The organism is Geomonas paludis (assembly GCF_014193585.1).
In the GTDB taxonomy this organism is placed as follows: domain Bacteria; phylum Desulfobacterota; class Desulfuromonadia; order Geobacterales; family Geobacteraceae; genus Geomonas; species Geomonas paludis.
Window position 1 is genome coordinate 1 of sequence record NZ_BLXY01000016.1, and the last position, 57,671, is coordinate 57,671.

A 57,671-nucleotide genomic window follows, 5' to 3' on the forward strand; every position below is an offset into this window, starting at 1 on the left:
TCGGGCTGTGAAGAAGAGGACATGGCGTTTTACGCTTTGCGACGGGCTCGAACCCAAGACGCGAACAAACTGCCATGTCCCGGAACAGAAAATCTAGCTGCTTGATCGTAAACATACAAGACGCAAAGACTGACCGGCAGAACCTTTACTTTCTTTGCGTCCTGGCGTCTTGGCGTGACAATGGTTTTAAGCCCCCGCGCCTTTTGCCCGTCGTGCCAACCAAACCTCGCGCCCAAGGAACAGGGCGAAGACGGCGAAGGAGACCAGGGTGAGGTACTTGCCGATTTTGAACGGCGTCGGATCGAAAACCATCTCGACCTTGTGCATGCCCGGGGTCAGGTATATTCCGCGCAGCACGTGATTGACCGGATAAATCTCGGCGACCTTGCCGTCGACGGTCGCTTTCCACCCCTTGTAGTACTTCTCCCCCAGAACCAGCATCGAGTTCATCGCCACCGCGGCATCGAGATCGATCTTCTCGGCCTCGTACTTGTTGACGCGCACCTGCCCGGGGCCGGTAGCCGGCACCGTGGCACCGGGACCCAACATCGGGATGGGCGGAGGCGACTCGACGATGGCAATGACATCGGCCTGGAACTGCGGGTTCTGCAGCGCACCCAAAACGTCGGCCGGATTCTTAACCTGCACCGCCACCGGCGCGAGCCACGCCTTGGGCAGCACGGTCTTGTTCTCCAGCACCACCATGGCGCCATTGGGAGAATAAAAGACCGGGACGTACTTGCCGGCAAGAGCCGCCTTGTCCTGCTCGTACTGCTCCTTGGTCGCCACCACGTAGCGCACGTTCAGGATGTCGGGCATGCTGGAGCCAAGGTTGAAGTTGTCCAAAAACTCCTGCCAGCGCCGCTGCTGCACCGCGTTGGATGTGAACATGACCGGAATGCCGGCCGCGGCATACGGCATCGGGTCGCCGTTCAGCGGCAGGGTGCGGAACTCCTTAGGCTGTTTTGCCAGGAACGCAATATCAGGCGACTGGGTCGCGGCAGCCTTGTGCGGCTCATCCACCAGGAACAGGAACTTCGCGTTGACCCTGCCGGTATCCACCAGGAACAGCCCGATCAGCACGAAGGGGAGCAGCTTGGCCGTCAGCTTGCCGCGCTGGTACATCGCGAAAACCACGGCGAAGATGGCGGCAAGCCCCGCGGCGATCCAAGTCTCGTTGACCAGGTTGGTCCAACGCTGCAGCACGAGTTTCTCGCTCTGCGGTTCGTAGCGGGTCGGTTGGGCGATGATGTCGATGAACTTGTTCACCCAGAAGTTGCCGGTGGTCACCTCCACGCCGACCAGCACCAGCAACAGCACCGGAAGCGCGACCACACCGATGAGGTAGCGCTTGAAGGCACGGCTGGCACGGACCGCCGGATCGAGCAGCAGGTCGATGCCGAGCGCGGAAAGAACCCCAAGCCCGAGCACCGGGATGAACATGATCATCTTCGGCACACGGAAACGGTTGATGCCGGGGAAGTAGTCAAAGAGCAGGTTGTAGAAGGGCGTGTATTTCCCCATGGAGAAGAAGATCCCCACCACGACCGCCGAGAGCGCCAGCCACGTGTAGCGGTCGCGCCGGAAGATGAGCGGCAGCGGGAGCAGCAGCCACGGGAGCAGCCCCATGTAGCTCACGGTCTGGGTGAAGTTCATCCGCCCCCAGTAGTACGAACCGATGTTGCCGGGATTGGGGCCTGCCTCCTGGCGCGAGAACCCGAACATGCCCGGGATGATGAAAGCCGCCGTCTCCTCGGGCGGCAGGGACCAGGACATCGCCTCTTCCCGTGCGAGTCCTCCCTTCGCCTCGCTCTGGCCTGCCGAAGCGGTGACGTTGGCCCCGCTGTTCACACCGCGGTTGGTCTCCTTGGACCAGTTGGCCAAGGGAACCAGCGACATGGCGACGGTGGTGAGGAAGAAAACCAGCAGGGTCAGGTTCAACGCCAGCAGGCGGCCGAACTCCTTCTTGCCCCCCTCGTCGGCCAAAACGATGCACAAGGAGCGCGCGACGCCGTAGACGCCGATGGCAAGGCAGGTGTAGTAGGCGACCTGCCAGTGCCCGTGGAAAAACTGCACCGCCAGGATGAAGGCCGTGCTCAGGAAGAAGATGACCCGCCGCGACCGGAACCCTTTTTCCAGAAAGTAAAAGGCCCAGGGGGTGATCGAGATGGTGGCGATCTTCATGACGTGCCCGGCGTTGATCAGCGAGGCGTTTTCCGGAGCGATGGCGAACACCAGGCCCGCCAGGAAAGACCCGATCTGGCTGCAGCCGATGGTGCGACAGAACCAGTAGGTGCCGGCAGCGCCGACGAAGAGGTGGAAGAGGATATACCAGGCCACGCTGGCCGGCGGCGGGAAGAGCCAGAAGATCAGCTTCTGGGTGAACAGGAACTGGCCGGCAGCTCCGCCCCCCTCGTTGGTGAAGCCGGAGTTGATGTACATGTCCCAACCGGCGCTGGAGAGGTTTATGTCGAAGAGCTTCCAAAACGGCTGCGATCCGAGATGTTTCACACCCCAGTAGAACTCGTTGATGATGTCCGGCGCGCGGATGATCTTGTCCGTGAAAAGGATCTTGGAAAAAAGCAGGATGAGCAGCGCAAGCAGTGCGCCCTGAAACAGCAATTCCTTCTTACGATCTGTCATACATGCTCTCCGGAAAAAACCCCACACGGTCTGCTGCAGCGTGATTTCATTTGGTCGAGGTGAAGTGAAGCCGATGGGCGGGCACCTTCGGGGATTCCAACAGCGGCCTTGGCAGCGGGGAAACCAACGGGACCTTGCGGCTAATCGGATATTTTATAAAACAATTCAAGTTTCTCGGCAAACATATTCCACCGGAACTGCTCCAGCAGGTAGCGCCGGCCCTCCTTGCCGAGGGCCTCGCGAGGGACCGGATCGTTGAGAAGCTCCACGGTCCGCTCCACCATCCCCTGCCAGTCGTCCGGGTCGCACAACACTCCGCCGCGCTCCGGCACGATGTACTCCTTGATCTGGCCTACGGCATCGGCAACGACCGGCACGCCGGCGCGCAACAGCTCGGTCAGCTTTGCCGGGCACTTGCAGCGGTTCAGGAGGGTGTCGGCAAAAGGGTAGATGGCGAGGTCGGCTGCGGCCAGGTAATCGGGCAGTTCCATCGGTTCGATCCAGCCGGCCATTACCAGCGCATCCTCAAAACCGTCGGCCTTGGCCGCCTGCAAAAGCTCCGCTTCCTCCCCCTGCCTCCCCTTCCCCACCACCAGGAACCTGACGCCAGGCACGCGGCGCCGGGCTTCGGCGAAGATGAGATGCAGCTTCTCCTGGCTGAACTCGAAGAAGCGGGTGTAGAGCAGCAGCACCGGTGCCTCGGGCGCGATGCCGAGCCGGCGCCGGATCTTATCGCCGTCACCGGCGGGACTGTCATCGACACAGTTGGGGAGGTAGAGCAGTCGCTCCCGCGCAATGCCCATCTGCAGGTGCAGCTCCTCCAGCATGCGGCTCGCCACGGTCACCCCGCGCACGCGCTGCGGCAGCCACTGCTCTTGGAAAGCGTACAGCTGCCTCTCGGCCGCTGAGTACTGCAGTTGGTCATTCATCCCCCCCTTCCCTTCCCAATCGTCGGTGTCGAGGAAAAGGGGCGGCATGCGGATGCCGAGTCGCTCACTGCAAAGCTGCAGCATGGCGCTCAGCCCGCCGTACCCCTTGGGTTTAAAGAGGTGCACCAGGTCCGGCTTTTCGTCGAGTGCCGCCCGGAACAGGCGCCAGGCCAGGAAGGGCGCGGCCAGAGCCTTGTGTTTCGGCCCCAGCACGATGTTCTTCACCGGTACACCGCGCACGACCTCGGTGGTGCCGGAGCTTTCCGGGTTGGTGTACGGAGGCGCCACGATGACCACTTCGTGGCCGCGCTGCTGCAGTCCCACGGCCAGCGGAATCATGCGGGCGAGTACCGTCCCCTTGGGGCGCAGGCCAAACGGTGCCATCAGGACGATTTTCACGCGCTCCCTCCCTTGGCGGGACGCTTCCCCTTAACGACCCGGTCGTACAGCTGTTGCGCCGCCACCAGCAGCCCCGAGCCCAAAAGCCCGGCAGCGAGACCGAAGGCGACGAAAATCTTACGGTGCGGGAAGGAGACACGCACCGCCTCGCGGATCAGTGCCCGACCTTCCCTGCACCGCCCCGCCAGCACGAGAATCCTGCCGTAATCCGCTTTGTGAAAGGCGACCAGCCCCCGGGCATCAACCGAGCGCCGCGCCAACTCTTCGGCGAATTCCTCCACGACCCCCTCTGCGACCCGCAGCTTCGCCTCGAACATCTTCACCTGATCGCCGATGGTGTTGCCGGGATGCAGCCGGACCTTGGCGTGCAGCCGGTCCTGAAAGCCGAACCTGGCGCCGGTGAGCGCGAGGCGCAGCAGGAACTCCCAGTCCTCGTAGCGGTTGCGCGCCGGATCGAAGCCGCCGGCGCGCTCGGCCGCATCGCGTCGGATGAGCGGCGAGTGGATGGTGATGAAGTTGCCGTACAACAACTCCGCCACGATGTCGCCGCTGGGAGTCCTGCGCTGCGGCGTGAAGCTGGAGCCGTCCTCGTCATTGAAATAGCTGACCCGGGAGTAGGCGACGTCGTAGTGGGGATGCTGCGCCAGGAAGGCCGCCTGCTCGGCCAACTTCTCCGGTGCCAAGAGGTCGTCGGCGTCGAGGAACGAAATCAGATCCCCGCTTGCCTCACGCATGCCGTTATTGCGCGCGGCGGAGCGCTCCGCGTTCTCCTGGTACAGGTAGCGCACCCGGCTGCCGTACCCCCTCACGATGTCGGCGGTCCCGTCGGTGGAGCCGTCATCGACCACGATGCACTCGACGCAGGGATGGCTCTGCGCCAGGACGCTGTCAATCGCCTGGGCGATGTACCTTTCCGCGTTGTAGGCCGCGATGATCACGGAAACCGTGGCGACAGTTTGCCTCTCGGTCATCCCTTGACTCCCTTGATGCGCTTCAGCAGTTCGTCCGCCTTGATCTTCGCCTTCTTGATGCCCAGGAACAGCCGACCGGCGATGTCATCGCTCACAAAGCTGGTGATGGGGACGTCGCGGTCGGTCCACTCGTACTTGTACTCCTCGGGGCCGATGCAGAAGTCGAAGAGCTCCACACCCTGCTCGAAGCAGTGCCGGATCAGGTAATAGGTCAGCACGCGACCGGGAGAGTACTTGCCGTAGCGGTGGTCGTAGGTCGGCATCACGAAGTAGAGCCGGTTCTTGTAGAGGTAACCCAGGTGCGTCGCGATGACCTCGCCGTTCAGCGTCAGGCAGCAGAGGTGAACATTGGGGTTACGGCGCACCTCCTCCCGGTAGAACTCCTCGTAGCCGGGCTTGAACAGCACCCCGTGCACGCCCGAAACCTGGAAGCGCCAGCGCTTCTGCTCCAGGAACGCTTCCAGCACCTCTTGGGAGCGCGGCTCCACGCCCGGCACTATGGTGAAGGCAAGCTCGCCCAACTCCTCCAGCCGCTTGATCTGGCGCAGCGTGTCCGATTTCTGCTTCTTGCGGAACCGCTTCAGCGAATCGAGATAGGCCTCGAAGCCCCCTTGCAGTTCGATGAAGGGCGCGACATCGCCGCGGAAGAACCTGAACTCGCGGTTGAAATACGGGTAGGCCAGCGCGTCGTGGCGCATGTTGTGGAAGTAACCGACGTGATAGCCACACTCTTTCTTGAGCAGGCGCAAAGCCTCGCGCAGGAACTCCGCGACCGGCGCGGAACAAGCCGGGTCGATGAGCACGTCGCCGTAGTCCACGATGAAGAAGCCGCCCAGCCAGGTCAGGATGCGCACGCCCCCCTTGGCGATGATGCAACCGGGGAAGACGGCGCGCAGTTCACCCGCCTCGCGACCGACCACCACTGCCGGGACCGCCCCGCTCGCCTTGCCAGCGCACAGGTACCAGTCCGCCAGCAGGCGGTGGTTTTGGAACAGGTGCACCGGCGATCTCCGCTCCAGCGCCTCCCACTCCGGCCCCAGTTCAAGGAGCCCATTCTCGTTGTCGATCACTTCAAGCTGCATCGAGCACCTTTTGCAGTAGCGGCAGATAGCTCTCCGGCTCCAGCCCCTGGTGCAGCGGGAGGTAGAGCATCCGCCTCCACAAGTCGGCAGCGCCGCATATATCGTGGTCCAGCACCGCCCCCGGGAGCGAGGGCCAAGTATGGAGGTCGAGGCCGTGCCGGCGGGCCCGGTGCAGTAGATCGAGCCAGGCGCGGTGATCCCTGGTGACGACGGGCAGCACCAGCGGCGAGTTACCCTCGCGCAAGAGCCGGGGGACAGGCAGCATCTCTTTGCAGCCGCTCCCCAGGAGGAACAGCTCCACTGCCTGGTACAGCCGGCGCCGGTGCATCCGGATGGAGTCCTGATCGCTCGCAGCCAGCTGCCTCAATGCCAGCAGATCGGCCTGATGCGCCTTCATGTCGTCATCGCCAAAGCCGCGGGGGTCGGAGAAGTCCGGCAGTGCGCGCAGCCGTATGCCGAGAGTTCGCAAGCCGGCAGCGGCCACGAAGCGCTGGCGCGACTCCGGCGGCGCAGCCCCGTTCAACTGGTCCAGTTCCCTCTTGAGCGGCAGAAAGCGGTCGCTGTTGATCCTGACCCGGGCGCCGTTGACGGACCCGAGCACCTTCCGGAAGGAGGTGAAGGAGAAGTCGCCGAACTCTTCCAGAGGTGTGCCCCCAAGCGAGCTGGCGAAGCCGTGGGCGTTGTCGTTGAGCCAGATCAGGCCGTTCCTGGTGCAGTACTCGGCGATGGCGGGAAAGTCCTGGCTCACCCCGAAGTAGCTCACGGAGATGAAGGCGCGGCTACCGGGCTGCACCTCGACGCTGTCCCAATCCACCTGGAAATCCGGCGTCACGCGGTAGTAGACCGGTTCGATCCCCAGTTCGGCCAGCGGCAGCAGCACCACGTCGCAGATGTAGGCGGGGAGCAGAATGCGGTCGCCGCGCCCCATCCCGAGCACCTTGAGCAGGTTCAAAAGCGCGAAGCGGGCGTAGCCGGTGTAACTGGTCCGCTCATCGCTCGTGCAGGCTGCGCTGCTCAGAAATAGCTGCACCAGTCCCGGCAGCTTTATTTCAGGAGTCCGTTTGATCAATAGGTGACGACCTTTCTGAACCCGTTGGTGGCGGCGCTGTACATCCCGGACAGGAAGATCTCGCTCAGCTTGCCGTTCTTCCCCCCCTCGTAGAGCGGGATGCGGGGGAGCATGAGCAGGTGATCCCGGTGCCCGGCGTGAAGATTGCCGACCCGCGTTGTGACGGCGCTTGCAAAACCTGCCTCCCGCGCCAGCTCCTCTTCCCGTGCACCGGCGTCCACCGCCTTGCCGTAAGGATAGGCGAGGTGCCGCACCGGACGGCCCACTTCACGCTCAAGCTCCGCACGCGAGTTGAGGAGCTCCCGCCAGGCCTCCTCTCGCGGCAGGGGGGCGAGGCTGCGGTGGCTCACCGTGTGGCAGCCGACAGTGCAAAACTTGTCCGCGGCCAACTCCCGCACTTCATCCCAGGTCATGGCCAGTCGCTCCTGTGCCGCGGCGAGCGGGTAACGCTCCTGCAGCCGCGCCATCAGCTCTGCCTGCTCCTGCGCCGGCAGAGGCTGGTAGATTGCCTTGAAGGCAATGAACGCGGCCTTGGGATCGGCAAGATCCAGCGCGGCACGCTGTGCGCCGCACTCCAACTCGATGCGGCGGTGCGCCAGGAGCATCTCTTCGAGGGTGTACCACCAGAAATCAGCCGTACCCGCGGGAAAAGAGTTGGCGACATAAACGATGAAGGGGACTTCGTGGCTACCGAAAACGAGCCGGGCATGGTCGAAGTTGTCACGATAACCGTCGTCCAGCGTGAATACCATGTTGCGGCCATGCGCCACGCAGTCGTCGAAGTCCTGCACCAGGTGGTCCAGTGAAATAAAGCGCCAGCCGGCCTTTTTCCTGCCGGAGATGAAGGCGTCCAGGAATTCCGGCGTCACCTTCAGGTTGTCCGACGGGAGCCCCCGCTGCGGACCGGGCAACACCCGGTGCAGCAGCAGCACCGAGGTATGGCCGCCGTAAAAGGGGGCGAAGAGCCGGTGCAGGCGGCTAGCGTGCACCATGTCGACCAGCAGCTTTACCGTCATGACAGAAGAGTTCTCACCAGCTTCGTATAGGCCTTGAGGCAGAGCGGATCCACCCGCATCGCCTCCCAGTGCATCTGCAGCGCCTCCGCCTTGGCGCCGGCTCCGGCCAGGGCGCGCCCCAGCGTCGCCAGGTGCTCCGCCTTCTTGCGGCGGTACATGCGGTCCAGGAATGCGGGTTTGCAGGTCCCGTCGCCGCGCAGCAGTTCCAGGTGGTAGCTCACCACGTTGAAGATGTTGCGGTGGTGGTACGCGATCTTCTGGGTGATGCTCCCTTCCACGCGGTGATACTCGCCCAGCACCTCGGGGACATGCGTGAAGCGGGCGCCGGCGCGGGCCAGCCGCAGCCAGAACTCGTAATCCTCGGCGCTGTTGAAGTCGAGGTTTTCGGAGAAGCCGCCGATGGCTTGCGCCAGTTCCCGACGCACCACGGTCGCCGACGTGGAAAGGCGGTTGCCGCGAAAGAGCAGGTCCTGGTAGGCCGGCGCGCGCACTTCGTCGTAGGAAAGCGGACGCCTCGTCCCGTCCGAGGCCACCTCGATCTCGTCATGGTAGGCGACGTCGATCAGCGGCTTTTGGGCCAGCAGCGCGGCCATGCGCTCCAGCTTGGTCGGATGCCAGAAATCGTCCGCGTCCAAGAAGGCGATGAAGCTCCCGGTGGAGCGGAATATGCCGTTGTTGCGCGCGCCGCCGATCCCCTTGTTCTGCTGGCTGGCGAGCTTTACCGGGTAGTCCGGGTAGCGCCGGGCGTACTCCTCGATCACCTGCACCGTCTCGTCCTTCGACCCGTCGTTGGTGATCACCACTTCGTAATCGGTCAGAGTCTGGGCGCGAACGGAATCGAGCGCCTTGGTGATGAAGGGGGCAGAATTGTAGGCCGGAATCACGACACTGAAGAGTACTTCTTGCTGCTGATCCGCGTCGTTACCTGATGAGTTTTGCATATTCCTCTGTCATCCTTTGCGCAGTAAAAAGTCTGCGGTAACGTTCGTACCCCTTGCGCCCCTGCTCGGCGTACAGCTCCTTGTCGAGGAGCAGTTGCACCATCTGGCCGGCGTAGCCGTCGACGTCGTCCTTCTCGAAGGTGAAGCCGCCGTCGCCATCCTGCACCACCTCGGGAAGTCCCCCGACCCTGGTCGCCAGCACCGGGACGCGCTTGGCCATCGCCTCGACGCAGGTGAGGCCGAAGGACTCGAACTCCTGTGATCCCACCAGGAGCAGGTTGGCCTGCTGCAGGATCTGCATGGCATCCGAGCGGAAGTCGAGGACGTGCACGTTGCCCGTGATATCGAGCTCCTGCACCATACCCTTTACCGCGTCGATTTCCTCCGCGCTGCCGTGTCCGCAGATGAGGAACCGCGCCTGCGGCACCCGCTGCAGTGTCTTCTTGAACGCCCGGAGCAGGAAGCTGTGCCCCTTTCGGGCCTCGTAGGTCCCGAGCATCAGGCACAGCGGCGTGTCCGGAGCAAGACCAAGCTCCCCTCGGATGTCGAGTCCTGGTGCTTGGTCACCGGCAAAATCGAGGCCGTTGTAGACGAAGCGGACCTTGCTGCGGTCTGCGTAGATCTGCGGCCGGACCGAGAGTGATTCAGCCGCCGCACGCGATACCGTCACGAAAGCCTTGGTGTGGCGAGCCAGGAGCGCATCGACCCGGTCCTCCTGGAGTCTCGCGCAGCGGGAGGCCGCGGTGCCCAGGTTGTGGAAGTTTTGAATGCTCTGCGGCTTGCCGGAGTAGAGCCCCCAGGCGATACCTGCGGCGCGGCAGGTATCAGCGCCGGGGTAGCCGCCGTTCACCACCATGAGCCGGTCGCAGTTCTCGCGCAGCAGGATTTCCTTCAGTCTGCGCGTCGCCGAAGCGATGAAGAGGTAGCGCGACAAAGGCGAGGAGCAGACCCGGAAGGTGTCCAGGATCTTGTTGCCGCGGGTCTTCTCCGCCCAACGCGCATAGGTCGGGATCCGGTGCGTCACCACCTTGCAGGGGCGCTGCAGCCGCTGACGGATCACGGCCAAGCCCGGGTAGTCCTCGTTGCAGACCAGCACGAACTCGTCCCCCGCCTCCGGCCAATGATTGATCAGCGTGGCGATGAAGGTGTCTATGCCACCCCGGTTATAGGTCTCGGTGTACAGCATTATCTTCATGATGCTAGCTTGTGACCTCTGGTGCGGTTATTCGCGGCATGCGTGCTACGGCTCAAGTCACTGCACTCCCTTTGTATCTCTGATCTTTCGTGCCGGGACCCCGCCCCAAAGCTCATTTGCCGGAACCTGTTTTGCGACCACCGCCCCTGCAGCGATCACGGCATCTTTGCCAATCTCAGCGCCCGGAGAGAGTACCGCCCGTGCACCGATCCAAACGCCACTGCCAATGATGATAGGGAGGGATTGCTCCCCTGTCTCAGTGTGATTCACATTTTCGAAGCAGCAAAACGGTCCGATCTGGCAGTGGTCGCCGATTACTGTGCGGGCGGTCCCTTCGAAGCGGCAGCCCATATTGATGAAAATGCCGTTGCCGAAGCTGATCCCGCGCAGATCAGAACACCAAAGCGGGGAACGGATGTAAGCATTGAAAATGTCGATCTCTGCTCCCCCGAACCGGAGCAGCAAGTTGCGCAAAGGTGATAGAGAAAGGAAATCAGGAACGAGGTTGAAAAAAAACAAAAAGAACCTCGGCCTGAAAAAGTGCAGGTCATGTTTGACCATGCCCGGGACGCGTGTAGTTAGATACCTTAGCAACCTTCCCACTCCGAACTCCTTTCAGCCTCACTTGCGGACCAACTGGAAGCGCCCCAGCTTGATCTCTTCCCGGGATAGACCCGCAATGCCAGGCACCAGCAAAAGCAACAACGCAACGGCAATGAGATAGACAATCCCCGACAGTATCAGTCTGGCGCACAGGGTCACAACCGCCTCGCTCAAAGGAGGCAACGGCACCATTTGCACCAATGCCGAGATGTTGCAGGTAGCAGTGGCGAGGCGCGAACCATAGGCTAAAGCATAAACTGTGGTTATCAGAGCGATCTGGATGCCAATCCATTTGGTGAACCGGATCCCGAGGTACCTTGTGTTGCAATAAAGTTGAACGTTGGTGCCGACGAACTGCCAGATCAGCATCTTGAGCGCCAGACCAGAAGCCCCAAGCGCCAGGCCGGGGACGGGGTAGGACGCCGGAGCTATGCAGACATAGGTTATAGGGAGGCTCACCACCATCATGATGATCCCGATCCTGGCGTAAAGCCAAGTCTGTCCAGTCGCCACCATAAGGGATCCGCTGAGTTGCCCGAAAGTCTGGTGTATGGGGTAAAGCGCCATCAGGGCGATAGGGACAACTGCACCGCTGAATTTTGTCCCGCCGACCAGGGCAACTATGGTCTCACTCTGAACGGAGAGGAAACAGCTGGTCACCGTGGCGATAAAAAGGAATAGCCTGATGCGCTCAAAAAGCCCCAGCAGTCTTCCCCGATCTTGCTCCTCGTGTGCCAGGGCGAACTCTCTGGTAAGCAGCGGAGTCATAGCACTTGTGAATATGAACGCAATCTGTCCAAGCCTGTCAGAAAGACCGAAGAATCCCTGTTGCGCCGAACCGCCGATAAGTTGCAAAAACCAACGGTCGAAATACAAAAACAGAAAACCGCTGAGCATGAGAAGCGTGAGCGGACGGGCGTATTCAAGGACAAATTGGAGATACCGTTTCACCTCTTCCCTGGGGAACTCCCATGGTTTCAGTGCGGGCGCCCGCCATGCGCCCTGCCGGTTGAGCCATAGTGCGGACAGGACCACAGTTCCGCCTACAACAACGACTTGAGCCCAGAAGTACGCATGAAGGCTCATCATCCCGAACAGCACCAAGCTGACTAGGACCAGGCACTTTAGCACGTTTTGCAACAGACGGATCTTCTCGAGCCCTACCGTAAGCGACTTTCCATCGGAAAGGTACACAAGGAATTGGTAGAGGAAAACCGTCACGGTAAAGGCAAAGGCATCCCACAGATAAACAGGTGGTACCTGTGGCCAAAGCAAGGTATTGACACCCGCAACCTCCGTTACCGCTATAAAAAGACCAAAAAGCAGAGTGATGCCCAGGGAAAAGTAGAGCGTGACTCCGGAGGAAAGGTCCGTGTCTTCCTTGTGTCCTTTTCTGGAGACCCAGTTGAAGTAAGCGACCGGGACCTGAAGGGCAAGCGTGTCAAAGATCAGCTTGAAGTTGTTGGTGATGAACTCAAATCTTCCGAATTGCTCAGGGCCCAGGGCACGGGGTACAAAGGCCATGGTGACGACCCCCAGGAGGACGCCGATGACATTTGCTACCAGTTTGAAACCGAAACGTTTTTTAAGTGAAGCGGCCGTGGTCAAAGCAATCCCTTCTGGTCGTACTTACGCGGTAATGGCATCGAAAAAGATGTCCCGCGTCACCCGGTGCTCCGACTCGGGGGTGGTCAGGTAGTTGTACTTATAAAGATCGTAGCGTTCAATGTCTGGCTGCCGAACCTCGATCTCCCCCGGTGTCACGACATGGTCAATGTTGTAAAGAGGCTGGTGCAGATATTCAGCGAAATCTGCTATCCAGCCCACAATCGTGTTGCGGTAAATGCGCTCCATCTCGTCGCTGTAACAAAATATGAGCGGCTTGCGGCCAAGAACCGCATAGCTTATCGCCGTGCTGTGGTGTGAGATAACGAACTCCGCATCGCGGACAAGTTCGGCGGTGACCCCTTTGAAAGCACGCCGATTAAAATAGCTGTCCCCGTATTCTGCCTTCGGGTGAGCCGCAATGACAACGTGAATTCCGTATCTTTCTTCGACCATGTCGAAGAACCGCTCGAGAGAAGTAGCGTAGATGGCGGGGTCGATGTAGTCCCACCCGACAAGTTTTATGTCTGACTGGAACGCAAGGTTGATGTCCAGAAAAATGCAGTATGGCTCGGCTACCAGCCGGCCTTGTTTTCTGTCCGTGATCTTGTAGTTGTCGTAATCACACAAGTTGACCGGAATCTTGATCCCTGCTTTGGGGTGCATCGCAATCGAGGCATACCCGGCTGCGAAAACGACGTCAAAGGGCTTCACAGGGAAGAGCCTTGATGCTACGGCACCTCGAACCTTTGTCCCAACTTCGCGAATCAGCTTCAGTGGGTTACGCAGCAAAGCACCAAGTTTTCTAGCCCTACCCCTGTCCTTTATTGGGAAATTTCCCCACTCAAAGAAGAAGAGCCGGCAATCAAAGCGGTTGAGCACACGAAAGAGCCGGTTAAACCGTCGCTCGTAGTTGACAATCATCACGAAATTGGTGAGGGCAGAATCTGTAGCAGCAAGCAGTTGCTCTAGATGCTGGTAGCTTTCGACTTTCACCCGGTAATCACGTGATTGCCCTTCAGTCTTACCGTCCCCCATCAGCAGACCCGTGACGTCCCAGTATGCTACCGGCACTCCATGCTCCCGGAGATAGCTGATGTACCAGTCCCGCTCGACCTTTTCGCTTAGCGGCATCCAGGATATGTAGACGACCTTTTTCACAGCGCCCATCCATCATCGACCACGATGTTCTGACCGTTCACGAATTTGGACATGTCGCTCAACAGGTACAGCAGCGTCCCGGTGAGGTCCTGCGGGTCGAGCATCCCTTTTGAAAGCGAGAAGGCACGATACTTATCCAGGAATTCCACAGGTTGGGCATCGAGGATGCCACCGGGACTGATGCAGTTGACCCTGATGTTGGAGCCCTTGAAGTACTTGGCCAGATACTTCGTGAGATGTATGACTGCGGACTTTATAGCGGCGTACTCCACCGGCATGGTCATCCGCGTTCCCTCGTAAACCTCGAACCGTGGGGCGACCACCCCATAGATCGACGCCATGTTGACGATGTTCCCGTAGCCCTGTTTTTGAAAGTGCAGTCCGAACTGCTGCGAGGTCAGGAAATAACCGCCCAAATGGGTGCCGACATTGTCGCAGAAGTCTTCGTACGTCACATCCTCCAGCCGGGCACCGTAGCGCTTGTTGCGAGGATAGGCATTGTTGACCAGGGCATCCACCCTGCCATAGCGCTCCGTCAGCACAGTTATCAGCCGCTGCACTGATTCTTTGGACGTGATGTCCAGCAACTCGAAATCTGCTTTGCCCGAATTTGCTATGATCTCATCAGCCAGCTTCCTGCCATTTTCTTCAGAAGTGTCTGCAATGACCGCGACCGCTCCGGCTGCCGCAACGGCACGGGCGTATTCGCTGCCTATGCGCCCGGCGGCACCGGTAATCACCACCACTTTATTGTCAATATCCACACCGTTCATATCTGCCTCCGCCTCTGCAAATCGTGATCAGGCTGCAGCAGGTTCAGTCAAAGACTCAGCCGGTGCAGGGGCTTCATCTTTTGCAAACCGATGCTTCAGGGACAAGAAGGGCATCTCGATGAAACGGAACGAGAGCTCTGTTACGACCAGTGAAGCTGCCGCGCATGCCAACAATACAGGGATGTTCTTAGGGTTTGTCACGTTCAATATCCAGTAATGCCAAAGATAGAGACCGTATGATCTTTTCCCGAAGTACACCAGCGGCTTCGTGGAAAGGATCGATTTGCTTATGTTGAATCCAGGCTTGACGGCGAGGTATATCAGGCCGCAGGTTAGTACCGGTATTATGAAGATTGGTCCGCTGAAGAAGCCGGGATCAGCGGTAAAAGCATCCCTTCGCAGCATGAACAAAGCGATACCTCCAAACGACAGCAAGGGAAGGACCGCCTCCAAAGGTTTGGGCAAAACGACACGGTGATTCCAAAAGTGAAAAGCTATCGCAAGGCAGCAGCCGAAGAGGAGGGTGAAAGCGCGAGTGTCAAAGCCGTAGTACAGTCGCCACCAAGGCACTGATGTTGACATAATAAAAGTCTCTGACATGGAAAGCAGCGTCAGGGTCAAGCTGGTAACCAGAAGCCCTTTCCCGCCCCACTTCTTCACCACCGCGTACAGAATGATGGGCCAGAGGAAATAGAACTGTTCCTCAACCGAAAGAGACCACGTGTGCCCCAGTTCGCCAGGGCGGTTCAAGCCGGCGGCACCAGCCCAATTTGCGACGTAAAAGAACACCAACGCGATATCGCCGAAATGCCGACTGAGGTTTTTCCCGAAGAGGGTGACCAATGTTCCGTACACGATCAGCAGGCAGAAAAGAGCAGGGAATAATCGCAGTAACCGACGAATGTAGAAGTTACGGAAACCGATATCGCCGCTACGGGAATACTCACCCAGAAGGATAGAAGTGATCAAGAACCCGCTCAAGGTAAAGAAGACATCAACGCCGAATCCACCGCGCTGGAGGATGGGAAGCCCGTAATGGGCAAGACACACGGTGACAATCGCAATGCCGCGAATGCCATCAAGGGCGGCTGTGTATCTCATGGTCTTTGATCTCCGATGTTTCTGATAACCCTGGCTGGGTTGCCCGCGGCAAGAACACCTGCCGGGACTGACTTGGTGACGAGGCTACCGGCGCCGACCACGGAGTTATCCCCGATAGTGACGCCCGGGAGCACAATGACGTTCGCTCCCAACCAGCATCCCCTTTTAAGGACCACCGGTTCGGAGACGTAGTGGCCCTGATCGATGATCGGGATGTCGGGGCTGTCGAACCGGTGGTTATTCACATACAGATGAACGCCGGATCCCATCATGACGTCATCCTCGATAGTGATACCGGCTCCCCCATCGCGAGGGTCGGCAAAGAACATGGTCGTGGGGCGGACCACCACCCTCTTCCCAATGGAGATCTTGGAGCAGCAGATGGCATATGCGCCTGGCCTGAAGTCGGCACTGTCATCGAAATGCAGGAACTTCTCTTTGCAAAGACGCAGCATAGTCGACCTGAAATGCAGTCGCCAGTGAGTGTAAGGGATGTCCGGCCCGAGGCGGTCCGCTGCTTTCCAAAACCGTATCCGTTGCAGCAATTCAGAAAGAAACATCAACTACTCCTTCCCCCGCGTCTTCATAAGGAACTCGACAAACTGAAAATCCAGTTCGGAGTCGATGTCGATGGAGCGGTCCTCGGGCATTTCGTAAAGAAGCGTGTCGGCGTTGAAGACCGAGTCGCTCTCAAACATGCAGTCACGGCGCCAAACGTAGACTGAGGCGTTCATGTCGTAACATTTCGGGCCATCCTGACGGCGCACCACCGGAGTCTCCAGTTTCTTGGCGAGACGCACGAACCCGTTTGCATCGGCTTCGACCAAGTTGAAGTAGGGCGAGCGCCGCGAGTTCATTCCGGTGATGACGTTCGATACTCCTCGCGTCTCCAGAAGGTTTACCGCCCCTATGATGTCTTCCGCAAAACGCAGGGGAGAAGTCGCGTCAAGATCAACCAGCGTGGTGAAGGTATCGCCAGTGATTCGCTCCACCTCCCGAACGCAATGCCTGATGGCCGGGATCTTCGCCGCCTGGTCCGTGGCAAGTTCATCGGGCCGCTTGATCAGATGCTGCGCACCCCACCTACCGGCGATATCAAGGATCTCATCGGAATCGCTGCTGACGGCAATGGTGCGGAACAGACCGGACTCGATGGCCTGCTGAAGGCTGTACGCGATGAGGGGCTTGCCGAGCAGTTCCCGGATGTTCTTGTTCTTGACGCCCTTCGACCCGCCTCGCGCACAGATCGTACAGAGCCTGTTTACTTCCATACCCATCTCCTTTCAGTCACAGCCCGCTCGGCAGCGGCCACCATTCCTACCACGTCAATGCCTTCTTCAAGGGTGCAGAGAAAATCAGCTTGCCCTTCAACGACAGCGCGGTGCATCTCACGGTAGGTATGATCCCTCTCAGCAGTAACGTGCTGCCGCACATCGTCGACCACGAGCTCACCGGTTATGAAATTGATGCCAATGGTGTGCTGCTGCGTGTTGATCACCAGCTCACGCCGGGTAAGCCGGTCCAGGTAATTCAACTGCACAGTGACCACCGGGCAGCGTACGGTAGTCAGCATCACGGCGAACACATCATCGCTGCTGATCTCCAACGCGCTGTAGTGTCCCCCAAGGGCGGTCAACTGCCGCCACCCCCCCAAGAGCCAGTTAAGGTAATCGAGTTCGTGGCTTAAATCGCGCAGCACGCCACCACCGGCGCCGCCGTTGGCAGAGTACCCATCCCGGTAATCCCGGCCCGGCCGCCAACCAGGCAAGTATTGACCGACGTAGGCCTGTACAGAAACAACGGTCTCAACTTCCAGCAAATGGCGCAACTTCTGTAGCAGGGGATGGAACCTGAGGTTATAGGCAACGTACACGCTCTGAAAGCGGTGTTGCGGCATCTGTCTCGGTTCGTGGAAGAGGGGCTTTTCCACAAGCACGCGCCCTGCGAAGCCGGCCTCTGCCAATTCGCACAGCCCGGCATGATGCTTCGCTGTCTCGCTGGCCAGGACCACGTAATCCGGCTGGAAACCTGAGATGGATTCCGGTATTGTGCTGAACCTGGGATAATCGGTAGTAGGGCGCGAAGTGACCAGGGCCACTTCGCAACCGAGTTCAGCCAGAATGCGCGCATGGCGGCTCCCTATCGACCCATACCCGACTACCAGTGCCTTCATTCGAACACCTTGCCGAACTCGCCCTCGGCCCGCTGAAAATCGTCCATCCTCCCTATATCCAGCCAGTACTCGCGAATGGGGAAAACCGCTGTCTCCTTCTGCTGGCTGACCACTTTTTCAAACAGCGTGGGCATGTCGAAAAAGGTGTCCTTAGGAATCAGGTCCAGAGCCTCAGGTTCCAGGACATAGATGCCGGCGTTGACAAAGAAGCGTTGTACCGGCTTCTCCTCGATGTTCAGGATCCTGTGATTGTCGACGGTGACAACACCGTAAGGGACCTGGAAGTCGTACTCGCGCACGCACATGGTGGCCAGGGCCCGGTGCTCCCGGTGGAACTCCAGCAGCTGCTGGAAATTCACCTTGGTTAACACGTCCCCGTTCATGACCAGCACGGGAAGGCTGGGGCGCTCGGGCAGAAGTCCCAATGCACCGGCGGTGCCGAGCTTCTTGTCCTCGCGAAGGTACTCGATGTGCGCGCCCCAGCGGGCCCCATCGCCGAAGTAATCCTCTATCAGCTCCCCTTTGTAATTGACCGATATCCGGAAGTTGGTGAAGCCGTAATGAATAAAGTTCTCAAGGATCGTCTCCAGTATCGGCTTGCCGCCTACCTTGAGCAGCGGCTTCGGAGTGTCATCGGTGAGGGGCTTGAGGCGTGACCCCAACCCTCCTGCCATCAGGACCACGCAGTTGTCGTACTGAGGTGTCTCCAGGATCCGCTCTACTATTTCAAGCCCCACCACCCTGCCGGCACCATCTATGACAGGTATCTGGTACACCTGCTTCAGTCTCATCAGCGCGAGGATCTGGTCCTTCGCTTCGTTCTGAGCGGCAACAGTCGGTGTCCTGTTCAGGACCTGCTGCACGCTGTCTTCGAGGGAGCACCCCCGTAAGATACCGCGTCGGATATCGCCATCACTGACGGTGCCAAGCAGCCTTTGATCAGCATCGACCACGAGGGCAATCCTGAGAGCGCCACTGTCGATGACACGGATGGTTTCTCGCAGCGTCGTCTCTGCACCTATAAGGGTTTTTCTCCAGTCTTTCATCGCACCACCACCTTGGCCGGAACGCCAACCACTGTCACTCCCGCCTTAACGTCTTTGGTAACAACTGCGCCAGCGCCAACTACGCTCCCGTCACCTATTCGGACCCCCTGGATGACAGTTGCACCCGTCCCGACGTGGCAACCGGATCCCACCGTGACGCCGCCTGAAAGGGTTACGCCAGGAGCCAGATGGCTATGATCCCCCACCGTGCAGTCGTGATCCACAGAGGCGCGCGTGTTGATGATGACGTTACTCCCGATATGACATCCCGGCTGGAGCACTGCACCTGCCATGATTTGGACTCCTGTGCCAAGTTCTACATCGGAGGCTACCACGGCGGAAGGATGAACGACTGTGGCGAAACGATACCCGCGCGCTGTGAACCTGTCGAAGATCGACTTTCGCACATCAGGCAGCCCGACAGAACCGATGCCGTTCACCAACTGCACGGCATCCATGGGGAAGTCTTCAGCCGTATTGTCATCGCCGATGACCGGCACCCCGAGCAAGCTGTCTCCCAGTCGAGCCGGGTCCGCATCCAGGATGCCTGCGATCAATGCGCCATCGGCCAGAAGTGCCTCTACGAGAACCTTTGCGTGTCCTCCCGCCCCAAGGATCAGTACCGGATCACTCATAGATCAACCACCTCGTCCTTCGCATAGTTCCTGTCGGCAGGTCGCCCCACCACCTCCCAGTACCGCAACGGCGAGACACCGCCCCCCGGACGTTTGATGCAGAGGTTATCGCTGGAAAAAATTTCGCCTGCCCGGATGTCGGACGCGGCTACGATGCTCTTCCGTGCGACGGCGGCGTTTTTGACCTCAGATGGTGCAGGGACTTTCCTGCCCGAGCCAAGGGCGACCTCAACCTGGCGAATCGCCTGCACCATCTGGCACAGGTCCCCGGGTTCCAGTGACGCCTTGTGATCGGGGCCGGGCAGGGCGCGATCGAGAGTAAAATGCTTTTCGATAATGACAGCTCCCCGGGCGACGGCGGCAACAGGAATGGCTATCCCTTCTGTATGATCAGAGAATCCCACCGCGAGACCGAATGCCGACGCCAGCGTATCCATAGCACGCAGGTTCACCTCTGCAAAAGGAGCGGGATACTCAGTCGTGCAGTGCAGCAAGGTCACCTTTTCACGCAACGCTTGCTGTCCTTCGGCGGACGCATAAGCCTCTTGAAAGCGGGTGACACCGGGATCTGCCTGCGGGCAGGTAAAGCCAAAGGCAAGCACACCAAGTGCGGCTTCCACATCGGCCAGCGTGCACATGCCGGTGGACATGATCACCGGCTTGCCCAGACGCGCGATCTTCAGTAGCAACGGTGCATTAGTTATCTCCCCGGAAGGGATCTTGATGGTCGGCAGGTCAAGCGTTGTCCCTAGAAGCTCTACGCTCTCGGCATCAAAGGGGGTAGACAGGAACTGGATGCCATGCACCTGGCAGTGGCGGATCAACTCGGCATGCGCCTCTTCCCCCAACTCAAGCCGCTTCAGCATGGCGTACTGCGACTCGTCGGCGCCGGAAGAGATTTTCTGGTACTCGGCTTTCGGGGCAGTGCCGCTCACCAACCGGTCCGCACGGAAGGTCTGGAATTTGACCGCGTCGGCACCAGCCTTGGCGGCTACCTCGACAAGCTCCTTGGCCATGTCCAAAGATCCGTTGTGATTCACCCCCGCCTCTGCAATGACATAAACCTTGTTCATAGCTGTCCCGTTCACAGAGCCACCTCATGGAAGTGCTTTTTGAGCAGCGCCTTCGGGTCAGGAAGCTGCTTCAGGAGAGAAACGATGCGCTCCACGCTGTGACCATCGCCATAGGGGTTCACCGTCCCGGAGCAGTCGCGTTGCAATGCCTGACCGATAGCATCCCGGATTTCGCCGGCGACCGCCTCACAGTTGACCACCGACGAGGCCTGTAGCCGTCCTTTCTGGCGGTCGCCGATGTTGACCGTAGGCTTTCCGAAGGAAGGGGCTTCGTATAGGCCGCTGGAAGAATTCCCGACTACCGCATCCACCTGAGCCATGGTGCTCAAGTAGCGGATTTGCCCCAGCGAGGTGTAGGCCCGGGTGTTGGGGCGCGTCGCGACGTAGGCATCGGTCATGGCGATGATGTCCCGCCCGTCGGTATCAGCATTAGGCTTCGTGAAAATAATGCCTGTTCCGCTGCCCAGCTGGTCCAACGCATTCAGCAACTCTTGAAACTGCTGCTGCGCCGGGATGTGCTCGAGCGTCACCGGATGAAAGGTAACCAGCAGGTTCTTTGCCATGAAGTCGAAACCCAGATCCTGCGCCAGTTCCTGACGCGAGAGCAACTTCAGGGACCTTATCTGGTCAATACCTGGGCTACCCACCACGTGAATGTGGTCCGGATTTTCACCAAGCTGCCTTACCCTTTTGGCTGCCCCTTCATTTGTGACCAAATGCAAATGGGCCATCTTAGTAATGCTGTGCCGGATCGCCTCGTCAAACGCACCTTCCGTCGTATCACCACCTGCTATGTGGGCAATCGGGATCCGTGCAACGAGCGCGGCTTGTGCCGCCGCCAAAATTTCGAAGCGGTCTCCAAGCAATAGAAGAATATCCGGCTTCAGACGGTCGAAGGCGTCGGCGCACCCCATGGTGCCAAGGCCGATGGACTTGGCGATGCCGACAGGGGAATCGCTGGAAAGCAGCATCTCGACCTTGGCATCGATCGCGAACCCATCACCCTCTATGGCACGCCACGTAAGCCCGAACTCCGGAGAGAGGTGCATCCCTGTCGCGACCACTTGCAGTTGGAAATCTGGATCCTGCTGTATCGCTCTCATCACCCCCGACAGAAGCCCGTATTCCGCGCGACTGCCGGTGACCACGCATACGCTACGCTTTGCCATCGCCGTCTCCTAGAAACGCGCTGCTCGGAATGTTGATGATCCTTCGCTCCAGGCTCTCCGCAACCTGAAGGTCCATACGTGGACACTGCTCAAACATGGCGAGTTTGTGCATCAGCATCCAAGCCGGGCGGGTCATGACACCAACGTCGTTGGTACGGGCCAAAAGGGCATCTCTTTCGGCGGCATTTTTCTCATCCAGAAGCAGGACGTTCAACCAATAGTTGCTGCGAGCAAAGGCCTGCTCCTCGAAGAAAGACACCCCTTCGAGATCGGCCAAGGCCTCTTTGTAGCGCTGTGCCAGTGACCGCTTTCTCTCAAGGAATCCCTCTAACTGCTCGAGTTGGGCACAACCAAGAGCAGCATTGAGGTTGGGCATACGGTAATTGAACCCGATCATGTCATGGCAAAAATTCCAGCGGTGGGGTACTTTGGCCGTTGTGGTGAGGTGTTTTGCCAGCCGCCCGAGTTCTTCATCATTGGTGAGAATGGCGCCCCCGCCACCAGTGGTTATCAGCTTGTTGCCGTTGAAACTGACTGCAGAGACGCGCCCCCAGTTGCCAGTGTGGCGCCCTTTGTAAAACGAGCCGAGCGACTCTGCGGCATCCTCGACAAGTTCCAGGTGGAACCGGTGACAGACCTCCAGCAGTGGGTCAAGATCGACAGGGTGCCCGAAGGCATGCATCGGCACCACTGCTTTGATGCGACGCCCGGTGCTCTTGTTGAAACACTGCCCAGCCCGGATTTCCGTTGCATTTTCCAGGTAGGTGCGTAGACGAACCGGATCAAGCCCCAGGGTGGCCTCCTCACTGTCGACAAAGTGAGGCACAGCGCCGCAATAGCTCACCGCATTTGCAGTTGCAATAAACGTGAGAGCAGGCATCAGCACCTCGTCTCCCTGCTCGACGCCGACAAGCAAGAGACATACGTGAAGAGCGGCAGTACCGTTCACGACCGCAACGGCTCTTCGGGCACCCGTGTACTCGGCCAATTGCTCCTCGAACCGGTCAACGAACTTACCGACCGAAGAGACCCACCCGGTATCCAGGCACTCCTTGACATAGCCCCACTCATTCCCGGCGAAACAAGGCTCGTGCAAGCCTATGAAATCACGCGCCGGAAGCACCGAGCGAATCGCACTGACGACTTTGTCTATCTCCATTGCACCACTCATATGTTGTAGATGTCGCTCTTATACCCTTTGAGATTCTCGGGATTCAGAAACCAAGCCACCGTCTCGGCGAGTCCCCGCTTCAGCCCCTCTTTGCCGGCAAACTCGGGCTGCCAACCCAACAGCTCTTTAGCCTTTGCGTTCGAGGCCCAGAGCCTTTCCACTTCACTATTGTCCGGGCGCAGTCGGGCCTGCTCTGTTTCAATTTCGATATCGACGCCCATGACGTCCGCGATCATTTGAACCGTCTCTCCAATGGAGATCTCGTAATTACTACCGATGTTAATCACTTCTCCAATGCCGCGGTCCGATTCCAATTCGGCGATGAAGCCGTTCACAGTATCGGAAACGTAGTTGAAATCGCGGGTGGGGTGCAGAGCTCCGAGCTTTATGCGACGTTTTCCCGATGCAATTTGAGTAATAATGGTGGGGATAATGGCCCGGGCAGATTGACGGGGCCCATAGGTGTTGAACGGGCGAACTACAGCCACCGGCATATCGAACGAAGACTGGAAGGCAAGTGCCATCTGGTCTGAGCCAATCTTGGAAGCAGAATAGGGAGACTGTCCCTGTAGCGGGTGTTCTTCTGTGATGGGTACAAAACGAGCCGTCCCGTACACTTCACTCGTGGAAGTCTGGACGATCTTCTGTACACCGAGCTCGCGTCCAGCCTGCAAAATGTTGAGTGTCCCCTTGATGTTGGTATCAACGTAAGTGTCGGGGGAATGGTAAGAATAAGGAATGGCTATCAAAGCAGCCAGATGCAGCACCGCATCACATCCTTTCATGGCCTGTTTGACACCGTGCGGATCCCGCACATCGCCGGAAAATACATCAAGGTTTTTCTTCACATCTGCAGGAGCCTGTTCCAGCCACCCCCACGAATTGAAGGAGTTGTAGAGAACGAAAGCCCTTACATCATATCCCCTGCGCACCAGTTCTTCTGTCAGGTGAGAGCCGATAAAGCCGTCAGCTCCAGTCACTAAGATTTTTTTCGTCACCGCAATCTCCTTTGCTGCGTTTTCTTGCTCAGTGCATAAGCAGAATAACCCACTCTTCTACTCTCACCATACCTTTGCGTTAGTGCTTGAGATCTCGAGGAGCCTATCTGTTATCAGGGCAGTCCCCGTTGAGGCTGCATCACCCATAAGGGCGAAGCCGCGTGCCGTCATCTCCTGCAATGCCTTCGGATCACTCAGCACCCGTCTTATCATTCCCGCCAAAGTTGCCGCGTCGATGTCCTCATACCATCCCACGTTGAGTGTCGCGCCCTGCACACCCACTGCAGTGGTGGTCGCGGCCTGGTTGTCGGCGACGATGAGGGTGATGGAGGGAAGACCGAGAAAGCATCTCTCCCAGGTGGTGCTGCCGCCGGCGCCGATGGCAAGATCGGCTTCGGCCATCATCTGGGCCATGTTGTTCACGTTGCAGTGGAACGAGACGTTGGGGAGGTCTGCGCATAACTGCTGCAACTGCTCGCGGTGCGGATTGCCCCCACCGACAACGACGTCGACCGCAATATCATCGCGGCCTACCATACGCCATGCCTCCAGGGCCTTCGCGGTCTCGTTGCTGGCATCGCCGCCGCCAAAGGTGATCAGGATGCGCTTCACGGAACCATCTCTCTCCCGCAAAGAGCGGCGCGCCTGTACAAATTCGTCACGTAACAAGGCGTAGCGTGGACCGAGAAACTTGGTGCAATGCTCCGGCACGAGGTCGTCGTAGCGTGATTCCATGTTCTCGTAGAGGTTCTGGTCGAGGAGGAGATCACAGTCATGGCGGCGATTGGCGACATCATCGATCACCATCATTTTACCGACCAGCGCGCGCAAGGGTGTCTCCCAGGTGACGTCAACGCCGTAATGGTCAATGACCAGCCAGTCGACATCCTGCTCATGCCGCAGGATCTCGGCCGTCCGGGCAATGTCCGCCGGTACATCGAGGGCAAAGGGAACATCTGGAGTAGGATTCTTCTCCACTGGAATGCGGAACACGGGATAACCGGCGGCCTCGACATTGGCGGAGATGTTCCCGGGGAGATCACGGCTTATGAAAGAGACCGCACACCCGCGCTCGCGCAATGCGGCTGCCAGGGTGAGGCAGCGCATGACGTGACCGGCACCGATGTCCACTGAGGCATCAGCCCTGAAGATAACCTTCAAGCTTTTGCTTAATGCGCCGGACATATCAGCTCCGCCCCGCCTGGTGGATACGCTCGGGGTCCACGCCCATGCGCAGCAGTTCATCGCGCAGAGCATCGCCGCGCTTCATGGAAGTGATCACGATGTTGTGGTTGCCGGACAAGAGACCGATGGCCGGAGTCACCACCGACTTATCGAAGAACTTCCGCCCGGCCGCCTCGGCGTCCATCGCCACCGTCAGTTCCATTCCTGCTTCTTTCAAGGAGAGATAGGCGATCTCGGCGACTTCGTCGATACCGCAGAAGGCAACCTGCTTGACGCCGTGCGCCGACATGGACTTGAACAGCTTGAGGTAATCCTGGCGCGCGACGGTGTAGAGGCCGGAAAAGTAGCTCAGGTGCTGATAGGCAAGGCGGCTTTTTTCGGCGAAGCCTTTGGGCGTGAGGAGGTAGGCGTAGCGGTTCTTGGGGAAGTTATTGACCCGGACGAAGCCCTTGGCTACCAGGTTCTTCAGGTAGGAGTTGACCAGACCCAAGGCGATGCCGAGGCGTTTCGCCAGCTCCCGTTGCGAGAGTTGCTGGTCCCCGGAGATCTCCGAGAGGAGGAGAAAAGAGCGATAAGTATCTAAAACCTTTTCGTCGTCACCGTTCATGAAGTGAACAGTAGTATAAACTCACATAATTTTCAACTACAAACAGCAAACCATTAACAAGGAGAAAATCTGAGGACATCTGAGAAAAGACAGAAACGGTGAAAACCTAAATTTTTTTCTTGGGAGAAACAAAAGCTAGAGCTGAAGACGCCGGATGCCCTTCGTCAATAGCAAGGTGTTGAAGTTGATTAACAGACCTACGTGATATCCGCCTAGCTTCATGTAGGTTAAGAGCTGAGCTTCAAATACAGGGTCGTGATGCTCCACACTTTTCAGCTCCACCACCACTGTATCTTCCACAAGCAGGTCAACCCTATAGTCACCTACGTGTTCGCCTTTGTATTGCACTGGGAGTTGTTTTTGCCGATGGAAGTGGAGCCCCCGATTGAACAGTTCCACCGTTAGTGCACCCTCGTAGACGCTCTCCAGCAGCCCAGGCCCCAATTCCCTATGCACCTCTACCGCGCAGGCGATGATCCGTTCCGTTAAGGCACTTAAAATCATCAGGCAGACCTCCCGTCGAAAGTCTACAAGACTAGCACAGAAGACAGCTTTTCTCAGCTTTCCTCAGATTTTCTCAGATTTTCTCAGATTTTCTCCCTGTGAGAGGTTTGTGGTTTAACGGGGTTTGATGAGGTGGCGGTAAATGCGGGTGAGGTCTTGCCCCCGGGCTTGCCAGGAGTGCAGTTGGACCGCTCGCTCGCGGCCTTCAGCGCCAAGCTCCTCGCGCAATTCGCGGTCGCCGGCCAGCCGGCCGATGGCTCCGGCCAGATCTGCGGCATCGCCGAACTTCGCGTACAGCGCGGCGTCTCCTAGGATCTCGCGGTTGACGGGGGTGTCGAATACGACGGTGGGGAGACCGCAGGCAATGTAGTTGAAGAGCTTGCCGTTGGCTTCGGTGAGGGAAACTTTGGGGGAGACGGCAAGATCGCCGGCACTCAGATACAACGGTGCCTCGTCGTACGGGATCCTGCCAGTGAAGGTGATGATGTCGGCAATCCCCATCGCCTCGGCCTTCTCACGATAGGCCGTGTCTGGGAATCCCATTATTAAATAGTGGATCTTCGCCCCCTGCCCTTTCAGATAGGCGGCGGCTTCGAGCAAAAGATCCACCCCCTGATAGCTGTTCATCAGACCGAGGTAGGCGACGACGGGGCGCTTCTCGGGAAGTCCCAAACGCGCCCGGATCTCTGCTTTGGGCTGGGGAGCGAAAACGTCGGTGTCGACGCCGTCGATGAGGGCGCGCACCCGGTCCTTCGGCACGCCGTCTTTCAACAGCAAATCAACGGTAGGAGTGGCGCTGGTGACGATGAAGTCGGAACTGCGGTTGATCCAGCGCTCCAGGGTGGCGAAGAAGCGCTGCAACAGGGAGCCGGGCTTGACGAAGCCGTGGTCGGTGATCTCGGCGGTGAGACTTCCTTGGCAGTCGAACAGCATGGGAACGCGGATCAGCATCTTGAGGAAGGCACCGAAGAAGGCGCCTTCGTGGAGATGTGCGTGAATGACGTGCGGTTTGAACTCGCGCGCGACCTGGAAGGCCTTGAGGAGGAGCTGCACGTCGAGGAAAGGCTTCACCCAGGAAGGGCCGGCCTCCAGCTTTTTGTACCAGGAGAAGCCGGCGATCCTTTCGGTACGCACACCGGGAACGTCGCGCCCGATGTGGTAGGTGACCAGGCGGACATCCGCCCCGCAGGCAATGGCCGCCTTCGCCTCCTCCAAAATCCGGACGTGGCAGCCGCGATCCGCGAAGAACGGTGTCGGCGCCAGCACCAGTACGCGCAGCGCAGTGTCAGACAAAGTTGATCTTTTCCTTGATGTTGTAGATCGGTTTCCCCTGCGCCTCATAGTAGGTGCGGGCGCTCAGTTCCGCCAGAAGTCCCAGCACGATGAACTGGACCCCCATGAAGAGCAGGAACGCGGTCAGGATCAACAACGGGTTGCGGTTCATGCTGGTGTTCTCGAAGAACTTCATGTACACGGTGACGGCGCCGCTCAGGAAACCCGCACACAGGGTGTAGATACCCCAGCGGCCGAAGAGCTGGATCGGCTTGGTCGAGTAGCTCAGCAGGAACTTAACGGTCATCAGGTCGAGGATCACCTTCATGGTGCGGGAGATGCCGTACTTGCTCTTGCCGTGCAGCCTTTCGTGGTGACGGACCGGCATCTCGGTGACCCGGGCGCCGACCTGGTGGGCGAGCGCCGGGACGAAGCGGTGCATCTCGCCGTACAGGTTGACGTCGTCGAGCACCTCGCGCCGGTAGGCTTTCAAGGTGCAGCCGTAGTCGTGCAGGTGTACGCCGGTCATCTTGGAGATGATGGAGTTGGCCAGGATGGAGGGGAGCTTGCGGTTCACGAAGGTGTCCTTGCGGTCCTTGCGCCACCCGGACACGACGTCGTACCCCTCGTCGATGCGCTTCAAAAGCAGCGGGATGTCGAGCGGGTCGTTCTGCAGGTCGCCGTCCATGGGGATCACCACGCGACCGCTGGCGGAATCAAAGCCGGCGGCCATGGCGGCGGTCTGGCCGAAGTTGCGGCGCAGGCGGATGACCTTGACCCGGTCATCCTTCGAGGAGAGACGCTTCAACGCCGGGTAGGAGTTGTCGGAGGAACCGTCATCAACCAGGATCAGCTCGTACTCCAGCCCGGTGTCTATCAGCGCATCGCTGATCCGCTCGTGCAGGATCGGGATGTTCTCTTCCTCGTTGTAAATGGGAACTACTATGCTCAGGTCCACTTTCATCTCCCCTTAAAAAAACGTTCAACGTTCAACGTTCAACGTTTAAACACATTACATGTCTTCGCAATAACAGCCGTTCAACGTTCAATGTTCAACGTTCGACACGGTCAACCGTCTTCGCTTCAATTGCTCGGCAACGGCTAGATCATCAACCCGTTACTTAGGGGCCGCGCCGCCGGGGTGCCCATCCGAAATCGGAGGATTGCCGTTAACGTTGAACGTTGAACGTTGAACGGCTTCACCCAAAGGTTTGACCCGTCGCACCTCGACGTCCCAGTGGGTCTGTTTGCCGCCGCGGTAGCGGGGGCTGATCAGGCCGCGGATTACACCGGCTCCGTAGACCAGGTGCAGCGTCGGGTACACCAGCAACAACCGGGGGAAGAGCGCAGCATCCTTACCGGCCAGACTCCCCTGCATCGACGCCAGCACCACGATTGCCAGGTACACCAACAGCGGCAAGGCCGAGACGCCGAGCAACGGTATCAGCAACGGCACCAGCAACGCGTACACCAGGAACAGCGACGGCGCCAGCGTGATGGGTTTCAGCTTTCCGGCAATCAGGGTTTGCTCGCCGCGGCCGCGTCCGTAGCCGTACATCTGCCGGACATAGGCGCGGTAGGTGCGGCGCTGGCTGCGCTGGACCGCCAACTCGGGATCGTGCACCAACAGGTGCCCTTCCTGCTGCAGCCGGTCCATCAGCTCGTTTTCCTCGTTGGGATAGAGCCGCTCGTCCAACCCCTCGTGCGCCAGAAAGATCTCGCGCCGAAAACTCAGGTTGCACAGGATCAATTCGCTGTCGCTGCTGTAGCGCGCCGCGCCGAACTTCCGGTAGCGATTGCGCACCCCGCCGCCGCCTACCGCGGAGGAAAACGCGATCCCGATGGCGCGCTGCAGGGGGGAATCGGTAGCGGGGGTAAGCGACGGACCGCCCACGGCGGCGACGTTCTGCTCCCGGTAGTGCGCTGCGGCACGGTCGAGGAAGTCGGGCGCCACGGCGGAATCGTCATCCAGGAAATAGAGGATCTCACCCTTGGCCTCACGTGCCGCAGTGTTCCTTTGCACGCTCGGCTGGCAGCCGTAGGCCACCAGCACCTCGAAGAGGTCGGCGGGATAGGTCACCCTCGAGAGCCCCGCGAGCGCACGCACCTCGCCCCCCGGCTTGACCGGGATTATGACGGAAAATTTCGGCTGCATCAGGGAACCTGTACGTGGACAGAAAGGGCGGCGAGGCCTGGGTGGGGAGGCGTCGGAGGTTGGCTACTGCTGTTCAATGGCTTTCACCCTGTCGTAGCGCAAGGTCCTGTGGCAGCCCACGGAACAGCCGCCGCCGGTAGCGGTGGCATCGAAACGTATCGGGATCTCCCAGGTTCCAAAACCTTCCGTCTTGGGATAGATCAGGCGCTCCTGCACTTCCGCATGGGGATTGTGACAGATCCTGCAGGAGCGGGCCTTGGTCTTGTTAACGTGAACCGCGTGCAGGTTGCGATCGCCGTTTCTGAACTTGGTGAACCGGTCCGTCTTCTCCGCCGCGGCGAGCTTGGGGTCGTGGCAGCGGAAACAGATCGGGAACGCGTCGTAGCTGAAAGGCTTGTACAGGACGGTCGGGTAATCGTCCTTGAGGAGCTTCCGATAGGGACCGCCGTGGATCTGGTGGCAGTTGACGCAGTCGCCGTTGCGCACCGGCTGGTGCACCGACTTGCCCATGGCGATCTTGCGGTCATGGCACATGAAGCAGAGTTCGGAACCGGGCTTTCTGAGCAGGGACTTGCTTTCGGACTGGTGCGCATCGTGGCAGGCGAGGCAGTCGCCGTCGGCAACGGGTTTGTGCGTGAAGGCACCGGTAAAGTGGTCTTGGGGATGGCAGCGGAAACAGAGCGCGGGGGAAGGGTCCTTCAGAAGCGACTTCACCTCGGCGCTATGCGCCATGTGGCAGTTGGTGCACTGCCCAAGCCCCACCGGCTTGTGCAGCACCGGCTTCTGGACCAGGTGGCCGTGGCAGGTGGCGCAGAGTTTGTCCTTTTGGACCTTGAACCCCATGCTGTCCTTGCCCATGGGGTGATTGTCGTTGAACTGCTGGTGGCAGTCCAGGCAGCGCCCGGATGCGACCGGCTTATGCGGCACACTCCCACGGATCAGATCCTTGTGACAGATGCTGCACTTGAACGGCTCGGCGAGGGCGTCACCCGGAGTAAGGGTGACGCCGACGCAGAGCAGATACAAAGCTACTGCCAAAGGAAAGACCACGAGGGAGTGTCGCATCGATCAGATTACCTTTTCAGGGGACTACTTCCCGTAGCTGTGCAGGCCGGAAAGGAAGAGGTTGACCCCCAGGTAGCAGAAGATGGTGGCGGCGAAGCCGATCACGGAAAGGATGGCCGCACGGCGCCCGACCCAGCCGCGGGTGATGCGGGCGTGGAGGAAGGCCGCGTAGACGAACCACACGATCAGCGACCAGGTCTCCTTCGGGTCCCAGCTCCAGTAGGTGCCCCAGGCATAGTTGGCCCAGGCGGCGCCGGTGATGATGCCGAGGGAGAGCAGCGGGAAGCCGATCATGATCGCCTTGTAGTTCAGGTCGTCCAGGATCCTGATGGACGGGAACATGGAGAGCAGCCCGCCCGCCTGGACGTTGCCCCCCCCTTTTTCCATGGACTCGCGGATCAGGTACATGATCGAGATGCCGCAGGCGACCGCGAAGGCGGCATAGCCCAGGAAGCAGGTGACGACGTGGTAGGTGAGCCAGTTACTCTGCAGCGCGGGGACCAGCGGCTCGATGTTGCTGTCCAGGCTCAACTGCGCCCATGCCATGCCGAACAGCGCGAAGGGCATGACGAAGAAGCCGATGGCGCGGTACTTGTACTTGAAGTCGATGATGAGGAAGATCATGACGATGGTCCAGGCGAAGAAGACCACCGACTCGAACAGGTTGGACAGCGGCGCGTGGCCGTGCCCCATGTCGTAGGATTCCTTCCAGCGCAGCCCGATGGCGGCTGTCTGAATCAGGAAACCGACAAGAGCGGCATAGGTACCGGCAAGCCCCACGGCCTTGCTGCGCGAGGCGAGGAATGCAAAGAATATGCAGGTGGAAACCATGTAGATGACCATGGTTGCGTTGAAAAGCATAGAACTGGACATATCGATATTACCCTCCGGACGTTCAGTTAGAGCGGCATGGGGCAAGCCCCGTTATGGTTTTTATCCTGTTAAGCCTTGCCGATTTTCTCGACCAGGTCGTCAAAACAGATCTCAAAGCCTGCCGGGTTCTTGCTGGCGGAACCGCCCAGGGTGACCCCGGAATCGGTAACGCGCGCCCACACCCGCTTGTGGGACATGAAGAACGCCATGCAGATACCAACGACCATCAGGAAGCAGCCGAACCACACCACCCAGACACCCGGATCGTGCGCCACCTGCAGACCGGTGTAGAACTTCTGGTCCATACCGTCGAAGGTGATCAGCAGGTCGCCGCCGTGCTGCGCGTTGAAGGACTCGTACTTGTCGGAGAGGATCACGAACGGCTGCGGGTTGCCGCCGGCCGGGGTGAACTCGACCTGGGCGCCCGGGCCGTCGAAGCCCCTCATGAAGGGACGCACGTCCATGGTCGCTTCCATGACGGAGAGGAAGGCGCCGCCGGGAAGCGCCACGCGCTCGCCCTGACGGGCGTTCAGCTTGACCGGTGCGCCGCCCTTGCGGTCACGCACGGTGATGTGGTAGAGCGACCCCTCGTCGGCCTGCCCGAAGCTGGACTGGTAGAAGGTGATCCCCTTGTAGGTAAGCGGGTCGTTGACGATGATCGGGCGGCTCTGGAAGCCCGGCACGGGCTGCCCGTTCTCCAGCACGGTCAGGATGCTCTTGAATTCCTTCGGCGCGCCGGTGTCGTAATAGGCAACGGAGAATTTCTCGCAGCGGACCTCGAAGCCGAGCGGGATCATCTTGCCGCTCTGGGTCTGCACCTGGGAAACGCCGCCCCCTTCCGGGATGTTGGTGTACGCCTTGTAACCGAAGAAGGAGCCGATCAGGGCCCCGATGAAGATGACGATGATGGAGAGGTGCACCACGTAGACGCCGAGACGGCACCAGGGGCTCTTCTGGGCGAAGAGGTGGTACTCGCCGTTGCTCTCGGTGATCACCGGTGCGGCGAACTCGCTCCTGAGGAAGGAAGCCATGCGCTCCTTGAGCTCTTCCTTGGACCCCTTGAGCTTGAGGTCCTTGACGTTGGCCAGCGACTTCTCGAAGCTGTCGTCCATGACCAGCACCGGCTCGGAAACCACCTTCCAGACGCGCGGCAGCCTCTTGATGGAGCAGCAGATCAGGTTCAGGGTAAGCAGGTAGAGCAGGAGGATGAACCACCAGGAGTGGTACATGTCGAAGAAGCCCAGGGCGCTGTAGAGGCGAATCTTGGTCTCCGAGAGAGTCGCCAGGTATTCACGCTGCGGCCCCTGCTGGATGACGGTGCCGATGATCGATACCAGCGCCAGGCCGATCAGCAGGAAAATGGAAAGTTTCAAGGAACAGAAAAAATCCCAAACCTCTTGTGCAAATCCTCGTTTGTTCGTCGTAGTCAAGGCCGTCTCCCGGTAAGGTTATGTACAGCTGTCGTAGCAGGTTTGCCATTATAGACAAATTGTCAATAAGCGCAAAACAAAAATTACGAATACACAAGGTAACAAAAAAAAGGGGTAACAGGCGAACCTGTTACCCCTAACACTGCAATTTGATTCCCGTAAGGGCAGATTACTTCTTGTGGCAGTCGCCACACTTGGTCGGGCCGCCCTTGGCAGCGTGGCACTCTTTGCAGGCTTTGCCGTGAGCGGCATCCTTGTTGATAGCGATCTTGGCCGGAGCAGCGTCGCCGTGGCAGACTTTGCACTCGTTCTTGGAGGAGTGAGCCTTGTGGTTGAAGGTGACGTTGCCGTTCTTAGCCGGGTAAACGACGGAATCAGCGGCCATTGCGGTAACGGCAAAGGCGAGGGTCAGAGCTACTGCAGCGAAAACTTTTTTCATGAGTGTTCCCTCCATAATTTTTGGATCTGAAAACGGGCCGAAGGTATACAAACCGGGGCTCATTGTCAAGTAAAATCAACTGCAAACGGGCGTCACTTCTGGAGTGCTGCCTGCAACGCCTGGTCCTTTTCTTCCACCTCTTCAGCCATGCGCGTCTTATAGGCGACGAACTTGGTGCGCAGTTCGGGGCAGGACAGGGAGAGCATCTGCACCGCGAGCAGTCCGGCGTTCTTGGCGCCTGCCTTGCCGATGGCCATGGTGGCTACCGGCATGCCGCCCGGCATCTGCACCATGGCGTAGAGTGCGTCGACGCCGTTGAGTGCCCCGCCCGGCATGGGGACGGCGATGACCGGCAGCGGGGTTTCCGCGGCGACGACGCCGGCCAGGTGGGCCGCCATGCCGGCGGCGGCGATGATGACCTGGATGCCGCGCCCTTCGGCCTCGCGGGTGAGCTTCGAGGTCTTGGCGGGGGAGCGGTGTGCCGAGGAAACGTGCATCTCGTAGGGGACGCCGAATTCGGTAAGAACCCTGGCCGTCTCCTCCATGGTGGTCAGGTCGGAGTCGCTTCCCATCAGAATCAAAACGGTCGGATCAGACATAAAATCTCCTTAAAAGCTGAGAAAACCTTTCACAAGGAGAAAATCTGAGAAAATCTGAGACAAAGCGGAGAAAAGCACTGCTTTTGTTTTAGAACATAAAATCTTAAGGTTCTCTCCGCTTTTGCTTTTCCTCAGATGTCCTCAGATTTCCTCCTTGTTAAGGGTTTGGTTTTTTGGGTTTAACGGTTCATGGCCTTGGCGCCGATGTCTTTTCTGTGGTGCATGCCGGGCCAGGTGATGAGCCTGACACCGCTGTAGGCGCGATCGATGGCTTCCTTGACGGTGGCGCCGAGAGCGGTGACGCCGAGCACGCGGCCGCCGTTGGTGACGATGGCGTCGCCACTGGCCTTGGTGCCGGCGTGGAATACGACCAGGTCCTCAACTTTACCGGCCTCTGCGAGCCCCTCGATCACGTCCCCCTTCCTGTAGTCGGCAGGATACCCTTCCGCCGCCAGCACCACGCAGACCGCAGCCTTGTCGTGCCACTCGATCTCGACCCCTTCCAGGCTGCCGGAGGCGACGGCCATCAGGATGGGGACGATGTCGGACTTCATGCGCATCAAAAGCGGCTGGCATTCCGGGTCGCCGAAGCGGGCGTTGAACTCGAGGGTCTTCACGGAGTCGCCGTCGATCATGAGGCCGGCGTAGAGAACCCCCTGGTACCGCCGCCCTTCCGCTTTCATGCCGTCAACCGTACGGCGCATGACTTCGGCCATGGCCTTCTCGTGGATGGGGGGGGTGACTACCGGAGCCGGGGAGTAAGCGCCCATGCCGCCGGTGTTGGGGCCCTTGTCGCCGTCGTAGACGGCCTTGTGGTCCTGGGCGGACGCAAGCGGGATGATGCGCTCGCCGTCGGTGAAGGCGAGGAAGGAGGCCTCCTCACCTTTGAGGAACTCCTCGATGACCACGCGGGAACCGGCGGCGCCGAAGGCGTTGCCGGAAAGCATGTCGGTGACGGCTTCCACCGCCTCGTCGCGGGTCTGGGCGATGATCACCCCTTTGCCCGCGGCCAGACCGTCGGCCTTGATCACGATGGGAATCCCCGTCTTGTCGATGAAGTCGATGGCGGCCGGCACCTCGGTGAAGACGCCGTAAGCCGCGGTGGGGACGTTGTACTTCTGCATCAGGTCCTTGGAGAACGCCTTGGATGCCTCGATGATGGCGGCGTTCTTGCGGGCGCCGAAGGCCTTCAGGCCGTTCTCCTCGAAGAGGTCGACGAGCCCCAGGGAAAGCGGCAGTTCCGGGCCGACCACGGTCAGCTCCACCCCTTCCTTCTGGGCGAAATCGAGCAACCCCTGGAGGTTGTCCACGGCGATATCCACGTTTTCAGCCAGCGTGGCGGTGCCCGGGTTGCCCGGAGCGCAGAACACCTTGGTGACCAGCGGGGACTGGGCGATCTTCCAGACCAGCGCGTGCTCGCGCCCGCCGCTGCCTACTACTAAAACCTTCATACAAACTCCTTACCCCGCAATTGACAATGGACAATTGACAATTGACGATGTACCCCGCACTGGGCAACCAGTCGAGGGTGCGCTGTTGCGATGTAAAAATGATGGCAACAGAAATGACAATGGACAAAGACAGTGCAGCGTTGTCAATTGTCCATTGTCAATTATCCATTGGTGTTTAGTGCCTGAAGTGCCTCATCCCGGTGAAGACCATGGCGATGTTGTGCTCGTCGGCGGCGGCGATGACTTCGGCGTCGCGCATGGAGCCGCCCGGCTGGATCACGGCGGTGACGCCGACGCTGGCGGCGTTGTCCAGACCGTCACGGAACGGGAAAAAGGCGTCGGAGGCCATGACGGCTCCCTGGACCGGGATCCCGGCGTGCTCGGCCTTGATGGCGGCGATGCGGGCGGAGTTGACGCGGCTCATCTGGCCGGCGCCCACGCCGACGGTGGCGTTGCTGCGGCCGTAGACGATGGCGTTGGACTTGACGAACTTGGCGACGCGCCAGGTGAAGAGGAGGTCTTCCATCTCCTGGTCGGTCGGAGCGCGCTTGGTCACCACCTTCAGTTCGGCGAACAGGTCGAGGTCGGCGTCCTGCACCAGCATGCCGCCGTTGACGCGTTTGAAGTCGTAACGGGCAGCGGGCTGCTCCGGCCAGAACCCGCACTCCATGAGACGGACGTTCTTCTTGGCGGCGACGATCTCGCTGGCGGCCTCGGTGACCTTGGGAGCGATGATCACCTCGACGAACTGGCGCTCCACGATGGCGCGCGCGGTGGTCTCGTCGAGCTCGCGGTTGAAGGCGATGATGCCGCCGAAGGCGGACTCGGGATCGGTCTTGTAGGCGAGGTCGTAGGCTTCCATGATGTTGCCGGCAACGGCGACGCCGCAGGGGTTGGCGTGCTTCACGATGACGCAGGCGGGCTGGTCGAACTGCTTCACGCACTCGAGCGCCGCGTCGGTGTCACCGATGTTGTTGTAGGAGAGTTCCTTGCCCTGGATCTGGCGCGCGGTGGAGATGGAAGCCTCCTTGCCCCCCTTCTCGACGTAGAAGGCGCCGGACTGGTGCGGGTTCTCGCCGTAACGCATCCCCTGGGCCAGCTGGTACTGCAGGGTCAGGGTGTCCGGATACTTGGCGACGCCTTCGCCAGTGCGGGCGCCCAGCCAGTTGGAGATGGCGCCGTCGTAGGCGGCGGTGTGCTGGTACACCTTGACCGCGAGGCGGAAATTGGTCTCACGGGAGACGCTGCCGCCGCTTGCTTTCATCTCGTCCAGCACCAACTGGTAGTCAGCGCAGTCGACGATGACGGTGACGTCGCGGTTGTTCTTGGCTGCGGAGCGGAGCATGGTCGGGCCGCCGATGTCGATGTTCTCGATGGCGTCTTCCATGGTGCAGTCTTCCTTGGCCACGGTCGCCTCGAACGGGTAGAGGTTCACCACTACCATGTCGATCGGCTCGATGCCGTGCTCCTGCATCTTGGCCACGTGCGCCGGGTTTTCCCTCATGCCGAGGATGCCGCCGTGCACCTTCGGGTGCAGCGTCTTGACCCTGCCGTCCAGCATCTCGGGGAAACCGGTGAACTCGGAGACGTCCTTCACCGGGATGCCTGCCTCACGCAGCAGTTTCGCGGTGCCGCCGGTGGAGAGGATCTCCACGCCGTAGCCGGCCAACGCCCGGGAAAATTCCACCACTCCAGTCTTCTCCGACACGCTTACCAGCGCGCGCCCAATCTTTGCCATTTGCCCACTCCTTTTTGTTGCTGCTCTTTGATGGTGATTAGATATTTAAAGCATAACCACAGAGGTCACAGGAAGGGGACTGGCTCCGCCAGGTGCCTGTCCCCCTTTACTTCAAAAAAGCATATCCACAAAGGACACAGAGGATCACTGAGGACACAGAGAAAAATTCGAGGGTGAAAAACCTCAACGTCTTATGCCTTTCCTCCAACCTGTCAAGGGGACAGGCACCTGGCGGAGCCAGTCCCCATCAGGCTTCTGTTTTTTTCGGGAAATCTATATTTGCCAGGAAGTGCTTTTCGAAGAGCGGAGTGCCGGAAAGGGGGATGACCCGGACCATTTGCGCCAGGGCCTCCATCTGTTCGCGGCCGTCCGTGGCAAGCAGTACACGCTCCACGCCGGCCAGCGCCCCTTCCTTGATAAATCCGGTGATTCTTACCATTTTTTCGTTGAAAATTCCAACCTTTTTTAGCACATCCGGCGAGAGCACGGCGCCAAAGGAACCTGTCAGCACCACCCGCGAAACGTCGTCCATGGACAGGTTCGCCTTCCCCAGCAGGATCTCCATGCCGCCGCGCATCGCCCCCTTGGCGAGTTGCAGCGCCCGGATGTCCTCCTGGTCGAGATAGACCAGGCTTTTTGCGTCCCGGTGCAGAATGAAGGCGGGCATGCCGTTCACCTCCTGCACCCGGTTGCCCAGGTTCGACTCGATCTCGGCGGCCGGGAGGAGCCTGCCGGTCGGGTCGATGACGCCCTGCTCCAAAAGGGCGGCCACCGTGTCCAGGACGCCCGTACCGCAAATGCCGCGAGGGGGAGCGCCGGCGATGGTGGATAAAAGTAGCCTGTCCCCTTTTATTTCGACGCCACTCACGGCGCCGGGGAGCGCGGCCATGCCGCACTTCAAGTTGCCTCCTTCGAAGGCGGGGCCGGCGGCGGCCGAAGTGGCGAGGTAACGCTCGCCGTCGAAAAGGGCGATCTCGGCGTTGGTGCCGACATCGAGGAAGAGGGTCGCGGCCGCGGGCGCCTCAGGCAGGCCGAAGAGAAAGGCAAGCAGGTCGCCCCCGACGAAGCCGCCCGGAAGCGGCAGCAGGTAGCAGGGATAGTCGCGGCTCCAGCCGAGGTCGAGGGTGGTTACGGATTTTCCGGTGGAGAAAAGGGGGCGAAACGGAGGATGGGCCAGCGAGTCGACCGGCAGGGCCAGGGCGATGGTTTCCATGGAAGGGTTGCCGGCGATGGCCACCTGCGTGAGATCCGCGGGCGACGCCCCGGCCTGGTCCAACAGCACGCCGGTCATGCGCTCCATCTCGGCGGCCAGGGCCGCCTGCATTTCCCGCAGTGTTTCAGGATCTCCCCCGGCGGTGAGGCGGGCGAGGACGTCGGTTCCCCAGCGGCGCTGGGGATTCATGGCGCCGGTGACGGCGAGCCGCGTTCCTGTGGCCGGATCGACAAGCGACGCAGCTATGGTGGTGGTGCCAAGGTCGAAAGCGGCGGCGAGCCCCTTAGACGAAGACAATAGTGCTCTCCCCGGCGGGCTCGACCGCACCGATCGCCACGGCGAAGAGGCCGGACTGTTCTGCGCGGGCAAGGAATTCACGGGCGTCGTCGGGGGCAAATGAAATGAGGAGCCCCCCGGAGGTCTGCGGATCGAAGAGCGGCAGTAGCGCATCGCCGCCGGAGCCGGTTACGTGGGATTGGTAATGCTGGCGGTTTCGATAGCAGCCGGCGGGGACCATGCCGTCGTCGATGAGGGCCGGTACGCCGGACATGACCGGTACGCGCGAGAGTTCGATGCGGAAGGTCACCTTGGCGCCCAGCGCCATCTCGCAGGCGTGGCCGATGAAACCGAAGCCGGTCACGTCGGTGGCGGCGGTAGCGTTGCAGGCCACCATCAGTTCACACGCCTTGGCGTTGAGCGTGGTCATCCAGCCGATCGCTTCCTGTGCCAGGGCGTCATCGATCATCTCGGCCTTGATGGCGGTGGAGACGATGCCGGTCCCGAGCGGCTTGGTGAGGATGAGGACATCGCCGGGGCGGGCGGTGCAGTTTCTCACGATGCGGGAGGGATCGATGAGGCCGGTAACCGCCAAGCCGAACTTGAGCTCGTCGTCCTCGACGGTGTGCCCTCCGACCAGGCAGGCACCGGCCTCCTTGAGCGCGTCGGAGCCGCCGGCGAGGATGGCGGCCAGCACCGCGGTGGGGAGCGAGCAGGCCGGGAAGAAGGCGAGGTTCATCGCCGTCACCGGTTTGCCCCCCATGGCGTAGACGTCGGAGAGCGCGTTGGCCGCGGCGATGCGGCCGAAGGTGAAGGGATCGTCCACCAGCGGCGTGATGATGTCCGTGGTCTCCACCAGGGCAAGGCTCTCCCCTATGCGGTAGATCCCCGCATCCTCGGCGCCCTCGACACCGACGATGAGGTTGGGGTCGTCCGAGCGGGTTATGTCGCGGATGGCATCTTCCAGGCCCGCCGGGCCCAGTTTGGCAGCTCAACCCGCCGCCTGCACCATCGTTGTAAGCCGTACCTTGTCAGTCATAAAAACCCCTGAAAAACCTGAAATCAAACCGGAAACCTTTCACAGGGAGAAAATCTGAGGAAATCTGAGAACTGCACTTCCTGAGGAAATCAAAAGACTTTGGGGTTAAACCAAAAGCTCTTTAGGTTTTCTCAGATGTTCTCAGATTTTCTCCCTGTGAAAGGTTTTAGGTTTTTCTTCTCGTGTTTTATCCGATGTACACCCTGCGCACGCGGCGGGTGGCGATGCCGCACATGATCTCGTAGGGGATGGTGCCGGCTTTCTCGGCCAACTCCTCGGCACTGATACGGTCGCCCATGGGGTCGGGTCCCAACAGGGTCACCTCGTCACCCACGGCAACACCCTCGATGTCGGTCACGTCCAGCATGATCCAGTCCATGCAGACGGTGCCGGCAACGCGAGCCCGCTGGCCCCGGATCAGTGCCTCACCCTTGTTGGTGAGACTGCGACAATAACCGTCGGCATACCCCACGGGAACGCTGGCGATGAGGGCACGCTTGTCGGCTACGTAACGCCTGCCGTAGCTGATGCTGGTGCCCGGTTCCACCCACTTGAGCATCGCCACCCGGCTCTTCAGCTTCATGACGGGCAGCGACGCCTGCTCGTCCACGAAATCCCGGGACGGGGCGGCACCGTAGAGGATGATCCCCGGCCGCACCAGGTTGCAGAAGGGAAGGTCGGCGGCGAGGATGGCGGCGCTGTTGGCGACATGAACGTAAGCCGGGTCGAATCCCTGGCGGCGGGCCTCGGTGACGGCGGCGTTGAAGCGCTCAGCCTGCAGCCTGGTGAAGGCAAGGCCGTCCGGGTCGAGTTCGTCGGCGCTGGCAAAGTGGGAGAAGATCCCTTCCATTTCGAGGTTCTTGAACTGCTTCAGCTGCTCGAGGAACTCGGGCACCTTGTCCCAGGTGACGCCGAGGCGCCCCATGCCGGTATCGACCTTCAGGTGGATCTTGGCCTTGCGGTAGCACTTGATCTCAAGGGCCGCCCGGTCCAGCGCCGCGGCCTGCTCCAGCGAGTAGAGCGCGGTCGAGATGTTGAGGCCGATGCAGCGCCTCTCCTCGCCGGGATAGATGCCGCCCAGGATCAGCACCGGCCGGTAGATGCCGCTCATACGCAGTTGCACCCCCTCGGCGAGGAAGGCCACCGCGAAGGCGTCCACTCCGAGCTTTTCCAGTTCCTCGGAGACGTACTGGAAACCGTGGCCGTAGGCATCGGCTTTGACCACGGCCAGGATGCCGCACCCCTGCGGCACTTTCTTCTTTACCAGCCCGAAGTTGTGCCTGAGTGCGGCGAGATCTATCTCAACCACCGTAGGACGACTGTCCATCGCGAAAATCCCGTTTCGGTATATCTGAATGAAATCAGGCCGGGACATTCCCGGCCAGAGAATTTTCTACCACTTTAGGTCATGAGTGTAAAGGCAAAAACCCGAAAGCGATTGACTTTGCAAGAGGATTCCATTATGTTTACGCCTTCAGCAAAAAGCCAGCTAGGGGAGTTCGTCAGAACTGAGACAGGGCGATCCTGAACCCTTTGAACCTGATCCGGGTAGTACCGGCGTAGGGAAGCGGCGCGTACTCCGACCTTTTCATCGTGAGCCGTGACCCCGTCGCGGCTTTTTGTTTTTAAACATCAGAACCCTTCACAAGGAGGAAATCTGAGAAAATCTGAGAAAGCAAGGTTCTGGTTTAACCCAAAAGCCTGGTTTTCTCCCGTTTCTGCTTTCTCAGATGTCCTCAGATTTTCTCCTTGTTAGTGGTTTTGCTTTTAGGTTTTTAAGAGGTGCATCTTGTTAAGACTCGTGGTCGACCATAGCGGGAAGGAGCGGCGTGTAGCGGGACTGTACCTGATCACGGACCAGGGCGAACGCCTGGTGCCGCGGGTGCGGGAGGCGCTCGGGAGCGGCGGGGTCGCCCTGCTGCAGTACCGCGACAAGCTGCGCAGCTTCGAGGAGCGCCTGTCGCTCGGCAACGACCTGAAACACCTCTGCACCGAGTTCCAGGTCAAGTTCATCGTCAACGACGACCTGGAGCTCGCGCTCGCCCTGGACGCCGACGGACTGCACCTGGGCCAGGAGGACGGCGACCCGGCGGCGGCCCGCGCGGCGCTGGGCCCCAAGAAACTGATCGGCATCTCCACCCACTCCATGGAAGAAGCGCTCGCCGCACAGGAGGCGGGTGCCGACTACATTGGCTTCGGCTCCCTCTACCCCACCGAGAGCAAGGAAGTCGAGCACCTGCAGAGCCCGGAAGCGCTGGCCCAGTTGAGGGAAAAGGTACAGATCCCCATCGTGGCCATCGGCGGCATCAACCGCGACAACGCCTGCGCGGTGATCGACGCCGGCGCGGATGCCGTCGCGGTCATCTCGGCCGTCCTCGCCGCCCGCTCGCCCGGCCTCGCCGCGACGGAACTCTCCCTGTTGTTCAACCGCACCCTGACGCAGCCGCGCGGTTCGGTGCTCACCATCGCCGGCAGCGATTCCGGCGGCGGCGCGGGGATCCAGGCCGACCTGAAGACCATCACCCTGCTGGGGAGCTACGGCGCCTCGGCCATCACCGCCCTCACCGCCCAGAACACCCGGGGCGTCACCGGGATCCATTCTTCTCCGCCGGCCTTCCTGGCGGAACAGATCGACGCGGTGCTGTCGGACATCCCCATCGACGTGGTGAAGATCGGCATGCTGTCATCTCCGGAGAACGCGGAGATCGTCGCCGACAAGCTGACCGCCTACGAGATGAGGATGGTGGTGCTCGACCCGGTGATGAGCGCCAAGGGGGGCGTGGCGCTCCTCGAGGACGAGGCGCTCTCGGTGCTGAAAAAAAGGCTGGTGCCGCTGAGCTACCTGGTCACCCCCAACATCCCGGAGGCCGAGGCCCTTACCGGTCTCACCATCACCGACAGCGCCGGCATGGAGCTGGCTGCGCGCGCCCTGCATCTCATGGGGGCCAAACACGTGCTGGTCAAGGGGGGGCACCTGACCGAAGGGGTGGTCACCGACATACTCTTCGACGGCAACGGCTTCACCCGCTTCAGTGCGCCCCGCGTGCTCACCCGCAACACCCACGGCACCGGCTGCACGTTGGCATCTGCCATCGCGACCAACCTGGCCCAGGGCGAGCCGCTGCCGAGCGCCGTCCTGAGGGCGAAGCTGTTCGTCACCCGCGCCATCAAGTTTTCCCAGCCTCTGGGGAAGGGGCACGGGCCGGTGAACCATTTCCTGGCAGCACGGGAGCAAGCGGACAGCTAAAGCCTGCGCCCCCTCTCCCTCTGGGAGAGGGTTGGGGTGAGGGCCTCCAAGGTAAACATCGCAGCCGGCACCATCCCTCACCCGGCCTTCGGCCACCCTCTCCCGGAGGGAGAGGGGAGAAAAAACCGAAAAGGCGGGCGAATAATCATTCGCCCTGTTTTCACAATAATTACATGGCGCAGCAACCGCCTTAAAAGGAGCAATTCATGACCCAGCTGGAATACGCCCGCAAGGGGATCATCACCGACAAGATGAAGACGGCAGCCCTCGCCGAGGGGGTCGACGCCGAGTTCATCCGCGCCGGGATCGCCGCCGGGAACATCATCATCTGCCATAACAACAAGCACGTGAACGGCACCCCGCTCGCCGTGGGCAAGGGCCTGAGAACCAAGGTCAACGCCAACATCGGCAGCTCCGCCGACGACCTCAACATCGACAAGGAACTGGAGAAGGCGCGCGTTGCCGTCGCCAGCGGCGCCGACGCCATCATGGACCTCTCCACCGGCGGCCCGGTCGACGAAATCCGCCGCGCCGTGATCGCCGAAACCCCGGCCTGCATCGGCACCGTGCCGCTGTACCAGGCCGCGCTCGACGCGGTGAGAAAGCACAAGAAGGCGATCGTCGAGATGACCGTGGAAGACATCTTCCAGGGTGTCATCAAGCACGCCGAGGACGGCGTCGACTTCATCACGGTCCACTGCGGCGTGACCCGCTCCACCGTGGAGCGCATGCGCAAGGAAGGGCGCATCATGGACGTGGTCTCCCGCGGCGGCGCCTTCACCATCGAGTGGATGGCGCACAACAACGCGGAGAACCCGCTCTACGAGCACTTCGACCGCCTGCTCGAAATCACCAAGGCCTACGACATGACCCTGTCCTTGGGCGACGGTTTCCGTCCCGGCTGCCTGGCCGACGCCACCGACCGCGCCCAGATCCACGAGCTGATCATCCTGGGCGAGCTCACCCAGCGCGCCCAGGAGTACGGCGTGCAGGTGATGATCGAGGGGCCCGGCCACATGCCGCTGAACCAGATCGAGGCCAACATCCTCTTGCAGAAGCGGCTGTGCCACGGCGCGCCCTTCTATGTGCTGGGGCCGCTGGTCACCGACATCGCCCCGGGCTACGACCACATCACCTCCGCCATCGGCGGGACCATTGCCGCCGCGGCCGGCGCCGACTTCCTCTGCTACGTGACGCCGTCCGAGCACCTGAAACTCCCGAGCGTCGAGGACGTGCGTGAAGGGGTGATGGCGTCGCGTATCGCGGCGCACGCCGCCGACATCGTCAAGGGGGTCAAAGGGGCCATCGAGAAGGACAACCAGATGGCGCGTTGCCGCAAGAAGCTGGATTGGGAAGGTCAGTTCGCGCTGGCCATCGACCCGGTCAAGGCGCGCCGCCTGCGCGAGGAGTCCGGCGTTGCCGACCACGGTGCCTGCACCATGTGTGGCGAGTTCTGCGCTTACAAGGTGATGGACGACGCCACCGAGCGCGAGCGCGCCAACGCCGCCTGCGCATAGCAACGCCGAGGTTTCCGAAACACCTGTAGGGGCGAATAATCATTCGCCCCCTGCGCTCCACGAAAAAGCCGCTGCCCCCTTCAAGGGCCAGCGGCTTTTGTTTTTTAAAACCTTCAACGCCAAGGCGCCAAGGCGCGGAGGCGCAAAAACAGAAACAAAAGACAAAGCATGATGGGTTTAACAATACTCATGCTTTTCTTCGCGACTCTGCGGCTCTGCGACTTTGCGGCTTTGCGTTTCAATAGCTTTGGTCTTTGAATCTTTAACGCAAAGGCGCCAAGGCGCAAAGTTAACAACAAAACGAGTAATGACAAAAGCACTAAGGTTTAACTGGATCCTGCTTTTCTTTGCGCCTTCGCGTTGAGGCTTCTGTTACGGACTTACCACGATACTGAAGGAGTGGTCCGTGTAGGAAGCGCCCCTGGTCACCCTGAGGGTCACGGGCCTGGTCCCGACGTAGGTGGCGGTCGGGGTCCAGCTGATAACGCCGGAGGTGTTCACTGTCATCGCCGTCGTCGGACGCGTGATGAACGTGTAGGTGAACGTCCCCCCCCCAGGCATGGTCGCAGTTACGGGGTAGCTGTAGGCGACGCCTACTTTGGCAGTCGTCACCGGCGTCGAGGTGATGGTGATGGGCGAGGCCGCAACGACGATGGTGAAACTCTGCCGCTTCAGATACCCACCACCTGACACCTGGAGCACCACCGGGAAGGAGCCGGTCTGCGTCGAGGTCGGGGTCCAACTGATCACCCCTGCGCTGTTGACCGTCATCCCGGTGGGCTTGGTGATCAGGGAGTAGCTGAACGTCGTCACCCCGGCGAGGGTCGCCGTTATGGGATAGCTGTAGGCGACCTGGGTGCTCGCAGAGGTGCCGGGAGTGGACGTTATCGCGATCGGCGACGGTGCTACCTGCACGTCGAAGCTCTGCGTCGCCTGGTATGCCCCGGAGGTGGCGGTCACGGTAACGGGATAGCTCGCGCCGGCCTGTGCCTCGGTGGGGGTCCAACTGATGGCGCCCGTGCTGGACGTGATGGTCATCCCTGTTGGCGGGCTCGACAGCGCGTAGCTGACGGCGGGCATGCCGCTGGCCACAGCCGCCCGGGCCGTGTAGCTGTAGGCTTTCAGCTCGGTGGCGGTGGTGACCGGTGCGGAGGTGAAGGTGACTTGGGGCTCCTGGGCCGTCACGGTAAACTGCTGCTCCGCTGCGAGCAGGTTGCCGCTCGCGACGCTCGCGACCACGAGCCGGACCGGCGTGGGACCGAGCTGGTCCTGGCGGGGCGCCCAGGTGATCACCCCGGAGCCCGAGACGGTCATCCCTTCGGGGGCGGTCGGCAGGGAATAGGTGAGCGCGCCGCCGCCGGGCTCGGAAGCCTGAACCGTGTAGGTGTAGGTGTACCCCGGGGCGGCCAGGATGGGCGGGGTGGAGGTTATGCTGGGGATATGGTTGGCCGCCGCCGCGGCATCGGGGCAGGAGCCGCCGTAACCGTTGTGGCAGCGCTCGCAGTCCATGGCGACGCCTCCCTTGTACGGGGTGCCCCACGTGACGTTGGTGCGCAGCAGGTGACAGGCGACGTTGGAGCAGGTCTTCGTGCCGGTGTCGTAGCTGGCGTAGGTGAGCTTCTGCCCGGACCAGGTGCTGCCGTAGGGGTAGTCGATGGTCGGCACCGCCACCTGCTTCTCGAAGGCGACATCCTTCTTCCCGTTCACGTGGGCGGCGAAGTTGTCGATCGGTACATCGCTCATGGTCGAGAAGATCCCGGAGGCGTTTTCGGTCCTCGTGTAGCTCCCCTTCTGCTTCACGGTGTCGTTGTGGCAGTACAGACACGCCAGCGGCTCGGAGTCCCCGGTCTCGAAGTACATGTTGTTCTTGTGCAGGAAGTCGACCGGGCCATAGCCGAAATCGTCGCTGCGCCAAACGTGGCTGTCGCCGGCGCCGCCGCCGTTCTCCGGGTACCGGGTCTCGGGCGGGTTGGCGTGGCAACCGGTGCAGGCAAGCGGACCGCTCTCCCAGGTGACGTTGCGGTAGTTGGTGGTGGTGACCAGATCCGCCGGTATCGGCGGCGTGCAGGTGGTCGCGTAGGACGGAACGTCGCTCGGGGTGGTCCAGGAGGTGTAGCTGTGGCAGTAGACGTTGCTGCAGGTCCCCTGGGTGTAGGTGAGTCCCCTGTCATCCTGGAACATGGTGCTCCCCGCAGCGTAGGAGGCGAATGCCGGATTCTTCGCCTTCAGCGACCCGGCGGGGGCCTGCGGGTTGTAGAGTTCCACCTCCACCGTGCCGTTGCCGTGCTTCAGGCCGTCCATCGGATGGCAGTTCCCGCAGTTCATCACGTAGGCCGCAGAGGTCGCCCCCAGGTCCTGGGCGATGCCGGTGGAACCGTAGGCCGCCTGCGCCACGGTCCCGCCGTAGTGCTTCAGGTGCGAGGGGGTCGCCGGCGGCGCACCGTGGCAGCCATCGCAGCCGAGCGACCCGCCCCAGGTGGCACTGCCGTTGTTGTGGCAGCTGATGGAACTGCAGGTACTCCCCCCGGCCTTGTAGCTGTAGCTGAAGGTCCGCCCGGGCCCGGGCTCCACGTCGGTCTGGCCGTTTATGTGGGTGACGTTGGCCGGCCACAGCGCCCGTCCGGTGGTGGTGGTTTCGTGGCAGTCACCGCAGCCAAAGCCGCTGGCGAGATGGGCGCTGTGGCTCCCGGAGGTGTTGGCGTGACAGCTCGTGCAGCCGGTGCCGGACTGGTAAGCCTTCATCCCGTCGGACTGCTGCGGGGTGATCTTCTGCTGTGCCACGAGGTGGTTGAGAGCGCTCTCCAGCGAGCCGGTGACCGCGCCGTTGTAGAGGTAATCGATGGAATCCGAGATGAGCTTTCTGGCGTAGGCGGAGTTGTGCGCGTAGGCGCCGGGCTCGCGCAGCAGCATCACGTAGTTGAACGCAGCCCCCATGGTATCGGCGCCGCCCTGGCCGCTCCCCCAGTTCAGATCGGTGAAGTACGGGTAGGCCTCCCGGTAGACGAGCCCCTTGTCGGCGAGCATCGCCTTCAGCACCTCGAGCCCGTTAACATAGGCGTCCCGGCTTGCGGCGAGCGATGCCGCCGTAAGCGAGGTGCCGTGGCAGTTGGCGCAGGGGGACCCTGCCGCAGCAATGAAGCTGTGACCGCCTTGCTCGCTCTTGTGGCAGGCGATGCAGGGGCCGCTGCTGCCGGTGGAGCTGCGGTCGCCGATGCCGATGCCGCGGTGGCTGTTGCTGGAGTAGAAGGCGTACCCGGAGAAGTTGTACCCTCCCCTGCCGTGCAGCACACCGCCGGCCGCGAGGTAGTGCGGGGCGACGAAGGGGGTGCTGCCGAAGTCGGCGCCTGCAGCGACTTTCACCGCGATGCTCGTACCGTTGTTCGCGCCGCTGTGGCAGGACATGCAGACGTTGGATGTGCCGGTGTCGCGGTTGAGGTAGGCGTCGTCGGGGTAAGGATGTACCGGTGCCAGCGTGCGCACCACGCCGTTGGGGACGTCCTTGTGGCAGCCGATGCAGGTGAGGACCTCCTTGGTCTTATCCGAGGCGACGCCCCAGGCGGCCACCACCTTGCCCGTCGAGTAGGCGATGAAACCTGTGGTGGTGTGGCATTGCGCGCAACCGGTGCGGGTCTTGAAGTCGAACGTCGTCCATGCCGCAGCGTTGACCCGCGCGTGACCGGAGCTGTACCACTGGTGACGCACCGCCGCGTTGGCGGTGCTGTCGAAATGGCAGTCCGAGCAGTTCGCCCGCGAGGTGACGTAGGATGCGGGGTATCCGGCGCTGGTCACGTTGTTGTAGTGCACAAGCCCCAGCGGCCCCGGCATGGCGCCGCTCGTGGCACCGGGGTTGTGCTTGTTGTGGCAGGTGGTGCAGTCGGTGGCCCCCATCGGGAAGGGATGCCCGACTACCTGGCCCGACGCGTCGATATGACAGCCGTTGCAGGCGGTGACGGAGGCGGCCGGGTCGTGGGGCGCCTGGATGTGGCAGGAGGTGCAGGTGACCCCGGACCTGCTGTGCAGCGACGCGCCGTAGTCGGTCACAATCTGGGGGGTGTGACAGGTGGCGCAGAAGTTCCCCCCCACGGTGCCGGCGCTCGCCGCGGTAATGACAAAGGTGCTGCGGTTGACCGAGGCGGAGTTGACCGGCGTCGGCATAGCGCCGCTGGTGTGGCAGGAAACGCAGGATACCGCCACCGCCTTGTGAGCCGAAGCGGACCAGCGCGTGAACACCAGGGGGGCGGGATAGATGCCGGCAGCGCCGTGGCACCCCATGCAGTCGTTCCTCATGCTGTCGGCGAGGGAACCGACCACGGTGACAGTGGTTACGGCCGAGGCGACCGGGGTGCTGCCCAGGAACTTGGTGAGCTTGAACTGGTAGGTCCCGGTGGCGGTCGGGGTGAAGGTCGGGCGGAGCGTGCCGGCACCGGCGAGGGTGACCGCGGGGCCGCCGGTCTGGCTCCAGAGTTGGCTGTCCCCTCCGGTTCCGGCGCTGCCGTCGAGGGTAACCAGGGTGTTGACCAGGACGCGCTGCTCGGGGCCCGCATCGGCCCGCACCGTGGTATAGGTCGCCACCACGCTCCCGGGACCGGTCACGTTGCTGACCGTGATCTTCACCGGCTCCCCAAAAGGCAAGGTGACCGGGCGCCCGGCGAGGTCGGTCAGGGTGCCGCCGGTGGCGGCCACCAGGAAGGTTCCGGCTCCCCCCGGGCTGGCGGTAAATACACCCGTCCCGCCGGAGGATACCGCCATACTGGCCGGTGTTATGGTGCCGAAACCGATCACCGTCGCCGTCACCGTGTACTTCTGGATCGCGAACTTGGCCACCAGCGACTGCAGGGCGCCGCCGCTTTTCTGGAAGGTGGTGGAATAATGCGAGGTGTAATTGCCGATGGGGATAGTGGCGCCGTTTCTGGTCAAGCCGCTGATGTTGTAGCCGGCATTGGCGGTCACGGTCACCGGTACTGCCGCAGAGGTGGTGAAGTTGGCGTAGAAAACGGTCCCCACCGCGGTCTGGGTGGGATTGTTGCGGACCTTGATGGTCCCCCCTGCCGTCGACAGCTTCGTTTGCAACTGCCAAGAAGTTGCCGCCCAGGCCCCCAGCGCATAGATCGTGATCAGACAAACCAGTGCAGCCAATACCCTTTTGAGCATTTGACCCCCCCCCAGTTTTTGCCATCGCGCTGAGCTAACCTGCGCTTATAGTTGCACGTTAATTAGCAAATTTTGTACCGCAAAACACCCATTCCACCCGGGTGAACTCAAAACCGCGACAGGTGCGGGACACGGCCCACATGAAGAGACAGACCGGGTATGAGTTGGAGGTGAACCGGCAGGATAAATTATTTTACGCCAATATGTTAGAGCACATTCAGGGAAGCGGTTCGGCTTGCCCGGCAGGGCGTCGAATGACGGGTTCGGGGCGCTGAATGACGGGTTCGGTGCGTTGAATGGCGCTGCTAAAAAATGGAGGACGGCCCGTGCCCTGGCCGCCCTCCGGAAAAGGCGCCTCAAAGAGGAGGAGAGAGGCGCCCTGCCGGGATGCTACCCATGAAATAAGGAAGAAATGTGGAGCAAATGTGAAAGTCGGCACCGGGATCGACCTGGCCAGAGCAGAGAAGACCGCCGCCCTTCATTCGGGAGCATTGCCGCGACAACCTCGCGCAGAGGGGGCTGGAGGTGGAAGCGGGATGGCGCGGGCGCCATCCCTGGCGGGCAACGAGTCAGCAGATGTCCTGGGAACCGGCGTGGGTCACCGAGGGATGCTGCGGAAAGTGGAGGGTGACGGTGGTCCCGTGCCCCGGGCGGCTCCAGGCGGAGACGTCACCGTTGTGCATCTCCATGATCGCCTTCACTATGGCGAGCCCGAGGCCCGTGCCGCTGTGCTGGGAACCGGATTTGACCCGGTAGAACCGGTCGAAAAGGAAGGGAAGGTGTTCGGAGTAGATGCCGCACCCGGTGTCGGCGACGGCTATCTCGACGGCGCCGTCACTTCCCATGGACGAGGAAACGACGATGTCCCCTCCTGCCGGGGTATAGGCGATGGCGTTGCTGATCAGGTTGCTGAGGGCGCGGCGGAACAGGGTCCGGTCCCCCCAGAAGGAGGCGTCGCCGCGGCAGACGAGAGAAATTCCCGCAGCGCTCGCCTCGTCGGAGAAGTAGTCCAACACCTCCTCGACCTCGGCCCCGGCATCGAGCTTCTCGAACATCAGGTCGTTTTTCTCGTTGTCGGCGCGGGCCAGAAAGAGCAGCTTGTCGATCACCGCGGCCAGCCGCTCGTACTCGGTAAGACTGGAGGCGATGATCTCCTGGTACTCATCCGCCGTGCGATCCTGGGAGAGGGCGATTTCCGCCTCGAGCATCAGGTTGTTGATCGGGGTGCGCAGCTCGTGGGCGAGGTTCCCCGAGTAGTGCGACAGCCTCTGGAATGAACTCTCCAGACGGGCCATCATGGAGTTCACCGACTCGACCACGGGATGCATCTCGTTCGGGAAGCGGGCCGCCTCCAACCTGGTGTTGAGGCGGCTGCCGGTGATGGTCTTGATGGAGCAGCTGAACTCATCCAGGGGCCTGAGCCCGCGTCTGACGACGATGTAGGAACTGGGAATCGCGAATAGGAAGGCGCCGAAGCCAAAGAGAATGAGATAGGTGCGGTAGACCCGGGCCAGTTGGTCATGCTCGTTCAGGTCTATACCTATCTGCAGGCGCCACCCCCCCGCCTCGGACACCGGGTCGGTGAGCTTCACGCTCCTCAGCAGGTAGTTGCCGTCATCGTGCTGGTATTTTTTAGCCCTGGTGTCACCCGGCGGCGGAAAGGCCGAGGGCGGCAGTATGCCCCTCATGCTGGGGCAGTCGACGATGACCTTCCCCTCCCGGTCCACGATGCGCATCAGGATGCAGTTGGTGCCGGCATCCTCCCCCCGCTCTTCCGCATCCATCATCTGCCGCAGTGCGTTGAGCCCGGCGTGGGTGCCGACCAGGGCGCGCACCGAGGTGATCTCCGCCTGCAACTGCTCGCCCCCGGAATCGTGGATGTGCTGCACCAGCTTGAAGTACAGCAGCAGCGCGCACATGGTGAAGCCGATGAGGATGGAGATGATGTACAGCATGGCCAGGTTGTGGGCCATGGACCGCGTCTTCCGTGCAGGTGTTTCTTCTGCGGAAGCGGGGCAATCACTCATCGCGGTCCTCGAGCACGTAGCCTACCCCGCGCACGGTGTGGATCAGCTTCTTGTCGAAAGGACCGTCCACCTTGGCCCTGAGCCCGGCCAGCTTCACGTCCACGATCTTCAGGTTGGCGTCGAAACCTAAGTTCCAGACCGCCTCGGCGATGCGCAGACGTGACTGCACCTCGCCGGCGCGGCGTATCAGCATGGAGAGGAGCGCGAACTCCTTGGGGGTCAGCTCCAGGTGCTTGCCGGAGCGGGTCGCCTTGCGGGCGAAGAAGTTCACGGTGAGATCGGCCACCTGCACCTCGTCCTGCTGCAGCACCTGGCCGCGCCGCAACAGCGCCTGGATGCGGGCGCAGAGCTCGCCGAAGGAGAACGGCTTGACCAGGTAGTCGTCCGCGCCGGACTGCAGGCCGCAGATCCGGTCGTGCACCTCGTCGCGCGCGGTGAGCATGATCACCGGCGTGCTCTTCCCCGCCTGGCGCAGCCGCTTCACCACCTCGAAGCCGTCTATCCCCGGCAGCATGAGGTCGAGGATGATCAGCTCGTACGCCTTCTCCTTCGCCATGGTGAGCCCTTTCAGGCCGTCGCCGGCGATGTCGGCGTTGATGCTCACCTCCGCCAAACCTTTGCGCAGCTGTTCCGCGGTTTTCTCGGAATCTTCAATGATCAGGAAATTCATGCCAGACCCTTTCCAAGGCTGAGCCCGGAGTTCATCAACTGAACGCCGTGCGGTACCCCCAATAACTCCCTCCGCCTATCACGACGAAGAGCACCACATGCTTGATCACCAGCATCTTGCGCCTGGTCTTCTCGGTCTCGGCGCCGTAGAAGTTGTCCACGTAGGTGAAGCTGCGCATACCGCCGGTGGCGAAGATGACCACGGCCGCCCCGACGCTGTTCCAGAAGAAGAAGCGCTCGATCTGCGCCAGTGTCGCGGCGACCGGCGGCGCCTCCAGGCGGAAGCCGTGCAGAAGATGTATGGCGATCAGCGCGGACAGCCAGTACCCGGTCATGAAATCGTGCACGAAGCCGTTCAGTACCACGGCGATCTTTTTCACTTTGTCCATTGCGGCCTCTGCGTCAGGGAATCGGGGCGAAGGTATGGGGGTGCGACTGCGCTTCATCCTGCCCGCGCTGCATTCCCTTCACGCTCCTGACCAGCGCCTGCACCTCGGGCGGCATCTGCCCGCCCTGCTTCATCATGGCCCGCATCTGGCCGGCCAGATACGAGTTGTTGATCAGGATGTCGAAGACAGCCAGCATGAACTCCTGTTTCCAGGGGGAAAGCTCGCGCAGGTTCTGGAACTTGTGCATGAAGAACTTCTGGCTCGCCCTGCCCAGCTCGCGCTCCAGTTCCTCCAGCGTCATGTTTTTCGGCTTGATCACCGGCTCGACCAGGTTGTACTTGCGGAAATCCGTGGTGGCCACGTACTGCTCCAGCTCCGGGTAGAGCTCGGCGTAGGGCCAGGGTGCAATGGCCAGGAAGAAGGCCATGTCCGGGTTGTAGTGCTTGGCGAGCTCGATGGTTTTCGCGATGCTCTCCGGGGTGTCATCCGGCATCCCGAGCACGAACGAGGTTTCCGAGACGATGTCCGCGTTGTTGATGATGTCGATGGCCGCCTTGGACTGCTCGACCTTGGTGTTCTTGTTGAAGAGGTCCAGGGTCTCCTGGTCGCCCGCCTCGACGCCGACGTAGATGTGCTCAACGCCCGCCTCGCGGTACTTGTCCATGATGTCCGCGTCGCGCAGGATGTCGTCCACGCGGGTTTCCATGAGGAGCTTCACCCCCACCTTGCGCTCGATCATCAGGTCGAGGATGCGCACCCAGCGCTCGCGGTCAAAGGTGGGGATCTCGTCGGAGAGCATGGCGACTTCGACGCCGTAGCTGTCGCGCAGAAGCTCCAGCTCCGCCACGAAGTTCTCGGCGCTTCTCGCGCGCCAGGAACGCTCCCAGAAGAGCTGCTGCGAGCAGAACGAGCACTTCTCCATGCAGCCGCGCGACGAGGAGACGATGGCAAGCCGGGCGTTGTTCTTGGCGCGGTAGCGGTAGATGGGCCACTCGACCAGGTCCCACGCCATGGGGAGTGAGTCGAGGTCGGCGATGGGCGCCGCCTTCGGGGTGGCGACCACGGCGCCGTCGCGCCAGAAGGAAAGCCCGGGCACGGTGGCAGGGTCGCCGCCGGCGTTCAGACAGTCCAGCAGCTTGACCAGGGTCACTTCCCCCTCGCCGCGCACGACGAAGTCGACGGTGTTGTGCTCCGCCTTGAGGATGTCGTCGTAGCAGAAGGTCGCGTGGACGTTGCCGTGCACGGTGACCACCTGCGGGTTGATCTTCTTCGCCAATGCGGTCAACTCCAGCGCGTGGGCGATGGAGGCGGTGAAGGAGGTGGTAGCGACCACGTCGGGAGCGAAGGCGCGCAGACGCTCCTCGATCTCCGGCCACTTGTGCCACAGGCTCATTGCATCGTAGTAGTCAACTTCATATCCGGCGGCGCGCAGCGAGCCGGCTATGTAGACGAAGCCGACGTTAAGCCAGGTCCCCGCAGATTCCACGACACCGGAGTGGTACGGCGGCGTGACCAGGGCTACTCTTTTTATGCTCATAACCTATCCCTTGTTTATGTGAAAGCTGTAATTCAAGAAACGATTCTGCTTATTATTTCATAACAATATGCCATAGGTCACAGGAAAATCAAAACGAAAAGGACCAACACCTATGTCATTAATTCGTCGATTACAGAAATGAAACCGACCCACGCAGAATCTGCATAAGAATTAATCTTTCACGCTGCCAATACTGCTTAAAAAGTGAACAGAAGTCCAGTTCCAAAAAGGAAAGTTGCTTAACTAATAGTCACAATAATAGTCTTGACTGCTATACAACCAGTAGCTAGTATAGTGAAAATCGCTATAGTCCTTTTTATAGGAGTTTTTCATGCCCGAGACACAGAGCCTGAGCCACCGTCTCACCGACGAAATCGTCGCCATCATCGAAGCCGGAGTCGATGCCGAACTCAGCGAGGAAAGGTTCAACGACTACTGCATGCAACTCTTCGACCTGCAGTACCACAGCAACGCCATCTTCCGCGAGTTCTGCGACCTGAAGAAGGTCCGCCCCGGCGACATCAGCCGCTGGCAGGACGTCCCCATGGTCTACAACGACGTCTTCAAGACCCACCTGGTGGCGTCGTTCCCGCTGGAGCAGTCGGTGATGGCCTGTCTGACCGGCGGCACCACCAGCCTGACCCAGCGCGGCCGCATCTTCCGCGACGAGGACGGCAAGAGGCTCGTCTTCGGCGCCAACAAGATGATGACCAACTCCTATCTCTTCCCGGACTTCGAGGAAGGGAAGCGCTGCCGCATCCTGATCCTGGCGCCCAGCCCGGAGATGGCCCCGTCCATGGGGATGGCCATCGGCATGGACCAGACCCGCCAGGCCTTCGGCACGCCGGACAGCATGTTTCTTCTCGGCAAGACCGGCATCGACGTGAAGAACCTTCTGAAGGCGCTGCGTGAATCCGAGGCGAGCGGCGTGCCGGTGGCCCTCATCGGCGCAACCGCCGCCTACGTTTATTTCTTCCAGGCCTGCCGCCGCAAGAAGATCACCTTCAAGCTTCCCGCCGGCAGCCGCGTCTGTGACGGCGGCGGCTACCGCGGCCGTTTCGGCGTGGTTACCCGCGACGACTACTACAACATGGTCCAGGAGATCCTCGACGTGCCGCGCCACTTTTGCGTGAACGTGCTGGGCGAGGCGGAGACAGCCACCAACCTCTTCGACGACGCGCTGCGCCGCCACGTCAAGGGGCTCCCCGAGAAGAAGCTGGCCCGCCCGGTGCCGCCCTGGTCCCGCGTGCTGGCCATGAACATCGACGACCTCTCCCCGCTTCCCGACGGCGAGGTCGGCCTGCTGGCCCACTGGGACCTGGCCAACGTCCCCACCGTGCTGGCGGTCATCACCGACAACCTGGGCTACACCACCGACAACGGCAGGAGCTGCGAGATGGTTGGCCGCGCCAAGATAGAGAACGGCAAGGTTTCGCCGCTTCCCGACGAGGAGCGCACCATGGGGCCGATGGGGGACTCGGCCATCTTCCGCATGCTGGAGACCTACACCAACTTCTCCATCGACCTGAAGATGCGTCTGGCGAAGGACCCGAAGGTGGCCCCGAGCGTGCGCGAGGAGATCGAAGCCCGTCCCGGCTCCGTCGCCTCCTGTCCGCAGGTGGTGGACGAGATCCTCGTCTCGCAGGCGGACAAGGAAGCGGCCGAACTGCGTGACCGGTCGCTGGGAGCCTTCAAGGATCAGACCGAGCGCCCGCTCGACTGGTTCTTGGCCGAAGCCGAAAAGCAGAAGCTGGTCGATCACCCCGCCGGGCTCAAGTCGGAAAAGCCGGCTGCGGAGCAGAAGGCGAAGTAGCTTAGCACAAGACGAAGTAGCGTAATTTGAAGAGAGCAGCATCAGCCCCCGCAGGCGCCCAAGGCGCCGCGGGGGCTTTTTGTTGTGTTCCCTCTCCCTATGGGAGAGGGTGCCCGAAGGGCGGGTGAGGGCGTTTTTTGCCTGCTACATCCCTCACCCTGACCCTCTCCCAGAGGGAGAGGGGACGTGGACGTCCTCTCTCCTCCCGCTGGAGGGGGTGGTTCCTGGTTCCCAAGCTCCAGCTTGGGAACCTAATCTGGCGCATAGCTCCAGTTTTGCATCCGAGATGGCTGTAGCTTCGAGGGGCTTTGCGTTCCCAAGGTGGACCTTGGGAACGAGATTAACATCAGCCCCCGCAGGCGCCCAAGGTGCCGCGGGGCTTTTTGTTGTGTTCCCTCTCCCTATGGGAGAGGGTGCCCGAAGGGCGGGTGAGGGCGTTTTTTGCCTGCTACATCCCTCACCCTAACCCTCTCCCAGAGGGAGAGGGGACGTGGACGTCCACTCTCATCCCCCAGGAGGGGGAGGTAGGGAGGGGGAAGTTTTTCCCCTGTCCAGCCCTTCCCTACTTCTGCCTCTTCGCCCGCACCGACTCCCTGTTCGCCTTCCACTGCTCGAAGGCGATCTTGACGCCCTTTCGCACCGGCAGCTGCGACATGAGCGACAGGATGTGCGCGTAAGGGAAGCCGGCCATGGGGACCTTCATCATGTGCCGCAGCACACGGGGCAGGCTCAACTGCTCCAGGAGGCTGATGTAGAAATGCTCTTCCCTCAGCTCCGGCGTCATCATCGGATCGGGATGATCGAAGAGCGCATAGGAGCCGTTGTAGTACTCCCACCCCAGATCCTTGTAGATGTACGGCTCGTACTCGCGGGAAAGCACCGTCCCCGGGTAAGGGACGACGAGCGACGGGTGCATGGAAACGCCCAGCCGATCCGCCACCTCGATGGCGCGCTTGAAGTCGTCGAAGGTGTCCTCGCGCGACCCCAGCATGTAGAAGAGCGAGACGTCGATGCCGTGGTCCTTCAGGGTCCTGACGGCACGCTCGCGGTCCACCCCGATCTTGCCGTTGGCCTTGTACGCCTTGAGGCTGTGCTCGGAGATGGCGTCCCACCCCACCCAGACCGACAAGAGGCCGCTCTCGCGCGCCGCGTTCAGCATGCGCGAGCCTTCCGGCGCCAGCACGGGGCCGAGGCTGCCGAAGGCCATGTACTTCTTGGGGCTTCCCTTGAGCGCGGTGAAGAGCTCGATGGCGCGCTTGGTCTCGCTGCTCCACCAGATGTTCTCGTCGCCGATCTCGTACATCTTCTCGGGGATGGCGGCCACGTCCCGCACCACGTCCTCGATGGGACGGAAGCGGATCTTGGCGCCGAAGAAAGGTTTCACCGAGCAGAAGGTGCAGTTGAAGGGGCAGCCGCGCGAGGTGTTGACGATGCGGAACTGGTGGTTGTTTTTTAGCATGCCGTAGAGCGGCGTCGGCATGTTGGTGAGCTCCAACTGCTCGCCCCGGTAGAAGGACTGCAGCGTCCCGGCCCGGAAATCCTTCAGGACCTGCGGCCAGCAGCTCTCCGCCTCGCCGATGACCACGGCGTCGCCGTGCGTCTTCGCCTCCTCGGGCATGGCGGAGGCGTGCATGCCGCCGAAGACGACCTTGATGCCGCGCGCCCTAAGCGAGTCGGCGATGTTGTAGCCGGAAACCGCGGTGGGGGTCAGGATGCTGATGG

47 protein-coding genes and 1 riboswitch (1 of these 48 running past the window's edge) are annotated in these 57,671 nt (G+C 61.0%); of the genes, 3 read left to right on the forward strand and 44 right to left on the reverse strand.

Annotated elements, in window-relative coordinates; genetic code table 11:
- Positions 1–186: 186 nt before the first annotated feature.
- From H7687_RS19835 to alr, 38 genes are all read right to left on the reverse strand, one after another.
- Positions 187–2,643: a YfhO family protein gene (locus H7687_RS19835; RefSeq protein ID WP_183350660.1), complete on the reverse strand. Its 2,457-nt coding sequence runs from the start codon at positions 2,641–2,643 to the stop codon at positions 187–189.
- 140 nt (positions 2,644–2,783) lie between these two features.
- Positions 2,784–3,971, reverse strand: coding sequence for a glycosyltransferase family 4 protein (locus tag H7687_RS19840; RefSeq protein ID WP_183350662.1), 1,188 nt, complete (start codon positions 3,969–3,971; stop codon positions 2,784–2,786).
- The gene (locus tag H7687_RS19845; RefSeq protein ID WP_183350664.1) at positions 3,968–4,942 is read right to left on the reverse strand and encodes a glycosyltransferase; all 975 of its coding nucleotides are present in this window, start codon (positions 4,940–4,942) and stop codon (positions 3,968–3,970) included. The genes H7687_RS19840 and H7687_RS19845 overlap by 4 nt, the downstream gene beginning before the upstream one ends.
- Positions 4,939–6,024: a GNAT family N-acetyltransferase gene (locus H7687_RS19850; protein WP_183350666.1), complete on the reverse strand. Its 1,086-nt coding sequence runs from the start codon at positions 6,022–6,024 to the stop codon at positions 4,939–4,941. The genes H7687_RS19845 and H7687_RS19850 overlap by 4 nt, the downstream gene beginning before the upstream one ends.
- A complete protein-coding gene (locus H7687_RS19855; protein ID WP_183350668.1) occupies positions 6,014–7,093 on the reverse strand; it encodes a DegT/DnrJ/EryC1/StrS family aminotransferase in 1,080 nt (359 codons plus the stop codon). Before H7687_RS19855 ends, H7687_RS19850 begins: the two co-directional genes overlap by 11 nt.
- Positions 7,090–8,109 (reverse strand): polysaccharide deacetylase family protein, encoded by a 1,020-nt coding sequence (locus H7687_RS19860; RefSeq protein WP_183350670.1) that lies wholly within the window; start codon positions 8,107–8,109, stop codon positions 7,090–7,092. Before H7687_RS19860 ends, H7687_RS19855 begins: the two co-directional genes overlap by 4 nt.
- Positions 8,106–9,050 carry a glycosyltransferase family 2 protein gene (locus tag H7687_RS19865; protein WP_183350672.1) on the reverse strand — a complete coding sequence of 315 codons (945 nt, stop codon included), beginning with the start codon at positions 9,048–9,050 and terminating at the stop codon, positions 8,106–8,108. The genes H7687_RS19860 and H7687_RS19865 overlap by 4 nt, the downstream gene beginning before the upstream one ends.
- Positions 9,031–10,245, reverse strand: a complete 1,215-nt coding sequence (locus H7687_RS19870) for a glycosyltransferase family 4 protein (RefSeq protein ID WP_183350674.1) — start codon at positions 10,243–10,245, stop codon at positions 9,031–9,033. The genes H7687_RS19865 and H7687_RS19870 overlap by 20 nt, the downstream gene beginning before the upstream one ends.
- A gap of 57 nt (positions 10,246–10,302) precedes the next feature.
- Positions 10,303–10,806, reverse strand: a complete 504-nt coding sequence (locus H7687_RS19875) for an acyltransferase (RefSeq protein WP_183350676.1) — start codon at positions 10,804–10,806, stop codon at positions 10,303–10,305.
- 60 nt (positions 10,807–10,866) lie between these two features.
- Positions 10,867–12,456, reverse strand: coding sequence for a lipopolysaccharide biosynthesis protein (locus H7687_RS19880; protein ID WP_183350678.1), 1,590 nt, complete (start codon positions 12,454–12,456; stop codon positions 10,867–10,869).
- A 21-nt stretch (positions 12,457–12,477) separates the two neighbouring features.
- On the reverse strand, positions 12,478–13,614 hold the full coding sequence (locus tag H7687_RS19885) for a hypothetical protein (protein ID WP_183350679.1): 1,137 nt from the start codon (positions 13,612–13,614) through the stop codon (positions 12,478–12,480).
- Positions 13,611–14,387, reverse strand: coding sequence for an oxidoreductase (locus H7687_RS19890; protein ID WP_183350681.1), 777 nt, complete (start codon positions 14,385–14,387; stop codon positions 13,611–13,613). Before H7687_RS19890 ends, H7687_RS19885 begins: the two co-directional genes overlap by 4 nt.
- 27 nt (positions 14,388–14,414) lie before the next feature.
- Positions 14,415–15,488, reverse strand: coding sequence for an acyltransferase family protein (locus tag H7687_RS19895; protein ID WP_183350683.1), 1,074 nt, complete (start codon positions 15,486–15,488; stop codon positions 14,415–14,417).
- A complete protein-coding gene (locus H7687_RS19900) occupies positions 15,485–16,048 on the reverse strand; it encodes an acyltransferase (RefSeq protein WP_183350685.1) in 564 nt (187 codons plus the stop codon). Before H7687_RS19900 ends, H7687_RS19895 begins: the two co-directional genes overlap by 4 nt.
- 3 nt (positions 16,049–16,051) lie before the next feature.
- A complete protein-coding gene (locus H7687_RS19905) occupies positions 16,052–16,759 on the reverse strand; it encodes an acylneuraminate cytidylyltransferase family protein (protein WP_198424651.1) in 708 nt (235 codons plus the stop codon).
- Complete coding sequence (locus H7687_RS19910; protein ID WP_183350689.1) at positions 16,750–17,661, reverse strand: Gfo/Idh/MocA family protein; 912 nt, start codon at positions 17,659–17,661, stop codon at positions 16,750–16,752. The genes H7687_RS19905 and H7687_RS19910 overlap by 10 nt, the downstream gene beginning before the upstream one ends.
- Positions 17,658–18,707: a nucleotidyltransferase family protein gene (locus H7687_RS19915; RefSeq protein ID WP_183350691.1), complete on the reverse strand. Its 1,050-nt coding sequence runs from the start codon at positions 18,705–18,707 to the stop codon at positions 17,658–17,660. Before H7687_RS19915 ends, H7687_RS19910 begins: the two co-directional genes overlap by 4 nt.
- Complete coding sequence (locus H7687_RS19920) at positions 18,704–19,342, reverse strand: acetyltransferase (protein ID WP_183350693.1); 639 nt, start codon at positions 19,340–19,342, stop codon at positions 18,704–18,706. The genes H7687_RS19915 and H7687_RS19920 overlap by 4 nt, the downstream gene beginning before the upstream one ends.
- The gene (gene neuB, locus H7687_RS19925; RefSeq protein WP_183350695.1) at positions 19,339–20,415 is read right to left on the reverse strand and encodes an N-acetylneuraminate synthase; all 1,077 of its coding nucleotides are present in this window, start codon (positions 20,413–20,415) and stop codon (positions 19,339–19,341) included. Before neuB ends, H7687_RS19920 begins: the two co-directional genes overlap by 4 nt.
- An 11-nt stretch (positions 20,416–20,426) precedes the next feature.
- On the reverse strand, positions 20,427–21,584 hold the full coding sequence (neuC, locus tag H7687_RS19930; RefSeq protein ID WP_183350697.1) for a UDP-N-acetylglucosamine 2-epimerase: 1,158 nt from the start codon (positions 21,582–21,584) through the stop codon (positions 20,427–20,429).
- A complete protein-coding gene (locus H7687_RS19935) occupies positions 21,571–22,743 on the reverse strand; it encodes a LegC family aminotransferase (RefSeq protein WP_246405025.1) in 1,173 nt (390 codons plus the stop codon). Before H7687_RS19935 ends, neuC begins: the two co-directional genes overlap by 14 nt.
- 8 nt (positions 22,744–22,751) lie before the next feature.
- Positions 22,752–23,753, reverse strand: a complete 1,002-nt coding sequence (locus H7687_RS19940; protein WP_183350701.1) for an NAD-dependent 4,6-dehydratase LegB — start codon at positions 23,751–23,753, stop codon at positions 22,752–22,754.
- 63 nt (positions 23,754–23,816) lie between these two features.
- Positions 23,817–24,938, reverse strand: coding sequence for a UDP-2,4-diacetamido-2,4,6-trideoxy-beta-L-altropyranose hydrolase (pseG, locus tag H7687_RS19945; protein ID WP_183350703.1), 1,122 nt, complete (start codon positions 24,936–24,938; stop codon positions 23,817–23,819).
- 1 nt (position 24,939) lies between these two features.
- On the reverse strand, positions 24,940–25,545 hold the full coding sequence (locus H7687_RS19950; protein WP_183350705.1) for a winged helix-turn-helix transcriptional regulator: 606 nt from the start codon (positions 25,543–25,545) through the stop codon (positions 24,940–24,942).
- A gap of 135 nt (positions 25,546–25,680) precedes the next feature.
- Positions 25,681–26,049, reverse strand: a complete 369-nt coding sequence (locus H7687_RS19955) for a GxxExxY protein (protein WP_183350707.1) — start codon at positions 26,047–26,049, stop codon at positions 25,681–25,683.
- 114 nt (positions 26,050–26,163) lie between these two features.
- Complete coding sequence (locus H7687_RS19960; RefSeq protein WP_183350709.1) at positions 26,164–27,342, reverse strand: glycosyltransferase family 4 protein; 1,179 nt, start codon at positions 27,340–27,342, stop codon at positions 26,164–26,166.
- Positions 27,335–28,279 carry a glycosyltransferase family 2 protein gene (locus tag H7687_RS19965; protein ID WP_183350711.1) on the reverse strand — a complete coding sequence of 315 codons (945 nt, stop codon included), beginning with the start codon at positions 28,277–28,279 and terminating at the stop codon, positions 27,335–27,337. Before H7687_RS19965 ends, H7687_RS19960 begins: the two co-directional genes overlap by 8 nt.
- Positions 28,280–28,438: 159 nt before the next feature.
- Positions 28,439–29,476 (reverse strand): glycosyltransferase family 2 protein, encoded by a 1,038-nt coding sequence (locus H7687_RS19970; RefSeq protein WP_183350713.1) that lies wholly within the window; start codon positions 29,474–29,476, stop codon positions 28,439–28,441.
- Between the two features lie 63 nt (positions 29,477–29,539).
- Positions 29,540–30,514 (reverse strand): cytochrome c3 family protein, encoded by a 975-nt coding sequence (locus tag H7687_RS19975; RefSeq protein WP_246405026.1) that lies wholly within the window; start codon positions 30,512–30,514, stop codon positions 29,540–29,542.
- Between the two features lie 51 nt (positions 30,515–30,565).
- On the reverse strand, positions 30,566–31,414 hold the full coding sequence (gene ccsB / locus H7687_RS19980; RefSeq protein ID WP_183350716.1) for a c-type cytochrome biogenesis protein CcsB: 849 nt from the start codon (positions 31,412–31,414) through the stop codon (positions 30,566–30,568).
- A 68-nt stretch (positions 31,415–31,482) separates the two neighbouring features.
- Positions 31,483–32,844, reverse strand: a complete 1,362-nt coding sequence (resB, locus tag H7687_RS19985; protein WP_183350718.1) for a cytochrome c biogenesis protein ResB — start codon at positions 32,842–32,844, stop codon at positions 31,483–31,485.
- A gap of 169 nt (positions 32,845–33,013) precedes the next feature.
- A complete protein-coding gene (locus H7687_RS19990; protein WP_183350720.1) occupies positions 33,014–33,283 on the reverse strand; it encodes a cytochrome c3 family protein in 270 nt (89 codons plus the stop codon).
- Between the two features lie 92 nt (positions 33,284–33,375).
- Positions 33,376–33,882 (reverse strand): 5-(carboxyamino)imidazole ribonucleotide mutase, encoded by a 507-nt coding sequence (gene purE / locus H7687_RS19995; protein WP_183350722.1) that lies wholly within the window; start codon positions 33,880–33,882, stop codon positions 33,376–33,378.
- Between the two features lie 179 nt (positions 33,883–34,061).
- Complete coding sequence (gene purD, locus H7687_RS20000) at positions 34,062–35,333, reverse strand: phosphoribosylamine--glycine ligase (RefSeq protein ID WP_183350724.1); 1,272 nt, start codon at positions 35,331–35,333, stop codon at positions 34,062–34,064.
- Between the two features lie 175 nt (positions 35,334–35,508).
- Positions 35,509–37,071, reverse strand: a complete 1,563-nt coding sequence (gene purH, locus H7687_RS20005) for a bifunctional phosphoribosylaminoimidazolecarboxamide formyltransferase/IMP cyclohydrolase (RefSeq protein ID WP_183350726.1) — start codon at positions 37,069–37,071, stop codon at positions 35,509–35,511.
- A gap of 247 nt (positions 37,072–37,318) precedes the next feature.
- Positions 37,319–38,581, reverse strand: a complete 1,263-nt coding sequence (locus tag H7687_RS20010) for an ASKHA domain-containing protein (RefSeq protein ID WP_183350728.1) — start codon at positions 38,579–38,581, stop codon at positions 37,319–37,321.
- Positions 38,568–39,599 (reverse strand): selenide, water dikinase SelD, encoded by a 1,032-nt coding sequence (gene selD, locus H7687_RS20015; RefSeq protein ID WP_183350729.1) that lies wholly within the window; start codon positions 39,597–39,599, stop codon positions 38,568–38,570. The genes H7687_RS20010 and selD overlap by 14 nt, the downstream gene beginning before the upstream one ends.
- A gap of 187 nt (positions 39,600–39,786) precedes the next feature.
- Positions 39,787–40,926 carry an alanine racemase gene (gene alr / locus H7687_RS20020; RefSeq protein ID WP_183350731.1) on the reverse strand — a complete coding sequence of 380 codons (1,140 nt, stop codon included), beginning with the start codon at positions 40,924–40,926 and terminating at the stop codon, positions 39,787–39,789.
- A gap of 154 nt (positions 40,927–41,080) precedes the next feature.
- Positions 41,081–41,182, forward strand: a riboswitch (TPP riboswitch).
- A gap of 206 nt (positions 41,183–41,388) precedes the next feature.
- On the opposite strand from alr, the gene thiD reads away from it, so the two are divergent.
- On the forward strand, positions 41,389–42,846 hold the full coding sequence (gene thiD, locus H7687_RS20025) for a bifunctional hydroxymethylpyrimidine kinase/phosphomethylpyrimidine kinase (protein ID WP_183350734.1): 1,458 nt from the start codon (positions 41,389–41,391) through the stop codon (positions 42,844–42,846).
- 206 nt (positions 42,847–43,052) lie between these two features.
- The gene (gene thiC, locus H7687_RS20030) at positions 43,053–44,363 is read left to right on the forward strand and encodes a phosphomethylpyrimidine synthase ThiC (protein ID WP_183350736.1); all 1,311 of its coding nucleotides are present in this window, start codon (positions 43,053–43,055) and stop codon (positions 44,361–44,363) included.
- Positions 44,364–44,735: 372 nt separating this feature from the next.
- On the opposite strand, the gene H7687_RS20035 is transcribed toward thiC, so the two are convergent.
- The 5 genes from H7687_RS20035 to H7687_RS20055 form a co-directional block, all read right to left on the reverse strand.
- Positions 44,736–49,514, reverse strand: coding sequence for a putative Ig domain-containing protein (locus tag H7687_RS20035; RefSeq protein WP_183350738.1), 4,779 nt, complete (start codon positions 49,512–49,514; stop codon positions 44,736–44,738).
- A 569-nt stretch (positions 49,515–50,083) separates the two neighbouring features.
- A complete protein-coding gene (locus H7687_RS20040; RefSeq protein ID WP_246405028.1) occupies positions 50,084–51,487 on the reverse strand; it encodes a heavy metal sensor histidine kinase in 1,404 nt (467 codons plus the stop codon).
- Between the two features lie 46 nt (positions 51,488–51,533).
- The gene (locus H7687_RS20045; RefSeq protein ID WP_183350742.1) at positions 51,534–52,211 is read right to left on the reverse strand and encodes a heavy metal response regulator transcription factor; all 678 of its coding nucleotides are present in this window, start codon (positions 52,209–52,211) and stop codon (positions 51,534–51,536) included.
- Positions 52,212–52,245: 34 nt separating this feature from the next.
- Positions 52,246–52,599, reverse strand: a complete 354-nt coding sequence (locus H7687_RS20050) for a hypothetical protein (protein WP_183350744.1) — start codon at positions 52,597–52,599, stop codon at positions 52,246–52,248.
- A 13-nt stretch (positions 52,600–52,612) separates the two neighbouring features.
- A complete protein-coding gene (locus H7687_RS20055) occupies positions 52,613–54,136 on the reverse strand; it encodes a B12-binding domain-containing radical SAM protein (RefSeq protein ID WP_183350746.1) in 1,524 nt (507 codons plus the stop codon).
- Between the two features lie 331 nt (positions 54,137–54,467).
- On the opposite strand from H7687_RS20055, the gene H7687_RS20060 reads away from it, so the two are divergent.
- A complete protein-coding gene (locus tag H7687_RS20060) occupies positions 54,468–55,949 on the forward strand; it encodes a LuxE/PaaK family acyltransferase (protein WP_183350748.1) in 1,482 nt (493 codons plus the stop codon).
- A 562-nt stretch (positions 55,950–56,511) separates the two neighbouring features.
- On the opposite strand, the gene H7687_RS20065 is transcribed toward H7687_RS20060, so the two are convergent.
- Positions 56,512–57,671, reverse strand: the 3' portion of a protein-coding gene (locus H7687_RS20065) for a B12-binding domain-containing radical SAM protein (protein WP_183350750.1). The gene runs 175 nt beyond the window's last position; only the last 1,160 of its 1,335 coding nucleotides appear in the window; the start codon falls outside the window, past its right edge; it ends in the stop codon at positions 56,512–56,514.

Coding starts and splice junctions, on each gene's coding strand:
- H7687_RS19835 (WP_183350660.1), bottom strand. CDS start 2,643: ATGACAGATCGTAAGAAGGAATTGCTGTTTCAGGGCGCACTGCTTGCG.
- H7687_RS19845 (WP_183350664.1), bottom strand. CDS start 4,942: ATGACCGAGAGGCAAACTGTCGCCACGGTTTCCGTGATCATCGCGGCC.
- H7687_RS19850 (WP_183350666.1), bottom strand. CDS start 6,024: ATGCAGCTTGAAGTGATCGACAACGAGAATGGGCTCCTTGAACTGGGG.
- H7687_RS19860 (WP_183350670.1), bottom strand. CDS start 8,109: ATGACGGTAAAGCTGCTGGTCGACATGGTGCACGCTAGCCGCCTGCAC.
- H7687_RS19865 (WP_183350672.1), bottom strand. CDS start 9,050: ATGCAAAACTCATCAGGTAACGACGCGGATCAGCAGCAAGAAGTACTC.
- H7687_RS19870 (WP_183350674.1), bottom strand. CDS start 10,245: ATGAAGATAATGCTGTACACCGAGACCTATAACCGGGGTGGCATAGAC.
- H7687_RS19875 (WP_183350676.1), bottom strand. CDS start 10,806: ATGGTCAAACATGACCTGCACTTTTTCAGGCCGAGGTTCTTTTTGTTT.
- H7687_RS19890 (WP_183350681.1), bottom strand. CDS start 14,387: ATGAACGGTGTGGATATTGACAATAAAGTGGTGGTGATTACCGGTGCC.
- H7687_RS19895 (WP_183350683.1), bottom strand. CDS start 15,488: ATGAGATACACAGCCGCCCTTGATGGCATTCGCGGCATTGCGATTGTC.
- H7687_RS19900 (WP_183350685.1), bottom strand. CDS start 16,048: ATGTTTCTTTCTGAATTGCTGCAACGGATACGGTTTTGGAAAGCAGCG.
- H7687_RS19905 (WP_198424651.1), bottom strand. CDS start 16,759: ATGGAAGTAAACAGGCTCTGTACGATCTGTGCGCGAGGCGGGTCGAAG.
- H7687_RS19910 (WP_183350689.1), bottom strand. CDS start 17,661: ATGAAGGCACTGGTAGTCGGGTATGGGTCGATAGGGAGCCGCCATGCG.
- H7687_RS19915 (WP_183350691.1), bottom strand. CDS start 18,707: ATGAAAGACTGGAGAAAAACCCTTATAGGTGCAGAGACGACGCTGCGA.
- H7687_RS19920 (WP_183350693.1), bottom strand. CDS start 19,342: ATGAGTGATCCGGTACTGATCCTTGGGGCGGGAGGACACGCAAAGGTT.
- neuB (WP_183350695.1), bottom strand. CDS start 20,415: ATGAACAAGGTTTATGTCATTGCAGAGGCGGGGGTGAATCACAACGGA.
- neuC (WP_183350697.1), bottom strand. CDS start 21,584: ATGGCAAAGCGTAGCGTATGCGTGGTCACCGGCAGTCGCGCGGAATAC.
- H7687_RS19935 (WP_246405025.1), bottom strand. CDS start 22,743: ATGGAGATAGACAAAGTCGTCAGTGCGATTCGCTCGGTGCTTCCGGCG.
- pseG (WP_183350703.1), bottom strand. CDS start 24,938: ATGTCCGGCGCATTAAGCAAAAGCTTGAAGGTTATCTTCAGGGCTGAT.
- H7687_RS19950 (WP_183350705.1), bottom strand. CDS start 25,545: ATGAACGGTGACGACGAAAAGGTTTTAGATACTTATCGCTCTTTTCTC.
- H7687_RS19955 (WP_183350707.1), bottom strand. CDS start 26,049: ATGATTTTAAGTGCCTTAACGGAACGGATCATCGCCTGCGCGGTAGAG.
- H7687_RS19970 (WP_183350713.1), bottom strand. CDS start 29,476: ATGCAGCCGAAATTTTCCGTCATAATCCCGGTCAAGCCGGGGGGCGAG.
- ccsB (WP_183350716.1), bottom strand. CDS start 31,414: ATGTCCAGTTCTATGCTTTTCAACGCAACCATGGTCATCTACATGGTT.
- H7687_RS19990 (WP_183350720.1), bottom strand. CDS start 33,283: ATGAAAAAAGTTTTCGCTGCAGTAGCTCTGACCCTCGCCTTTGCCGTT.
- purE (WP_183350722.1), bottom strand. CDS start 33,882: ATGTCTGATCCGACCGTTTTGATTCTGATGGGAAGCGACTCCGACCTG.
- purD (WP_183350724.1), bottom strand. CDS start 35,333: ATGAAGGTTTTAGTAGTAGGCAGCGGCGGGCGCGAGCACGCGCTGGTC.
- purH (WP_183350726.1), bottom strand. CDS start 37,071: ATGGCAAAGATTGGGCGCGCGCTGGTAAGCGTGTCGGAGAAGACTGGA.
- alr (WP_183350731.1), bottom strand. CDS start 40,926: ATGGACAGTCGTCCTACGGTGGTTGAGATAGATCTCGCCGCACTCAGG.
- thiC (WP_183350736.1), top strand. CDS start 43,053: ATGACCCAGCTGGAATACGCCCGCAAGGGGATCATCACCGACAAGATG.
- H7687_RS20035 (WP_183350738.1), bottom strand. CDS start 49,514: ATGCTCAAAAGGGTATTGGCTGCACTGGTTTGTCTGATCACGATCTAT.
- H7687_RS20040 (WP_246405028.1), bottom strand. CDS start 51,487: ATGGCCCACAACCTGGCCATGCTGTACATCATCTCCATCCTCATCGGC.
- H7687_RS20045 (WP_183350742.1), bottom strand. CDS start 52,211: ATGAATTTCCTGATCATTGAAGATTCCGAGAAAACCGCGGAACAGCTG.
- H7687_RS20050 (WP_183350744.1), bottom strand. CDS start 52,599: ATGGACAAAGTGAAAAAGATCGCCGTGGTACTGAACGGCTTCGTGCAC.
- H7687_RS20055 (WP_183350746.1), bottom strand. CDS start 54,136: ATGAGCATAAAAAGAGTAGCCCTGGTCACGCCGCCGTACCACTCCGGT.
- H7687_RS20060 (WP_183350748.1), top strand. CDS start 54,468: ATGCCCGAGACACAGAGCCTGAGCCACCGTCTCACCGACGAAATCGTC.